At 74.7% G+C, this 48,343-nt stretch carries 38 protein-coding genes, 3 tRNA genes and 1 pseudogene (1 of these 42 only partly in view); 16 read left to right on the forward strand and 26 right to left on the reverse strand.

Going from position 1 to position 48,343, the window contains the following annotated elements; translation table 11 throughout:
* Nucleotides 1-1,026, forward strand: partial view of a low temperature requirement protein A gene (locus tag ACFWP2_RS13460; RefSeq protein ID WP_380450510.1) — the 3' portion only. The gene continues 192 nt to the left of window position 1, outside the view; the window shows 1,026 of its 1,218 coding nt (coding positions 193-1,218); its start codon lies beyond the left edge, outside the window; it ends in the stop codon at nucleotides 1,024-1,026.
* 45 nt (nucleotides 1,027-1,071) lie between these two features.
* Here ACFWP2_RS13460 and ACFWP2_RS13465 read toward each other — a convergent pair whose 3' ends face one another.
* On the reverse strand, nucleotides 1,072-2,049 hold the full coding sequence (locus ACFWP2_RS13465; RefSeq protein ID WP_380450511.1) for a LysR family transcriptional regulator: 978 nt from the start codon (nucleotides 2,047-2,049) through the stop codon (nucleotides 1,072-1,074).
* Between the two features lie 440 nt (nucleotides 2,050-2,489).
* On the opposite strand from ACFWP2_RS13465, the gene snpA reads away from it, so the two are divergent.
* The 3 genes from snpA (at nucleotide 2,490) to ACFWP2_RS13480 (ending at nucleotide 6,247) form a co-directional block, all read left to right on the forward strand.
* A complete protein-coding gene (snpA, locus tag ACFWP2_RS13470; protein ID WP_380450512.1) occupies nucleotides 2,490-3,113 on the forward strand; it encodes a snapalysin in 624 nt (207 codons plus the stop codon).
* A gap of 211 nt (nucleotides 3,114-3,324) precedes the next feature.
* The gene (locus tag ACFWP2_RS13475; RefSeq protein ID WP_360350129.1) at nucleotides 3,325-3,984 is read left to right on the forward strand and encodes a pentapeptide repeat-containing protein; all 660 of its coding nucleotides are present in this window, start codon (nucleotides 3,325-3,327) and stop codon (nucleotides 3,982-3,984) included.
* Between the two features lie 181 nt (nucleotides 3,985-4,165).
* Nucleotides 4,166-6,247: a phosphocholine-specific phospholipase C gene (locus ACFWP2_RS13480; RefSeq protein ID WP_380450513.1), complete on the forward strand. Its 2,082-nt coding sequence runs from the start codon at nucleotides 4,166-4,168 to the stop codon at nucleotides 6,245-6,247.
* A 96-nt stretch (nucleotides 6,248-6,343) separates the two neighbouring features.
* On the opposite strand, the gene ACFWP2_RS13485 is transcribed toward ACFWP2_RS13480, so the two are convergent.
* From ACFWP2_RS13485 to ACFWP2_RS13495, 3 genes are all read right to left on the reverse strand, one after another.
* Nucleotides 6,344-7,327 carry a hypothetical protein gene (locus tag ACFWP2_RS13485; RefSeq protein ID WP_380450514.1) on the reverse strand — a complete coding sequence of 328 codons (984 nt, stop codon included), beginning with the start codon at nucleotides 7,325-7,327 and terminating at the stop codon, nucleotides 6,344-6,346.
* A gap of 257 nt (nucleotides 7,328-7,584) precedes the next feature.
* The gene (locus tag ACFWP2_RS13490) at nucleotides 7,585-8,124 is read right to left on the reverse strand and encodes a carboxymuconolactone decarboxylase family protein (RefSeq protein ID WP_380450515.1); all 540 of its coding nucleotides are present in this window, start codon (nucleotides 8,122-8,124) and stop codon (nucleotides 7,585-7,587) included.
* Nucleotides 8,125-8,302: 178 nt separating this feature from the next.
* Nucleotides 8,303-9,109, reverse strand: a complete 807-nt coding sequence (locus ACFWP2_RS13495) for a phosphoribosyl-dephospho-CoA transferase MdcG domain-containing protein (RefSeq protein ID WP_380450516.1) — start codon at nucleotides 9,107-9,109, stop codon at nucleotides 8,303-8,305.
* A 189-nt stretch (nucleotides 9,110-9,298) separates the two neighbouring features.
* On the opposite strand from ACFWP2_RS13495, the gene ACFWP2_RS13500 reads away from it, so the two are divergent.
* Nucleotides 9,299-9,511: a hypothetical protein gene (locus tag ACFWP2_RS13500; RefSeq protein ID WP_380450517.1), complete on the forward strand. Its 213-nt coding sequence runs from the start codon at nucleotides 9,299-9,301 to the stop codon at nucleotides 9,509-9,511.
* A 64-nt stretch (nucleotides 9,512-9,575) separates the two neighbouring features.
* On the opposite strand, the gene ACFWP2_RS13505 is transcribed toward ACFWP2_RS13500, so the two are convergent.
* Nucleotides 9,576-12,797 carry a S41 family peptidase gene (locus ACFWP2_RS13505; protein ID WP_380450518.1) on the reverse strand — a complete coding sequence of 1,074 codons (3,222 nt, stop codon included), beginning with the start codon at nucleotides 12,795-12,797 and terminating at the stop codon, nucleotides 9,576-9,578.
* 200 nt (nucleotides 12,798-12,997) lie between these two features.
* Between ACFWP2_RS13505 and ACFWP2_RS13510 the strand changes: the two genes are divergently transcribed.
* Together ACFWP2_RS13510 and ACFWP2_RS13515 are read left to right on the forward strand one after the other, a co-directional pair.
* Nucleotides 12,998-14,740: a chitinase gene (locus ACFWP2_RS13510; protein ID WP_380450519.1), complete on the forward strand. Its 1,743-nt coding sequence runs from the start codon at nucleotides 12,998-13,000 to the stop codon at nucleotides 14,738-14,740.
* A gap of 111 nt (nucleotides 14,741-14,851) precedes the next feature.
* A complete protein-coding gene (locus ACFWP2_RS13515) occupies nucleotides 14,852-16,042 on the forward strand; it encodes an MFS transporter (RefSeq protein WP_380450520.1) in 1,191 nt (396 codons plus the stop codon).
* 5 nt (nucleotides 16,043-16,047) lie between these two features.
* Here ACFWP2_RS13515 and ACFWP2_RS13520 read toward each other — a convergent pair whose 3' ends face one another.
* From ACFWP2_RS13520 to ACFWP2_RS13535, 4 genes are all read right to left on the reverse strand, one after another.
* Nucleotides 16,048-16,677: a DJ-1/PfpI family protein gene (locus tag ACFWP2_RS13520; protein WP_380450521.1), complete on the reverse strand. Its 630-nt coding sequence runs from the start codon at nucleotides 16,675-16,677 to the stop codon at nucleotides 16,048-16,050.
* Complete coding sequence (locus ACFWP2_RS13525; protein WP_380450522.1) at nucleotides 16,677-17,648, reverse strand: GlxA family transcriptional regulator; 972 nt, start codon at nucleotides 17,646-17,648, stop codon at nucleotides 16,677-16,679. The genes ACFWP2_RS13520 and ACFWP2_RS13525 overlap by 1 nt, the downstream gene beginning before the upstream one ends.
* A gap of 201 nt (nucleotides 17,649-17,849) precedes the next feature.
* Nucleotides 17,850-17,923, reverse strand: a tRNA-Lys gene (locus tag ACFWP2_RS13530).
* A 73-nt stretch (nucleotides 17,924-17,996) separates the two neighbouring features.
* The gene (locus ACFWP2_RS13535) at nucleotides 17,997-18,905 is read right to left on the reverse strand and encodes an NADP-dependent oxidoreductase (protein WP_380450523.1); all 909 of its coding nucleotides are present in this window, start codon (nucleotides 18,903-18,905) and stop codon (nucleotides 17,997-17,999) included.
* Between the two features lie 190 nt (nucleotides 18,906-19,095).
* Between ACFWP2_RS13535 and ACFWP2_RS13540 the strand changes: the two genes are divergently transcribed.
* Nucleotides 19,096-20,679: a Na+/H+ antiporter gene (locus ACFWP2_RS13540; protein ID WP_380450524.1), complete on the forward strand. Its 1,584-nt coding sequence runs from the start codon at nucleotides 19,096-19,098 to the stop codon at nucleotides 20,677-20,679.
* A gap of 197 nt (nucleotides 20,680-20,876) precedes the next feature.
* Nucleotides 20,877-22,538: a glucose-6-phosphate isomerase gene (pgi, locus tag ACFWP2_RS13545; protein WP_380450525.1), complete on the forward strand. Its 1,662-nt coding sequence runs from the start codon at nucleotides 20,877-20,879 to the stop codon at nucleotides 22,536-22,538.
* Nucleotides 22,539-22,647: 109 nt separating this feature from the next.
* Here the strand turns inward: pgi and ACFWP2_RS13550 are convergent.
* The 3 genes from ACFWP2_RS13550 to ACFWP2_RS13560 all read right to left on the reverse strand — a co-directional run bounded on the left by ACFWP2_RS13550 (nucleotide 22,648) and on the right by ACFWP2_RS13560 (nucleotide 23,882).
* Nucleotides 22,648-22,721: transfer RNA gene (locus tag ACFWP2_RS13550), tRNA-Lys, on the reverse strand.
* A gap of 68 nt (nucleotides 22,722-22,789) precedes the next feature.
* Nucleotides 22,790-23,392, reverse strand: coding sequence for a bifunctional DNA primase/polymerase (locus ACFWP2_RS13555; RefSeq protein WP_380450526.1), 603 nt, complete (start codon nucleotides 23,390-23,392; stop codon nucleotides 22,790-22,792).
* Between the two features lie 136 nt (nucleotides 23,393-23,528).
* A complete protein-coding gene (locus ACFWP2_RS13560; protein WP_380450527.1) occupies nucleotides 23,529-23,882 on the reverse strand; it encodes a hypothetical protein in 354 nt (117 codons plus the stop codon).
* Between the two features lie 266 nt (nucleotides 23,883-24,148).
* Between ACFWP2_RS13560 and ACFWP2_RS13565 the strand changes: the two genes are divergently transcribed.
* Nucleotides 24,149-24,475 (forward strand): hypothetical protein, encoded by a 327-nt coding sequence (locus ACFWP2_RS13565; RefSeq protein WP_380450528.1) that lies wholly within the window; start codon nucleotides 24,149-24,151, stop codon nucleotides 24,473-24,475.
* Between the two features lie 24 nt (nucleotides 24,476-24,499).
* Here the strand turns inward: ACFWP2_RS13565 and ACFWP2_RS13570 are convergent, their stop codons facing one another.
* The 3 genes from ACFWP2_RS13570 to ACFWP2_RS13580 are packed head-to-tail and all read right to left on the reverse strand — an operon-like array spanning nucleotide 24,500 to nucleotide 28,706.
* Complete coding sequence (locus ACFWP2_RS13570) at nucleotides 24,500-25,867, reverse strand: AAA family ATPase (RefSeq protein ID WP_380450567.1); 1,368 nt, start codon at nucleotides 25,865-25,867, stop codon at nucleotides 24,500-24,502.
* 8 nt (nucleotides 25,868-25,875) lie between these two features.
* Nucleotides 25,876-27,474: a hypothetical protein gene (locus ACFWP2_RS13575; protein ID WP_380450529.1), complete on the reverse strand. Its 1,599-nt coding sequence runs from the start codon at nucleotides 27,472-27,474 to the stop codon at nucleotides 25,876-25,878.
* Nucleotides 27,471-28,706: a hypothetical protein gene (locus ACFWP2_RS13580; protein ID WP_380450530.1), complete on the reverse strand. Its 1,236-nt coding sequence runs from the start codon at nucleotides 28,704-28,706 to the stop codon at nucleotides 27,471-27,473. The genes ACFWP2_RS13575 and ACFWP2_RS13580 overlap by 4 nt, the downstream gene beginning before the upstream one ends.
* Nucleotides 28,707-28,949: 243 nt before the next feature.
* On the opposite strand from ACFWP2_RS13580, the gene ACFWP2_RS13585 reads away from it, so the two are divergent.
* Complete coding sequence (locus ACFWP2_RS13585; RefSeq protein ID WP_380450531.1) at nucleotides 28,950-29,606, forward strand: histidine phosphatase family protein; 657 nt, start codon at nucleotides 28,950-28,952, stop codon at nucleotides 29,604-29,606.
* A 67-nt stretch (nucleotides 29,607-29,673) separates the two neighbouring features.
* Here ACFWP2_RS13585 and ACFWP2_RS13590 read toward each other — a convergent pair whose 3' ends face one another.
* Entirely contained in the window at nucleotides 29,674-31,296 is a 1,623-nt protein-coding gene (locus tag ACFWP2_RS13590) for a tetratricopeptide repeat protein (RefSeq protein ID WP_380450532.1), read from the reverse strand.
* Between the two features lie 264 nt (nucleotides 31,297-31,560).
* Here ACFWP2_RS13590 and ACFWP2_RS13595 point away from each other — a divergent pair, with 264 nt between their 5' ends.
* The 3 genes from ACFWP2_RS13595 (at nucleotide 31,561) to ACFWP2_RS13605 (ending at nucleotide 33,793) form a co-directional block, all read left to right on the forward strand.
* On the forward strand, nucleotides 31,561-32,076 hold the full coding sequence (locus tag ACFWP2_RS13595; protein ID WP_380450533.1) for a hypothetical protein: 516 nt from the start codon (nucleotides 31,561-31,563) through the stop codon (nucleotides 32,074-32,076).
* A gap of 105 nt (nucleotides 32,077-32,181) precedes the next feature.
* Nucleotides 32,182-33,087 (forward strand): spermidine synthase, encoded by a 906-nt coding sequence (locus ACFWP2_RS13600; protein ID WP_380450534.1) that lies wholly within the window; start codon nucleotides 32,182-32,184, stop codon nucleotides 33,085-33,087.
* A 247-nt stretch (nucleotides 33,088-33,334) separates the two neighbouring features.
* Nucleotides 33,335-33,793: a GNAT family N-acetyltransferase gene (locus ACFWP2_RS13605; protein WP_380450535.1), complete on the forward strand. Its 459-nt coding sequence runs from the start codon at nucleotides 33,335-33,337 to the stop codon at nucleotides 33,791-33,793.
* A 245-nt stretch (nucleotides 33,794-34,038) separates the two neighbouring features.
* On the opposite strand, the gene ACFWP2_RS13610 is transcribed toward ACFWP2_RS13605, so the two are convergent.
* The 5 genes and pseudogenes from ACFWP2_RS13610 to ACFWP2_RS13630 form a co-directional block, all read right to left on the reverse strand.
* A complete protein-coding gene (locus tag ACFWP2_RS13610; protein WP_380450536.1) occupies nucleotides 34,039-34,992 on the reverse strand; it encodes a hypothetical protein in 954 nt (317 codons plus the stop codon).
* A gap of 110 nt (nucleotides 34,993-35,102) precedes the next feature.
* On the reverse strand, nucleotides 35,103-35,549 hold the full coding sequence (locus ACFWP2_RS13615) for a DUF4442 domain-containing protein (protein WP_380450537.1): 447 nt from the start codon (nucleotides 35,547-35,549) through the stop codon (nucleotides 35,103-35,105).
* Nucleotides 35,550-35,732: 183 nt separating this feature from the next.
* A tRNA-His gene (locus tag ACFWP2_RS13620) sits at nucleotides 35,733-35,808 on the reverse strand.
* A 175-nt stretch (nucleotides 35,809-35,983) separates the two neighbouring features.
* Nucleotides 35,984-36,586, reverse strand: a complete 603-nt coding sequence (orn, locus tag ACFWP2_RS13625; protein ID WP_380450538.1) for an oligoribonuclease — start codon at nucleotides 36,584-36,586, stop codon at nucleotides 35,984-35,986.
* A gap of 910 nt (nucleotides 36,587-37,496) precedes the next feature.
* Nucleotides 37,497-38,502, reverse strand: a pseudogene (locus tag ACFWP2_RS13630) (helix-turn-helix domain-containing protein); the annotation flags it as partial.
* A 1,025-nt stretch (nucleotides 38,503-39,527) separates the two neighbouring features.
* On the opposite strand from ACFWP2_RS13630, the gene ACFWP2_RS13635 reads away from it, so the two are divergent.
* Nucleotides 39,528-40,334 (forward strand): GNAT family N-acetyltransferase, encoded by an 807-nt coding sequence (locus ACFWP2_RS13635; RefSeq protein ID WP_380450539.1) that lies wholly within the window; start codon nucleotides 39,528-39,530, stop codon nucleotides 40,332-40,334.
* A 275-nt stretch (nucleotides 40,335-40,609) separates the two neighbouring features.
* On the opposite strand, the gene ACFWP2_RS13640 is transcribed toward ACFWP2_RS13635, so the two are convergent.
* Both ACFWP2_RS13640 and ACFWP2_RS13645 read right to left on the reverse strand, forming a co-directional pair.
* Nucleotides 40,610-41,635, reverse strand: a complete 1,026-nt coding sequence (locus tag ACFWP2_RS13640) for an HAD family hydrolase (RefSeq protein WP_380450540.1) — start codon at nucleotides 41,633-41,635, stop codon at nucleotides 40,610-40,612.
* A gap of 433 nt (nucleotides 41,636-42,068) precedes the next feature.
* A complete protein-coding gene (locus tag ACFWP2_RS13645; protein WP_380450541.1) occupies nucleotides 42,069-42,392 on the reverse strand; it encodes a hypothetical protein in 324 nt (107 codons plus the stop codon).
* Between the two features lie 498 nt (nucleotides 42,393-42,890).
* On the opposite strand from ACFWP2_RS13645, the gene ACFWP2_RS13650 reads away from it, so the two are divergent.
* Nucleotides 42,891-43,367 (forward strand): universal stress protein, encoded by a 477-nt coding sequence (locus tag ACFWP2_RS13650; RefSeq protein ID WP_380450568.1) that lies wholly within the window; start codon nucleotides 42,891-42,893, stop codon nucleotides 43,365-43,367.
* Between the two features lie 166 nt (nucleotides 43,368-43,533).
* On the opposite strand, the gene ACFWP2_RS13655 is transcribed toward ACFWP2_RS13650, so the two are convergent.
* The 3 genes from ACFWP2_RS13655 to ACFWP2_RS13665 all read right to left on the reverse strand — a co-directional run bounded on the left by ACFWP2_RS13655 (nucleotide 43,534) and on the right by ACFWP2_RS13665 (nucleotide 48,165).
* On the reverse strand, nucleotides 43,534-44,724 hold the full coding sequence (locus ACFWP2_RS13655) for an acyl-CoA dehydrogenase family protein (RefSeq protein WP_380450542.1): 1,191 nt from the start codon (nucleotides 44,722-44,724) through the stop codon (nucleotides 43,534-43,536).
* A 178-nt stretch (nucleotides 44,725-44,902) separates the two neighbouring features.
* A complete protein-coding gene (locus ACFWP2_RS13660) occupies nucleotides 44,903-45,889 on the reverse strand; it encodes a hydroxymethylglutaryl-CoA lyase (protein WP_380450543.1) in 987 nt (328 codons plus the stop codon).
* The gene (locus ACFWP2_RS13665; RefSeq protein ID WP_380450544.1) at nucleotides 45,886-48,165 is read right to left on the reverse strand and encodes an acetyl/propionyl/methylcrotonyl-CoA carboxylase subunit alpha; all 2,280 of its coding nucleotides are present in this window, start codon (nucleotides 48,163-48,165) and stop codon (nucleotides 45,886-45,888) included. Before ACFWP2_RS13665 ends, ACFWP2_RS13660 begins: the two co-directional genes overlap by 4 nt.
* Between the last annotated feature and the right edge of the window lie 178 nt (nucleotides 48,166-48,343).

The following is a 48,343-nucleotide window of genomic DNA, read 5'->3' on the forward strand; positions in this document are numbered from 1 at the left end:
CACTACGGCGAGGGCCTGCGCGGCTACGCGCTGGCGTTCTTCGCGATCTGGTGGGCCTGGATGAACTTCACCTGGTTCGCCTCCGCGTACGACGTCGACGACGTGCCGTACCGGGTCACCACGCTGGTGCAGATCGCCGGGGTGCTGATCCTCGCCGCCGGGGTGCCGCGGCTGTTCGCCACCCAGGACCTGACACTGGTGATCGCCGGCTACGTGGTGATGCGCCTGGCGATGGTCACCCAGTGGCTGCGCGCGGCCGCCAGCGAGCAGGGCCTGGCGCGCCGGGTCGCGCTGGGCTACGCGGCGGGGATCACGCTCTGCCAGGTCGGCTGGGTGGCGATGCTGTTCCTGCCGCACGACGTCCTCCTGTACCTCGTCCCGATCGGGGTGCTGTGCGAGCTGGCCGTCCCGGTGGTCGCCGAGCTGCGGATGCGGACCTCCTGGCACCCGCACCACATCGCGGAGCGGTACGGGCTGTTCACCCTGATCGTGCTCGGCGAGACGGTGGCGGCGGCGACCGTCGCGATGCAGTCGGCGGTGGACGAGCACGAGGAGCTGGGCCGGCTGGTGCCGGTCGCGGCCGGCGGGCTGCTGATCTGCTTCTCGGCCTGGTGGATCTACTTCGCCCGGCCCGTCCACGAGCACCTGCGGTCCAACCGGCAGGCGCTGGTCTGGGGGTACGGGCACTACCTGGTGTTCGGCGCGGCGGCGGCGATCGGCACCGGGCTGGAGGTCGCGGTGGAGTCGGCGGTGCACAAGGCGCACATCTCGGAGACCGCCGCCACCGCGACCGTCACCGTGCCCACCGCGCTCTACCTGCTCACCGTCTGGCTCCTGCACTCCCGGCACACCAAGCGGGGTGCGGTGGCCCAGGCGGTGGCGCCGACGGGGGCCGTGCTGGTGCTGGCCTGCACCGCGCTCGGCGGCTCCGGGGTGCTCGCGGCGGGCCTGGTCTGCGCGCTGACGGTCGCGGTGGGCGTGCTGATCCACGGCCGGGAGAGCGGGCGGGCGGGCGCCGGAAGGTGAGCGGGCGGGCGGGCGCCGGCGGGTGAGCGGGCGGGGCAGCACCGGCTAGCCGACCCGCTCCAACAGCACCGGCTCGTGCCGGGCCAGCCAGTCCAGGTAGGCCGGGTTGACCCTGGCCAGGTCCAGGTAGGCGGCCCGCAGCTCGCCGTACAGCGCGTCCAGCGCCGGCGGGCTGAGCACGCGCGGACGCCAGGTGAACAGCAGCCGGACGGCCAGCGGGTCCCCGTGCACCGGGCGGACCACCGTGCCGGGCCCGGGCAGCGAGGTCGGCTGGCAGGGGCGGACGGCCTCGCCGGAGGCGACCAGCTCGGCGGCGGTGGCGTTGTCCCGCACCTGCACCACCCGGGGGTTGAGCCCGGCCTCGCTGAACACCCGGCGCATCGCCGCGTACTCGTGGTCGGCGGTCGGGTCGACCATCCAGGTGTCCTCGGCGAGGTCGGTCAGGTGGACGACCGGCCGGGCGGCGGCCGGGTGCCCGGCCGCGAGCGCCACGAACTGCGGCTCCCGGGCCATCAGCACCCGCTGCTCGGCGTCCGGCGGCACCCGCAGCGGGAAGCCCTCGCTCTCGTGGACGAAGGCCACGTCCAGCTGGTCGGCGGCGACCATCCGCAGCAGCGCGCTGGCCGAGACGTCCACGTGGATGGTGGTGTCGGTGTCCGGCAGCCGCTCGTGCACCCGGCGCAGCCAGGCCGCGACCGCCCGGCTGCCGACGCTGCCGATCCGCAGCCGCCGCTGCCTCCCGGGCCCGGCCGCCTCCCGGGCCTCCTGGCGGGCGGCGGTCACCAGGGCGGCCATCTCGGTGATCACCGGCCGGGCCCGGGAGAGCACCGAGTGGCCGAGCGCGGTGGGCCGGCTGCCGGTCTGCTCGCGGGTGAACAGGGTGCCGCCGATGGCCCGTTCGATGCGGTGCAGCTGGGTGGTGAGGGAGGGCTGGGTCATGCCGAGCTGGAGCGCCGCCTTGCGGAGGCTGCCGCTGTCGGCGATCGCGCACAGCACCCGGAGGTGTCTCACGTCGAGCTCCACGTCCGGAGCATAAACGCCGTCACGCCGACTCGCCAAGGACATGACAGTCATTCAAGCGGCAGGAGTCCCGGGCGGGAGCGCGGTCAGGCCGATTGCCCCCGGTGAACGGACTCGCGGCGCGGGACCGGCGCGACCGCCGACGGGTTCGGCGCGGCGGGCCGCTCGGCCGGAATCGGGCGACCCGCCGCTCCGGGTACTTCCCCGGGCCGGAGCCTAGTCGCCGCCGGAACGGAATGCCAGGGGCACGATCGGGTCAAGGCGAGGAAAAAGACAGCTCAAATCGCCTTTATGGCGGGGGTATTGGACGGGGCTATCGCGGGTTGGCATCATCCGCGCGCGCACCGGGTTGCCCGAAGCTCTGGGGACACCACCCGTTGACCAGGTGTTCCCCCCGGCCGGCCCCCAACCGGCCACGTCACCTCAGGAATCGGAGCCCCCACATGAAGCGTTCCGTGCTGTCCGCCACCCTCGGCCTCGCCCTCGCGGCCGGCCTCGCCATCCTGCCCACCACGGCCGCCACCGCGGCGCCGGCCGCCCCGGCCGTCCAGGGCTACACCGCCTCGACGTACGCCGGCTCGGCCGAGGAGGCCGCCAACAACCAGGCCTTCTTCCAGGCCGTGATGACCTCCGCCAAGGCCAAGCAGGCCGCCAACCCCGGCCTGGCGGTCGTCACCGTCACCTACGACGCCAGCTCCGCCCCGACCTTCCGCAACCAGATATCCCAGTCCGCGCAGATCTGGAACGGCTCGGTCGCCAACGTCAAGCTGCAGTCCGGCTCGGCGGCCGACTTCCGCTACTACGAGGGCAACGACAGCCGCGGCTCCTACGCCAGCACCGACGGCCACGGGCGCGGCTACGTCTTCCTCGACTACCAGCAGAACCAGCAGTACGCCTCGGTGCGCGTGGTGGCGCACGAGACCGGGCACGTGCTCGGCCTGCCGGACCACTACAGCGGTCCGTGCAGCGAGCTGATGTCGGGCGGCGGCCCCGGCACCTCCTGCACCAACCCGTACCCGAACAGCACCGAGCGCAGCCGCGTCAACTCGCTCTGGGCGCGCGGCTGACCCGAGCCGTGAGCGCCCCGGACCGGCCCGCCCAGGCGCGGCCGGTCCGGGGCGCCGCCGCGTCGGGCGGCCGCGTGCCGTCGGGTCGTCACGGCTGCCGGGCGCCGTCGGGCGTCGTCGCTGCCGGGCACTGTCGGTGCCGGGCGCTGTCGGTGCCGCGTGCGAGCATGCGGGCGAGACCCCTCCGCCCCGACCGCCAGGAGCCACCGCCATGTCCCGTGCCGTCCCCGACCGGCTCGCCGACCTCCCGTACGCCGAGCTGCTGCGCCCGCACACCGGACCGCTGCGCAGCGACGGACGGTACGACACCGCGCACTTCGACGGCGGCGAGCACACCGACGAGTCGGGTGCCGGAGCGGCCTTCCTGGAGTGCGCCTTCACCGGTGTCGCGCTCAGCGGGGTCAAGCTGCGCCAGGCCCGGTTCAACGAGGTGTGGGTGCAGGCCGGCCGGTGGGTCGCCTGCGACCTGAGCGACTCCGAGTGGCAGGACAGCTCCTTCGTCGGCGGGGTGCTCGCCGGGGTCGCCGGGTACGGTTCGGCGCTGCGCCGGGTGGTGTTCCGGGGCTGCAAGCTGGAGGCGGTCAACCTGCGCTCGGCCGTCCTGCGGGACGTCGTCTTCGAGGACTGCCTGCTGCGCGACGTGGACTTCGGCGAGGCGAAGCTGACCGGGGTGTCCTTCCCCGGCTCCACCCTGGAGGAGGTCCGTCTGCGCGGCGCGAAGCTGAGCGGGACGGATCTGCGCGGCGCCGTCCGGCTGGGCCTGGCCGACGGCCACCAGGGGCTGCGCGGCGCGGTCATCAGCTCCACCCAACTGCTCGAACTGGCGCCGCAGTTCGCCCACGCGCTGGGGATCGAGGTCAAGGACCGCTGAGCACCCGACCCCCTTCGCCCGTTCAGCCGGGAGTCGCTCGGTGACGCCCGGACGAACAGTCCGCCAATCCTGCCGCGCGCATCTGGTGGGCCGCTTCGCGCGCGGTGGAGACTGCTGCGCGATCGAGTGAGCCCCGACTTGTGTGCACAACACAACGCCAGCGAAGGGACGGGCCGGGCTGATGGCCGAGTTGAGTCGTAGGAAGTTCGTCACGCTGTCCGGTGCCGCCGCGGCGGGCCTCGCCGTGGCCGGCACCGGCGCCGGTGCCGCGGGGGCCGCTCCGGGCGGCACGGCCGCGACCGCCGCCGCCACCGCGCTCAGTACGACCGGCACCATCACCGACGCCCAGCACGTGGTGATCCTGATGCAGGAGAACCGCAGCTTCGACCACTACTTCGGCACGCTGCGCGGCGTGCGCGGTTTCGCCGACCGCAGCGCCATCCAGATCTCCGGCGGCTACAGCGTCTTCAACCAGCCCAACGGCCTGTTCGGCCGCCAGTACCCGTGGCAGTTCAGCCAGACCAAGCCGGCCGGCGGCGCCGATCCCGAGCGCCTCGCCCAGTGCAACGGGGACCTCAGCCACGGCTGGTCCGACCAGCACAAGGCCTGGAACGGCGGCAAGCTGGACTCCTGGGTCGCCGCCAAGGGCAACGTCCGCACGCTCGGCTTCCTGACCCGCCAGGACATCCCGTTCCACTACGCGCTGGCCGAGAACTGGACCATCTGCGACGCCTACCACTGCTCCGTCCTGAGCGCGACCGGCCCCAACCGCACCTACCACTGGTCCGGCCAGATCGACCCGTCCGGCGCCGCGGGCGGCCCGGCCTACGACGGCGGCGAGGAGAAGGGCCTGCGCTGGCAGACCTACGCCGAGGCACTGGAGACGGCGGGCGTCAGCTGGAAGGTCTACCAGAACGCCGCCGACAACTACGGTGACAACGCCCTGGCGTACTTCACCAACTTCACCGGCGCCCCGGCCGGCAGCCCGCTGGCGGTCAAGGGCATGGGCTCGGTGCCCAAGGCCACCGGCAGGACCCCGGACGACATCGCCGCCGCGATCAAGGCCGACGTGCTGGCCGGCACCCTCCCGCAGGTCTCCTGGATCGTCGCCGACCAGGCCTCCTCCGAGCACCCGTACGCCACCCCGGTCGACGGCGCGCACTTCGTCCACATGGTGATCGACGCGCTCAACGCGGACCCGAACGTCTTCAACTCCACCGTCCTGTTCCTCAACTACGACGAGAACGACGGCTTCTTCGACCACGTCCCGCCGCCGGCCGCCCCGGCCGGCACCCCGGGCGAGTTCTACAACGGCACCAACATCGGCCTCGGCTTCCGCGTCCCGCTGATCGCCGTCTCGCCCTGGACCCGCGGTGGCTGGGTCAACTCCGAGACCTTCGACCACACCTCGGTGCTGCGCTTCCTGGAGGTCTGGACGGCGGCCCTCGGCAAGCCCGCCACCTGCCCGAACATCAGTGACTGGCGCCGCCGCGTCTGCGGCGACCTGACCGGCGTGTTCGACTTCGCCAACCCGGTGTACGGCCTGCCCGCGCTGCCCGACACCTCGCAGACCATCGGCCTGTCCGCCTGCGGCCCGCTGCCCAACCCGGCCCCGGTGAACAACCAGCTGCCGGTGCAGGAGTCCGGCACCCGCCCGGCGCGCGCCCTGCCGTACCAGCCGAACGCCAACCTGGACCGCTGGGACGCCGACGCCAGCGGTGTCATGCACGTCTGGGTGAAGATGTCCAACGACGGCGCCGCCCGGGCCTCGCACTTCGCCGCCTACGCCAACGCCTACCGCGGCGGCGGCCCCTGGCAGTACACCGTCGACTCCGGCAGCCCCGTCACCGACTTCTTCAACTGCGGCACCAACGGCTTCGGCAACGGCAAGTACGACCTGACCGTGGTCGGCCCGAACCGCTTCCTGCGCCGCTTCACCGGCGACCTCACCAAGGCGGGGAAGAACGCGGCCGTCACCGCCTCGTACGCGGTCGAGCCGGGGACGGGCAAGCTCGCGCTCTGGTTCAAGCTGGCCAACTCCGGCAGCACGCCGATCACCTTCACCATCGCCTCGAACAACTACCGGACGGACGGCCCCTGGACGTACCAGGTGCCGGCCGGCGGCAGCGTCAGCGACTTCTTCAACGCGGTGGCCCGCACCAACGGCTGGTACGACTTCACCGTCACGGTGGACGCCGACAGCAGCTGGTCCCAGCGCTTCACCGGCCACCTGGAGACGGGCGCGCCGAGCGTCACCGGCTGACGGCCGGACGCACCGGGCGGCGCGGGCCCCGACCACCCTTCCCGGGCGGCCGGGGCCCTCCGGGCGGCCGGGGCCCGCGCCGCGGCAGGAGGGGCCTCAGGTCCAGGGGGAGGCCGGGAACCAGATGTAGCCGAGCTTCCCGAGGATCCGCAGGTCCCAGTAGACGACGGTGAAGACCCCGGCGACCAGGAAGGCCGCGGCGGTCAGCACGCTGATCCGGGCGGGAACGGCCGCCAGCCGGCGCTGCAGCCGCCCGCCCACCGCGTAGGTGAGCAGCACGAACAGCAGTGCCATGACCACGATGTTGCCGATCGACTGCAGGAGGAACGCTCCGGCGCCGTAGAACGGGTTGTGGGTACCGGCGGCGTGCCGGAACAGGTCGCGGAAGAGCGGGTACGGCCGGCCCACCAGGAAGCCGCCGATCAGCGCGCCGACGAGCACCAGCGGGGCGTTCGGGAAGCGGCGGGAGAGCCCGGCCAACGGGTCCCTGACCAGGCCGACGGCGGCCAGGCCGAGCACGATCATCACGAGCCCGATCAGGCCGAAGGTCGTCATCGACTGGATCGACCGGGGCGTGAGGCCCTTGCTCGCGGCCGTCGAGAACTGCGGCATGTGCGTGCCGACGAGGCCGACCAGGGCCCCGTAGGCGGCGGAGACCGGGGCCATGCCCGCGAAGATCCAGCCCAGCGGGCGGGCGACGTGCAGGAGCCGGCCGCGCAGCGACGGCGCCTGTCCGACCAGCGGGCCGATCGCGCCGAAGGCCGCGATGTTGCAGGCGGTGAACGAGCCGGCCAGTCCGGAGACGAACGCGAACAGGACGCCGGAGAGCACGCCGGCGATCGGTGTGCCGTGGGCGTCGTGCCCGAGCAGGGCGTCGGCGCTGGTGAAGCCGATCTCGTCGTCGACGAGCTTCGCGTTCCAGGCGTACGCGAGCAGGAGCCCGCCGGCGGTGCTGAGCAGCAGGGTGAGCCAGCGGCGCCGTGGGAAGTCGCCGGTGACGAACAGCGAGGTGCGGGAGGCGGAGTGGCGCGGGGCGGGGTCGGCCAGTGCCTTCGGCTGACCCGAGGCGAACGTGCTCATGGCGTGTCTCTCTTCGACAGGGGACCGGTGCGCGAGCGCTGACATCCTGGTGGCCCTGTCGGCCGGACGCTTCTTCCTCCGTGCCCTGTTCGCGGTGCCCCGTTCGCCTTGCGCTGTCCGCCTCGCCCTGCTCACAGCGCGCTGCTCAGCCCGCCCTGCTCACCGCGCGCTGTCCGTCGTGCCCTTCGACGGCCACGGGCGGTGCCCTCCTCGAGGTCCGAGGAGGGCACCGCCCGGGCGGCCCGGTCTCCCGGGGTTCAGCTCTCGAGGCCGTAGCCGGCCTCGACGATGCGCTTCGCGCCCTCGGCGTAGTAGCCCGGGTCCTCGGGGAGGTCGGTGTCCAGGGCGTCGACGTACCGGTTGTACATGCAGAACGCGGCGGCGATCAGCACGGTGTCGTGGATCTCGGTGTCACCGGCGCCGGCCGCGCGGGCGGCCGCCACCGCCTCCCGGGAGACCGGCTTGGCCTGCTTCTGCACCTCCGCCGCGATCCGCAGCAGGGCCCGCATCCGCTCGGTGAGCGGCGCGGACGAGGGGTCGGTCAGGGCCGCCTTCACCAGCTCCTCGCCGCCGTCCAACTGCGCGGCGGCGAAGGCGCTGTGGGAACCCTCGCAGAAGCGGGTGCCGTTGAGCCGGGAGACGTAGGCGGCGACCAGCTCGCGCTCGCCCCGGCTCATCGGGGCCGGGTCCCGCAGCAGCGCGTCGGCGAGCATCCCCAGCGGGGCGGCGGTGTCCGGGCGCAGCGCCAGCAGACCGCTGATTCCCGGCTGTCCGTTGTCGATCGCGATGTGCGGCACGGGGCAACTCCCTTGTGTGGAACGGGCGGAGGACACTCCATCGTCGCGAGTGTCGCACCGTCGCGCCAACTCCGAGATTGCCCTGGTCCCGGCGGGATCGGGCCCACCCCGCAGTCGCCCGAGACCCAGCCGCCCGACCGGACCAGCCCGCCCGCAGACGGCCGCCCGGTTCGCCCGGTCAGCCGAACGGGCCCCGGGGGAACCACGGGTCGTGGACCTCGCGGGGCCCGTCCGGGGTGAGCAGGGTGAGGCCGTGGGCGCCGGAGGCGTACTCGGCCAGCTGGACCGAGCCGTGCCGGGTCTCCAGTTCGGCCTGCACGGGGACCGGCAGCTTGGTCAGTGCCCGCCGCAGCTGCAGGGCGTCGCGCCGGCTGATCGGCTGCGGGCAGCGCAGCACCAGCCGCAGCGGGCTGAGCGGTCCGCTCACGGGTACGCCGCTGCCCAGCTCGTAGCCGACCGCGCCGATCGGCCCCCAGGGCAGCCGGTGGTCCGCCACCAGCCGGCCGACCTCCGGCAGCAGGGCCAGCGCCGGGATGCCGGCCAGCCGCTCGGGGGCCAGGCGTTCGCGCCGTTCGGGGAGCTGCTCGGGCCGCAGCGTCCGGGCCACCGCCGCCCAGGGGGCCAGCGCGTCCATCCGCTGCCCGGGGCGCGGGCCGCGCACGGTGACCGGGAACCACAGTTCGGGCGCCGCCTCCGGGTCCCGGGTGCAGCGCTGCGGGTGCGGCAGGTCCACCGGGTTGCCGGCCACGGCGGGCGCCCGGCCGACCGTCACCCAGGGGTGCGCCCGCAGCACCGCCCGTGCCCAGTCCGGCAGTTCGCCGCCCGCGAGGGGCCGCAGCGAGCTGGGGCACTGCATCAGCAGCAGGTCGTGGGCGCCGGGCAGCCGGCCGTCGAGCGCGGCCAGCGGGCCGACCCGCCGGCGCGGTCCGTCGTGCGGGTCCTCGGCGGTGCGCCGGGCGTGGCTTCCGGGATGTACGACGGTCACAGCGGGCTCCAGGGGGTGGCGTCGATTTCGCCGACGGCCCCAATCTGCGCCCGGCCGGGGGCCCGCGGCTACGGCCGTTGGGCGCGTCCACCAGGGACCAAAGGCTCAAGGTGCGCCCGTGCGCACCCGGTGTGAGAGTGGGGGCAGCCCGGATATTCCGACCTCCCGTCCATCCCGTTTGGAGGAGTCATGGGCATCTTCGACAGGTTGTTCCACCGGCAGCAGCACGAGGCCGCCGGGCAGGAGACCGCCCAGCGCGCCGCCCTGGCCCACGACGAGGCCGCCGACGCGTACGGCGACGACGTCGAACGCACCCGGGAGCAGCAGGAGCGGCTCGCCCAGGAGGAGGACGACCGGCGTGCCGCCGAGAACATGACCGCCGAGGGCGACCCCTGGGGCTGAGCGCGGGGACCCGTACCGGGGCCCGCCCCGTCCTGCGGACCGCCTCGTCCGCGGCGTGCGGGGGTCACCTCGTGCGCGGCGGCAGCGGCGGTCGCCGCAGGTCCGGCCGGGGCGTGGACTCCGGCGGGGGCGCCGCGGCGGGGGCGTCCTCCAGCAGCTCCAGGGCCAGCTGGACGGCCGCGACCAGTTCCGGGTGGCGCCCCCGGGCCCAGTCGCGCGGGGTGCGCAGCACGTGCACGTCCGGCTCGACGCCCCGGTTCTCCACCGACCAGCCCAGCCCGCCGCCGAACCAGGAGGCGTTCTTCGGCACCGAGATCTGGGTGCCGTCGCCGAGGGTGTGGCGCCCGGTCATCCCGACCACCCCGCCCCAGGTGCGGGTGCCGATCACCGGGCCGAGCCCGAGCAGCTTGATCGCCGCGATGATCACGTCGCCGTCCGAGCTGGTGGCCTCGTCGGCCAGGGCCACCAGCGGTCCGCGCGGTGCGTGCCGGGGCCAGCGCACCGGCCGGCGGTCCCGGCTGAAGTCCCAGGCCAGGACGTGCCGGGAGAGCTTCTCCAGCACGAGTTCGGAGACGTTGCCGCCGGCGTTGCCGCGTACGTCCAGGACCAGCGCGGGCTTGTCCAGCTCGCGCCGCAGGTCCCGGTTGAACTGGGCCCAGCCGGAGCCGCCGAGGTCCGGGATGTGCAGGTAGCCGCACCGCCCGTCGCTGAACTCCCGCACCAGGGCGCGTCGTCTGGTCACCCAGTCCTGGTAGCGGATGGGCCGCTCGTCGGTCAGCGGGGTGACCACGATCCGCCGCACCGGGCTGTCCGGACCGCCGCGCAGGGCCAGTTCGAGCGTCGAGCCCCCGGTGCCGGCCAGCAGCGGCAGCGGTCCGCGCAGCGGGTCCACCGGGCGGCCGCCGACCTCCAGGAGCTCGTCGCCGTCCCGGACGCCCTGGGCGGCCAGGGGGGCGCGGGCGCGCGGGTCGGAGGTCTCGCCGGGCAGCACCCGGTCGACCAGCCAGCGGCCGTCGGGGGCGTGGCGGGCGTTGGCGCCGAGCAGGCCGAGCGGCTGCTGGGCGAGCGTGGGGCCCTCGGCGCGCCGGGACGGGGTGACGTAGGCGTGCGAGGTGCCGAGTTCGCCGAGGAGTTCGCGCAGCAGGTCGGCGAAGTCGTCGGGGGAGCAGACCCGGTCCAGCAGCGGCTCGTACTGGGCGACCAGCGCGGGCCAGTCCAGGCCGGACATCCGCTCGTCCCAGAACTGGTCCCGGACGATCCGGGCCGCCTCGTGGTAGGCCTGGCGCCACTCGGCGGCCGGGTGCACGGTGTGGGTGATCCGGCGCAGGTCGACGGTGGTCCCGGCGGAGGGTGCGCCGACCGGGACCACCCGCAGCGTCCCGGCCGAGTAGACCGCGATCGAGCCGCCGTCCCCGGAGACCGCGTAGCCGTCCAGCCGCTCGGCCAGGGTGCTGCGGGTGCCCCGGGTCAGGTCGAAGTGCTCCAGTGAGGGGCGTCCCGAGGTGTCCTCCGGGCTGGCGAAGGTCTGTCCGAGGGTCCCGGAGATCGGCCAGCGCAGCCAGACCAGGCCGCCGCGCACCGCGTCGGTGGCCGAGTACTTGGAGGCGATCACCGGGAACGGGAGCAGCCGTTCGCCGATGCCGTCCGGGTCGACCCGGACGGTGCCGTCGCCGTCGCCGTGCGGGGCGCCGTCCTCGGGCGGGGCGGAGAACGGCGAGGGGGTGTCGGCGGCCAGCGGGACGAGGTACGGGCGGCAGCCGAGCGGGAAGGAGAGGTCGCCGGTGTGCACGTCGTGGACCGGGTCGAAGCCGCGCCAGGACAGGAAGGCCAGGTAGCGGCCGTCCCGGGTGAACACCGGCTGCTCGTCCTCGAACCGGCCGTCGGTGACGTCGGTGGTCGCGGCGGGCGCGTCGGCGCGGGTGAGCCGGATGCGGCGCAGTGAACGCCCGGCGACCGGCTCGGACCAGGTGATCCAGTGCGAGTCGGGGGAGAAGCGGGCGCTGGAGAGCGGCCCGTAGCCGGAGGCGGCCACCTCGCGCACCTCGCCGTCGTCGGCGGAGACCAGCAGCAGCCGCCCGTTCGAGGTGGTGGCGGCGAGCCGGCTGCCGTCGGGGGAGGCGGTGAGCTCCAGGACGCGGCCGATCCGCCCGGCGGCGAGCACCCGGTGACGGTGCTTGCGCGGCCCGCCGTGGCCCGGCGGCTCGGCGTGGCCGGGCAGCGGCACCACCTCGATCGCGTCGGCGCCCTCGGCGTCGGTGATCCAGGCCGCCTCGCCGGTGTGTCCGAGCACCACCGGCAGCCGGGTGCGCACCCCGGGGGTGTCGGCGAGCGCGCGGGCCGGGCCGTCCTTGTGGGTGAGCCAGTACTGGCTGCCGCGCACGGTGATCACCCCGGCCCGGCCGGTCTGGTCGCAGGCGAGGTCCTTGACCTGGCTCGCGGCGCCGACCTGGTACGGGCGGCGGCCGGCCCGGGCGCCGCCGAGCGGGACGTGCAGCCGGCGCGGGGCGGGGGCGTCCAGGCCGTCCAGCAGCCAGAGGTCGCCGGCGTGCTGGTAGACGATCCGGGTGCCGTCGCTGGCGGCCTCGCGGGCGTAGTAGGAGGCGTGGTCGGTGTGCCGGCGCAGGTCGGTGCCGTCGGGGCGGCAGGAGTAGACGTTGCCGATGCCCTCGTGGTCGGAGAGGAAGGCGACCCGGCCGCCGACCGGCATGGGCGAGGCGAGGTGGCCGGTGTGTCCGGGCAGGATCCGCTCGCCGTCCACCCAGAGCCGGCCGGTGGCGCCGCCCCGGTAGCGCTTCCAGGCGGCGGGCTCGTGCGGGGCGGCGCCGGTGAGCAGCACCGTCCGCTCGTGGCTCATCTGGGCGTCGCCGACCGGGCCCCAGGGCATCCGGCGGCCGGGGGAGCCGTCCGGCGGCAGGGCGTGCGCCCAGGTGTAGTGGCCGAAGGGCTCGTGGAAGGAGGTGACGGCCAGCACCTCGCCGTCCGGCAGCCAGCCGCGCACCCGGGTGTCCTGGCTGCCCCAGAAGCTGAGCCGGGAGGCTTCGCCGCCCTCGACCGGGGCGGTCCACACCTCGGGGGTCAGGGCGAGCCAGCTGGTCCAGGCGAGGGTGGTGCCGTCGGGGGAGAAGCGGGGGTGGCTGACCCGGGTGCGGTCGCAGCCGACCCGCCAGGCGCGGCCGGTGCCGGCGCCGTCGGGGTCCAGCGGGGCGACCCAGACGTCGTCCTCGGCGGTGAAGGCGAGCAGGCCACCGTGCAGGTGGGGGTAGCGGAGGTAGCCGGGCGGGGTCACCCCTCCATCCTTCGACGGGGTGTCACCCCCGGCAACCGGAGAAGCCGGGAACCGGTCTGGACCATTGACACCGCCCCGCCGAATCCACTTCAGTGGTCTAGTCCAACTTGGGTGCCAGGCCGGGCCGTTCCCCCCACTGGCGCGTGCTCCGGCGTGCCCTCGGACGTCCCCCACGACCGCGCCATCGCAGGAGCGCCCGCATGCGCAGAACACCCACCCCCGGAACCCCGGCCGGCAGCCGCCGCGCGGCCGTCGCCGCCGGAACCGCCTCCGCCGTCGCCGCGGCCACCCTGGTCGGCGTCACGCTGGGCCTGGCGCCCGCCGCCTCGGCCGGCGAGTTCCTGGTCAACGGCGGCTTCGAGTCCGGTTCGCTCGGACCCTGGAGCTGCACCGGAAACTCCGGCAGCGTCGTCACCGCCCCGGTGCACGGCGGCGGCCGCGCGCTCGCCGCGGCCGCCACGGCCGGCGACACCGCCCAGTGCGGCCAGACCGTCACCGTCGCCCCGAACACCACCTACACGCTCAGCGCCTTCGTCAACGGCTCGTACGTCTACCTGGGCGTGGACGGCGGCGGCCCGAGCACCTGGACGCCCGGCACCGGCGGCTCGTACCAGAAGCTCAGCCTCAGCTTCACCACCGGTGCGAACCAGACCAGCGCCACCGTCTACACCCACGGCTGGTACGGCCAGGGCACGTACTACGCGGACGACATCTCGCTGGACGGCCCGGGCGCGCCCAGCCCGACCCCCACGCCGACGCCCACCGTCACGGCCACCGCCACCGCCTCGCCGACCGCGACCCCGACGGGCACGCCCACGGGCACCCCGACCGGGACCCCCACCGGCACCCCGACGGGGACGCCCACGGGCACGCCCACGGGCACCCCGACCGGCACCCCGACGGGGACGCCCACCAGCCCGCCCGCCGGCAGCCACGCCCTGGTCGGCTACCTGCACGCGAGCTTCGCCAACGGCGCCGGCTACACCCGGATGGCCGACGTCCCGAACTCCTGGGACTTCATCAACCTCTCCTTCGGCGAGCCCACCTCCGTCACCTCCGGCGACATCCGCTTCAACCGTTGCCCGGCCACCGAGTGCCCGGGCGTCGAGTCGGACGAGGAGTTCAAGGCCGCGATCGCCGCCAAGCGGGCCCAGGGCAAGAAGGTGCTGATCTCGATCGGCGGCCAGAACGGCCAGGTCCAGCTGACCACCGCCGCCGCCCGGGACGCCTTCGTCGGCTCGGTCTCGTCGATCATCGACAAGTGGGGCCTGGACGGCCTGGACATCGACTTCGAGGGGCACTCGCTCTCCCTCAACACCGGCGACACCGACTTCAGGAACCCGACCAGCCCGGTCATCGTCAACCTGATCTCCGCGCTGAAGACCCTCAAGGCCAAGTACGGCCCGGGCTTCGTGCTGACCATGGCGCCGGAGACCTTCTTCGTCCAACTCGGCTACCAGTACTACGGATCGGGCCCCTGGGGCGGCCAGGACCCGCGGGCCGGGGCGTACCTGCCGGTCATCCACGCGCTGCGCGACGACCTCACCCTGCTGCACGTCCAGGACTACAACTCCGGCTCCATCATGGGCCTGGACAACCAGTACCACTCGATGGGCGGCGCCGACTTCCACGTCGCGATGACCGACATGCTGCTCAAGGGCTTCCCGGTGGCGGGCAACGCCAACAACGTCTTCCCGGCGCTGCCCGCCTCCAAGGTCGCCATCGGCATGCCGGCCACCACCAACGCGGGCAACGGCTACGTCGCCCCGGCCGAGGTGAACAAGGCGCTCGACTGCCTGACCAAGCTGACCAACTGCGGGACGTACGTGCCGCGCTCGGGCGCGCAGCCGAACCTGCGCGGGCTGATGACCTGGTCGATCAACTGGGACCGGTTCGGCGGTCAGGAGTTCTCCAGGAACTTCAACACCTACTTCGGCCGGTGACTCGGTGACTCGGTGATCCGGTGACTCGGTGAGCTGCCGAGCCGCCGGCCCGCCGGCCCGACGGGACCATGCTTGAACCTGACACTGGTGTGAGGTCCGAGCATGGTCCCCATGGCGACCACACAGCTCACAACTCCGGTACCCCTCAAGCCTTTTCCGCTCTCGGCCCTGCTCGCCCTGGCCACCGCCGTCTTCGTCACCGGCCTCACCGAGAACCTGCCCGCCGGCGTGCTGCCCGGGATGAGCGAGGCACTCGGGGTCAGCGAGTCCGCGGCCGGGCAGACCGTCACCGTCTACGCGATCGGTTCCGCCGCCACCGCGATCCCGCTCAGCGCGGCCACCGCCGGCTGGGGCCGCAAGCGGCTGCTGCTCGCCGCGATGGCGGGCTTCGTGCTCGCCAACACCGTCACCGCGGTCTCCACCAGCTACCCGCTCACGCTGGCCGCCCGCTTCCTCGCGGGCGTCGCGGCCGGCCTCGCCTGGGCCCTGCTCGCGGGGTACGCGCGCCGGCTGGTGCCGGTGGAGCAGCAGGGCCGGGCGATGGCGGTGGCGATGGCGGGTGTGCCGGTCGCGCTGTCGCTGGGAGTGCCGGTCGGCACGTTCCTCGGGCAGGTACTCGCCTGGTGGGTGCCCTTCCTGGCCATGACGGCACTGGCGGTCGGCGTGATCGGCTGGATCGCGGCACTGCTGCCGGACCAGCCCGGGCAGCCCGCCGGTGGGCGGGCACCGGTCCGGGAGGCGCTCGCCGTGCCCGGCGTGCGGCCGGTGCTCACCGTGATGGTGCTCTGGGTGCTCGCGCACACCATCCTGTTCACCTACATCGCGCCCTTCCTGGAGCGGGCCGGCCTCGGCGGTGCCACCGGCACCGTGCTGCTGGTCTTCGGGCTGGCCTCGCTGGCGAGCGTCTGGCTGATCGGCGCCCACATCCACCGCCGGCTGCGGTGGCTGACGATCGGCGGCGCGCTGCTGGTCGCGCTGACGGCGGCCGTCCTCGCGGTGGCCTCCGGCAGCGCGCCGCCGGTGTACGTCGCGGCGGTGTTCTGGGGCCTGGGCTGGGGTGGCGCCCCGACCCTGCTGCAGACCGCGCTCGGCGACGCGGGCGGGCAGCGGGCGGACACCGCCCAGGCCGTCCTGGTGACCCTGTGGAACGCCGCGATGGCGGGCGGTGGCGTGGTCGGCGGCCTGCTCCTGAGCGGACTGGGCACCGGCGCCCTGCCCTGGACGGTGCTCGCGCTGATGCTCCCCGTCCTCGCCGTGGCCACCGCCGCCCGCCGCCACGCCTTCCCCTCCGTTCGCGGTTAGTCCTGCTAGTCCTGCATCAGCCGGTTCACCGCCTCGACCACCTCGGGCGACGCCTTCGCGAGCGCGCCCGAGGCGTACGGCGGCTGCGGGTCGTACTCGATCAGCAGCTGGATCGCCTGCGCGGTGGTGTCCCCGCCGATCCGGCCGGCCAGCGTCAGCGCGAGGTCGATGCCGGCCGAGACCCCGGCGGCGATGGCGTACTTGCCGTCGATGACGACCCGCTCGTCCCCGACCGGCACCGCCCCGTACCGGGGCAGCTCGTCCAGGACGCCCCAGTGGCTGGTGGCCCGGCGGCCCTCCAGCAGCCCGGCGGCGGCGAGGATCAGCGAGCCGGAGCAGACCGAGGTGGTCCAGGTGGTGGTCGCGTCCACCCGCCGCACCCAGTCGAGCACGGCCTCGTCCGTCAGCTGGGCCCGGGTGCCGGGGCCGCCGGGCACCAGCAGCAGGTCGGCCGAGTCCACCTCGTGCAGGGCGGCCTCGGCGGTGACCGACAGGCTGCCGACGTCGTTGCGCACCGGCCCCCGTTCGGCGGCGGTGAACACGACCTCGGCGCCGGGGAGCCGGGACAGCACCTCGTACGGGCCGACCGCGTCCAGGGTGGTGAAGTCGGGGTAGAGCAGGATGGCGATGCGCATCAGTGACCTCCGGTCGGTTCGGGTCGGAAGCGGCGTCGGTACTCGGCGGGCGGGGCGGCCAGGGCCCGGACGAAGGCGCGCCGCATCGCCTCCGGGGTGCCGTAGCCGCAGGAGCGCGCGATCTCCTCGATGCCGTCGTCGGTGTCCTCCAGCAGCCGCCGGGCGGCCTCCAGTCGGACCCCGTCCACGTACCGGCCCGGGGTCACCCCCACCTCGGCGGCGAAGGCCCGGGCGAAGTGCCGCGGCGACAGCGCCGACCGTCCGGCCAGCGCCTCGACCGACAGGTCGGCCTCCGGGTGCTCGGCGATCCACCGCTGCACCTCGCGCAGCGGCTGCCGGGCCGCCACCTGGGCGGCCAGCTGGGTGCTGAACTGGGCCTGGTTGCCCGGCCGGCGCAGGAAGACCACCAGGTGGCGGGCGACCAGCAGGGCCGTTTCGCGCCCGAGGTCCTCCTCCACCAGGGCCAGCGCCAGGTCGATCCCGGCGGTGACCCCGGCCGAGGTGGCGATCCGCCCGTCCCGGACGTGGATCGGGTCCGGGTCCACCTCGACGTCCGGGAACCGCCGGGCCAGCTCCTCGCCGTAGGCCCAGTGGGTGGTCGCCCGGCGCCCGGCCAGCAGTCCGGCCTCGGCGAGCAGGAAGGCGCCGGTGCACACCGACACCACCCGCTCGGCCCGTCCGGCCAGCTCCCGGATCCGCGCCACCAGGGCCGGGTCCACGAGCCTGGTGCCCTCCCCGCCCGGAACCACCAGGGTGTGCACCGGCCCGACCTCGGCCAGGTCCGCGTCCGGCAGCAGCCGCAGTCCGCTGTGGCTGCGCACCGGCGCCCCGCCCGGGGAGGCGGTGGTCACCCGGTACGCGTCCCGCCGCCCGGAGGCCTGGACCGCACCCGCGAACACCTCCAGGGGGCCGGTCACGTCCAGGCTCTGCACGCCCTCGAAGAGGACGATGACCACGCTGCGCGCTCTCATGCGACCAGCCTCCCAACGGGAGGCGGTGGCAGCAATGACCGGTTTCCCACCTTTCCTGCCATCGGCCGCGCGGTCGGACGGACCGCGCCGGGCGGGCTGCTCCGGGCGGGTGAGGTGCTCCGCGCAGGCAGGCAGGCAGGCAGGCGGACGCGGAAACGCCGGAAGGCCCTTCGCTCTCGCGAAGGGCCTTCCGGCTGTCTGTGCGCCGCCAGGGACTCGAACCCCGGACCCGCTGATTAAGAGTCAGCTGCTCTAACCAACTGAGCTAGCGGCGCCTGCTGACGTGGAGAACATTACCTGGTCAGCAGCCGAAACTCACAATCGGCCCGGAGCGGGTGCCCGGCGCGCTCACATGGTCAGCACGACCTTGCCCCGGACGTGCCCGGCGCCGACCAGCCGGTGGGCCTGGGCGACCCGCTCGATCGGGAACGACTCCTCGACCTCCAGCCGCAGCCCGCCGGACTCCCAGAGCTCCGCCAGCTCGGCCAGCCGCCCGGCCGTCCGCTCGCCCCGCAGCCCCCGGACGCCCAGCCGCTCGGCGCCCGGGTAGTCGACCACGGTGCCGATCCGGTCCCGGTCGGCGACCAGTTCGACGGAGGCCTCCAGGGCGCCCCGCCCGGCGGCGTCGAAGGCCGCGGTCACCCCCTGCGGCGCCACCGCCCGGACCCGCTCGACCAGCCCTTCGCCGTACGTGACCGGCACCGCGCCCAGCTCCCGCAGGTAGCCGTGGTTGCGCTCGCTCGCGGTGCCGATCACCGTGGCACCCCAGGCCCGGGCCAGCTGGACGGCGACCGTGCCGACCCCGCCCGCGGCGCCGTGCACCAGCACGGTGTCGCCGGGGCCGACGCCGAGCGCGGTGAGCGCCACGTGCGCGGTCTGGCCGGAGGCGGAGAGCGAGCCGGCCTGCTCCCACGGCATCCCGGCCGGCTTGGCCACCAGCCGGCCCGCGTCCGCCACGACCAGGTCGGCCTGGGAGCCCAGCAGCCGGAAGCCCAGCACCTCGTCCCCGACCCGCCAGTCCCCGGCGTCCGGGCCGAGGGCGTCCACCACCCCGGCGAACTCGTTGCCGAGGACGAACGGCGGCTCGACCGCCGCTCCCGGCGGGCGGAACCCCTCGCGGATCGCGAGGTCCACCGGCTGCACGCCCGCGGCGTACACCCGGACCCGTACCTCGCCCGGCCCGGGCGCCGGGTCGGGCACCTCGGCGACCCGCAGGACCTCCGGACCGCCGTTCCCCGTCACGGTGACCGCCTTCATGCCTGTTCCCGCCCCTTCTCGTCCGCCGTTGATCCCCGTCGATCGCTTTCGATCCTTCCGGTGCCGACGATGATCCGACCTGAAGTGCGCTTGAGGTCAAGCCCCCGTTCAGCGTGTCGACACCGATGGGCGCATTGTCAGATTTATCCTGGGCGGCGCTCAGCCGTCCGTCGTCGAGAGGAACCTCCCCGTGGGCCAGCTGCCCCTGTTCTTCCTGGTGCTGCTCGCCTCCGTGGTGACCATGCCGCTCGGACGGAAGACCGGAGTGCCACAACCGGTGCTGATGACCCTGCTCGGCATCGTCATGGCACTGGTCCCACAGATCCCGGACGTCACCGTCGAGCCCGAGCTGATCCTGCCGCTGGTCCTGCCGCCGCTGATCTTCGCGGTGGCCCGGCGCTCCTCGGTGCGCTACTTCAAGGCCAACGCCCGCTCGATCCTGCTGCTGGCGGTCGCCCTGGTGGCGGTCACCACGGTCGCCGTGGCCGGCACCGTGCACTGGCTGCTGCCCACCCTGCCGCTAGCCGCCGCCATCGCGGTCGGCGCCCTGGTCTCCCCGCCCGACCCGGTCGCCGCCGTCGCGGTGGCCGGGAGCGTCGGGCTGCCCCGCCGCCTGGTGGCGATCCTGGAGAGCGAGGGGCTGTTCAACGACGTCACCGCGATCGTCATCTACTCGCTGTCCATCGAGGCCATGGTCAGCGGCGACTTCTCGGCCGGCGACGCGGTGCTGCGCTTCGTGCTGTCCGCGGTGCTGGCCGTGGTGGTCGGCGTCGCGCTCGGCTGGGTCAACACCAAGCTCGCCGAGCGCCTGGACGACCCGACCCAGCAGGTCGCGCTCAACCTGCTGGTGCCCTTCGCCGCCTACACCCTCGCCGAGGAGATCCACGGCTCCGGCGTGCTCGCCGTCGTGGTCTGCGCGCTCTACCTCGCCGAGCGGGCCTCCGACGCGGACGCCGTCGCCTACCGGCTGGTCGGCAACGCCTTCTGGGAGGTGGTCGAGATCCTGATCACCGGCGTCGCCTTCGGCCTGATCGGCCTGGAGCTGGCCACCGTGCTCAAGGAGGCCGGCAACGGCTGGACCGGGTTCCTCGGCGACGCCGCCGTGGTCATCGCGGTGGTCGTCCTGGTCCGGCTGCTCTGGCTGCTGCCGGCCGGCTGGCTGTCGAAGAAGCTGCGCTCCGGCGACGACGAGGACACGCCGTTCAGCTGGAAGGAGAGCGTGATCCTCTGGTGGTCCGGCATGCGCGGCGTGGCCACCGTCGCCCTGGCGCTCGCCATCCCGCTCACCCTGCACTCCGGCGAGGACTTCCCCGAGCGCGGCCGACTGGTCTTCATCGCCTTCAGCGTGGTGCTCTTCACCCTGCTGGTGCAGGGCCTCACCCTGCCCTGGCTGGCCAAGCGGTTCGAGCTGGACATCGACCAGGACAAGCACGAGCAGGCCGTGCGCCGGCTCTGGTGGCGGGCCGCCAAGGCCGGGCTCACGCGGCTCGGCGAGCTGGAGGAGCAGGACCGGCTGCCCTCCGAGGTCGCCGACCGCCTGCGGGACCGTCAGCACGACCGGCTGGCCCGGCTCTGCCCGGAGAACTACGCCGAGGAGGAGGCCGCCGAGGCCAAGCTGCGGATGGCCCAGTGGCGCGCCGCCCGGGACGTCGAACAGGAGATGATCGCCGCCTCCCGCCGCGAGATGCTCGCCGCCCGCAGCGAACTCGGCGCCGATCCGGAGCTGGTCGACCAGGTGCTGCGCGGACTCGACCTGCGTTCCGAACGGAAGTGACGGGGCGTCCAAACCCCCGCGGGCGCACCGTCCGCGTCCGCGGGGCGGAATGCGCGTGACCGGCTCCGGGGTTGCATAGGCTGAACCCGGGCAGGCCGTCAACGGAGTCGGCACACCACCAGTACCTGCACGACCTCGGCGAACCCTCACGCCTGGCCCTGCCGGTTTCTGCACCCAGATGAATCGAGGACCCACCGATGTCGGAGACCCGCGCCGACGCCCGCACCCCGCTGGACCGCACCCCCCAGTGGGCCGCCCTGGCCAAGCACCGGGCCGAACTGGGCGACACCCACCTGCGCGAGCTGTTCGCCGCCGACCCCGAGCGCGGCCGCCGCCACACCCTCCAGGTCGGCGACCTGCACGTGGACTACGCCAAGCACCTGGTCACCGACGAGACGCTGGAGCTGCTGCGCGCGCTGGCCGCCGCCACCGGCGTCGCCGAGCTGCGGGACGCCATGTTCCGCGGCGAGAAGATCAACAACACCGAGCACCGCGCCGTCCTGCACACCGCGCTGCGCGCCCCGCGCGGCGCCGTGATCGAGGTCGACGGCGAGAACGTGGTGCCCGAGGTGCACGCGGTCCTCGACAAGATGGCCGCCTTCGCCGACCGGGTCCGCGGCGGCGAGTGGAAGGGCCACACCGGCAAGCCGATCCGCACCGTCGTCAACATCGGCATCGGCGGCTCCGACCTCGGCCCGGCGATGGCCTACGAGGTGCTGCGCTCGTACGCCAAGCGCGACCTCGACGTCCGCTTCGTCTCCAACGTGGACGGCGCCGACCTGCACGAGGCGGTCCGCGACCTCGACCCGGCCGAGACGCTGTTCATCGTCGCCTCGAAGACCTTCACCACCATCGAGACCATCACCAACGCGGTCTCCGCCCGCGACTGGCTGCTCACCGGGCTGCGCGCCGGCACCGACGCGGTGGCCAAGCACTTCGTCGCGCTGTCCACCAACGCCCAGGGCGTGCAGGACTTCGGCATCGACACCGCCAACATGTTCGAGTTCTGGGACTGGGTGGGCGGCCGCTACTCCTACGACTCGGCGATCGGCCTCTCGCTGATGATCGCCATCGGCCCGGACGCCTTCCGCGAGATGTTGGACGGCTTCCACCTGGTCGACGAGCACTTCCGCACCGCGCCGCCCGAGCAGAACGTCCCGCTGCTGCTCGGCCTGCTCGGCGTCTGGTACGGCGCGTTCTTCGACGCCCAGGCGCACGCAGTGCTGCCCTACTCGCACTACCTGTCCAAGTTCACCGCCTACCTCCAGCAGCTGGACATGGAGTCCAACGGCAAGTCGGTGACCCGCGACGGCACCCCGGTGGACTGGCAGACCGGCCCCGTGGTCTGGGGCACCCCCGGCACCAACGGCCAGCACGCCTACTACCAGCTGCTGCACCAGGGCACCAAGGTCATCCCGGCCGACTTCATCGGCTTCGCCAAGCCGGTCGCCGACCTGCTCCCCGGCCTGGTCGCCCAGCACGACCTGCTGCTGGCCAACTTCTTCGCCCAGACCCAGGCGCTGGCCTTCGGCAAGACCCCGGAGGAGGTCGCGGCCGAGGGCGTGCCCGCCGAGCTCGTCCCGCACAAGACCTTCAAGGGCAACCACCCGACCACCACCATCCTGGCCGGCGAGCTGACCCCCTCGGTGCTCGGCCAGCTGGTCGCGCTGTACGAGCACAAGGTGTTCGTCCAGGGCGCGGTCTGGAACATCGACTCCTTCGACCAGTGGGGCGTCGAGCTGGGCAAGGTGCTCGCCAAGCGGATCGAGCCGGTGCTGCTCACCGGCGAGGGCGCCGAGCAGCTGGACAGCTCCACCGCGGAGCTGGTCGCCCGCTACCGCGCGCTGCGCGGCCGCTGAGCCCGGGTCGGGCCGTCCGCTCCGGCGGTCGGCCCGGTCGGCCCGAGCTGGGGGAGGCCGGAAACGCCGGAAGGCCCTTCGCTCTCGCGAAGGGCCTTCCGGCTGTCTGTGCGCCGCCAGGGACTCGAACCCCGGACCCGCTGATTAAGAGTCAGCTGCTCTAACCAACTGAGCTAGCGGCGCCTGCTGACAGAGAAGACTCTAGCAGCGCCCTGCGGCCGAGCCAAAATCGAATACCGGCCGCCCCGCGTTCACCCCCCGGTCACGACGGCCGCCCTGGCGGGAACCGGCTCGCCCTCCTCGCGCGCCGCCCGGACGCAGGCCCAGAGCACCACCGCGGCGCCGGGCAGCCGGGGGTCGCGCCGCTCCGGTGCGACGATCCACCGGCCGGCGCCCTGCCCCGGGGAGTCCGGGCTGTTCACCATCCGCTGCAGCGGCGGCACGGTCACCGTGTCGCCCTTGCCGTGGCACAGCAGCGGCGGCACGTCCCGGGCCCACTCCTCCCAGGCCAGCAGCCGGCGCAGCCGGGGCGCCGCACCCGGCTGGACGAACAGCAGCAGCCGCCCCCGGTGGGAGGCCACCGGCCCGCAGCCCGGCCCGGAGGCCCACAGCTCGTCCAGCACCCGGCGGCCGAACAGCGCCGGCATGCTGATCACGTCGAAGGCACGCCCGCAGGGCAGCACCGACGGTGCCCACGGGCGGCTTTCCCACAGGGCGCGCATGCTGCGCGGGTACTCGCTGGCGGAGGCGAGCCAGGCCTCCCCGGCCGCGCCGACGTACTCGACCGACGGCTGCATCACCGACGGGTACCTCACCGACTGCTGCGTCACCGACTGCGGTGTCCAGATCTCCACGGGGAGCAGCCTGTGCGGCGCACGCCCGGGCCGGGACGGAAAGCGCGGTTCGCCGGACAGCGTGGCGGGCGGCGGCGTACCCTTCCCCGCCGCGCATATGCCGGCGGCCCGTGTCCGGCCGGCGGGCGCGGGGGGCTCAGTCCTCGTGCCGGCGCGGCTGGAGCAGGGTGCGGCCGTACTCGATCATCTTGGCGGCGTAGTCCGGGGTCCAGTCCGCCCGCTGGGCGATCTCGGCGTCGGACTGCGCGTCGAACCGGCGCGGGTCGGCGAGCTGCGCGGCGGCGACCGCCTGGAAGTCCGTGGCCCGCTCGGCGGCGGCCCGGAAGGCCAGGGCCAGTTCCGTGGAGCGGCGCAGCAGCTCCGCCGGGTCCTCGATCGACTCCAGGTCGAAGAATCGTTCCGGCTCGGGTTCGGCGGACTGCGGCTCGAACAGCAGCTGCACCGGACGCAGGCGCCTGGTGGGTTCGGACGACTCTGGGGAGTCGGGCATGGACGGACACCTCCGGGTCTCGGGTGGGGGTGGAAGGACATCTGCTCCGGGCTGCGCCGCCCGGTCGGGGCCGCCGTCCATTGTCTCGCGGCGGTGGCCGGTAGCGGAACGGTGCGCACGCGAGCGCTATTCCCCGGCGCGCGCCGGACGGGTGCCCCGCGCGCTGCGCTTCCGGATCGCAGGCGAACCGGTTGTCCCGGTGTACCCGGTCGGTGCCCGGAAGCGCCGGTGCACCCGGCCGTCCGACGAAGCTGGAGAGCACCCCCATGCGCGTGAGAAGGAGCCTCGCGGCCCCCGCCCTGTCCGTCCTGTCCCTGCTGGGCGCGCTGTCCGCGGCCGCCGCCTCCGTCGCCCCGCCCGCCGCGGCCGCCGAGGAGGCGCTGGTGGTCGCCGGGGATCCGAGCGGCCCGGGCGGCGTCTCGACGGCGACCTGCCCGTCCGGCACCCACCTGACCGGCGGCGGCTACCGGCTCCAGCCGGACGCGGACGGCCCGGTGCGCACCAACGGCCCCACCGCCGACGCACGCGGGTGGAGCGCGCGGGCGGAGCGGGGCGCGGTGGTGGCCTTCGCGGTCTGCGAGACCGAGGACTGACCCAGGCCCTACCCAGCTGACTGGCTAGCGCAGGCGGACCCGGTGGCCGCTCAGGTGGTCCAGCACCTGGTGGTTGGCCTCCCAGCCGTCCGGGAAGGCCACCGGGACGCCCAGCTGCACCGGCTCGGTCGCGGGGTGCTCGTCCAGCAGCTCGGCGATCCCGGCCCGGGCCACCACGATGCAGGCGTGCCGGTGCCGGGAGGCGAGCACGCAGAGCCGGCCGGTCTCCAGGTGGAAGGCGGTCGCGTCGGGACGCCCGGAGAGCGGGTGCAGCACCACGGTGACGTCGTACTCGCGGCCCTGGAGGCGGTTGGCGGTGTCCACCGTGACGGCCGGACCGGCCGCGCCGTCCACCGGCACGCCCGCCTTGAGCAGCGCCGCGCGCACGGCCGCCGCCTGGTCCCGGTGGGCGGTGCCGACGGCGACCCGGTCCGCGGTGAGCGGGGTCCCGCCCTGCTCGGAGTGGGCGGTCAGCCCCCGTTCCAGCAGCCGGCGGACGGTGGCCGCGACGGCCGCCACGGCCTGCGGGTCGGTCCGTACGGTGTGCCGGGCCGGCAGCTCCAGCAGGGCCCAGCCGTGCTCGGCGGCCCGGTCGATCACCGCGTCCAGGGCCGAGCCGTCCGCGCGCACGGAGGCCGTCAGCCGGCGGTCGTCCGGGCCGGTGCCGGAGCGGAACGGCGTGTACGGGTAGAAGGCCCGCGAGATCAGCGGAGCGGCGCTGGCGGGCAGCCGCCAGGAGACCGGCAGCCGGTGCGGCTCGATCTCCGGGTTGTGCGCCAGCATGGTGACCACCGCGCTGCCGGACGGGTCGTACGACAGCCCGGCCCACTGCTCGGTGCCGACCACGGTGAACGGGTCCAGCTGGCCCGGGTCGCCGACGAACAGCGCCCGTTCGAACAGCCGGGCCACCGCGAGCAGGGCGTCGGAGCGCATCTGGTACGCCTCGTCGACGATCGCGTGCCGCCACGGGGCCTCGGCCCGCACCCACTGCCACTTGGCCGAGGTGGAGATCACCACGTCGTGCTCGACCAGGTCGGCGACCTTGTCGGAGGGCGTGACGTTGGCGTGCTTCAGCACCTCCGGGCCGGGCCGGGAGTCCGCGGCGTGCAGCCGGCCGATCGTCAGCTCCGGCGCCTTCCCGGCCAGTCGGCCGACCAGGTCGTCCACCTGGCCGTTGGTCTGGGCGACGATCATCAGCCGTTCGCCGGCCTCGACCAGCTCGCGCGCGGCCCGCACCACGAGCGTCGACTTCCCGGCGCCGGGCGGGGAGTCCACCACCACACCGCGCGGGGCGCCGGCCGGCGGACGGACGGTGGCGGCCAGGATCCTGGCCACCGCGGCGTCGGCGGCCTCGCCCGGGGCCTGCTCGCCCGGGGTCTGCTCGGGGATCATCGGACGGCTCACTCCCACTCCTCGGAGACGGACGGGGCGGGTACGGGCGCGGCGCCGGGCGGGCCCCCGTGGGTCCAGGGGGTGTCGTCCGGCTCGGGCAGCGGCGCGGACTGGCGCACCGTCAGCTCGAACAGGGTGAAGGTGACCGACTCGCCGGGCTCGGGCAGGCTGCCCGGCTCCGGGTCCTTCCTGCGGCCCATGCCGGAGAGCACCCGCAGGGTGAGGGTGCCCTCGGCGGCGTCCACCGCGACGATCTCCGCCTTCTGCGCGGACGGGCCGTGCACGCGGTGCACCTCACGGCCGAGGTCCGCGTGCGGGCGGTCGACGGTGCGCAGGGTGACCAGCGGGCGCGGCTTGGGGGAGCGGCCGGCGGTGTCCCAGTCCGGCACCACCTCCGTGACCACGCCGCTGAACGCCTCGCCGGCCAGCCGGTGCTCGGCCATCGCCAGCGGGTCGTCCAGCGCCTCCTGGACGTCGAGCCGGGCCTGCTCGCGCTCGCGCTGGGCGAGCTTGCGGGCCGCGGTGACGGCGTCGTCCTGCCGGGGCTGCGGCGGCTCGCCGGCCGCCAGCCGGTCCCGGTGGCCGGTGTAGGACCAGCGGTCGCCGGTCCAGCGCTCCTCCAGGTGGCCGGCCGGCGGCAGGGCGCGCAGCAGGTCCAGGCCCCGCCAGACGTCCCGCCAGGTGGGCAGCAGGACGGACGACAGCGCCTCCTCCAGCGCCGCCACCGCGGCCCGCACGGCCGCCCGGGCACGTGCGGCGGCGGCCTCGTCGCGCTCCTCGGTGCTGTGCTGCAGGGCGCCCACCGCGGAGTCGTAGCGGGCGATCGCCGGGGCGAGCACGGACTCGTCGAAGCGGGGGTCGGTCGCCGGTCCGGCCGGCGGGTGCAGCAGCTGCCCCCGGTCGTCCCGGGCGGACTCGGCCAGCTCGGCGGCCCGCGCGCCGGTCAGGCCGGCCGGCGGGTGGTGCCAGGCGAGCCGGGCCGCCAGGTGCTGGTCCTCCAGGTGGCTCTGGCCGGTCGCCCAGTGCCGGGCCAGCAGACCGGTCATCGGCAGCAGCAGCGAGGAGCCGGGCACCTGGGCGCGGTCGGTGAGGTGGGTCAGCCAGCGGCCGAGCAGCGGCACCCGGACCGGCGCCGGGTACGGGCCCGGCTCCTCGTCCTCGGCGGTGCGGCGGAACCGGGTCGAGCGGCCGATCAGAGCGAGGTGGCGCACGCCCGCGCTGTTCGGCACGATCAGCTGCGGGGCGTCCGCGCACAGCTCGCGGAACACCTGGGTCTTCTCGCCGGTCTCCGGATCCTTCTCGGAGCCCTCGATCTGCTCCACGTCCTCGGCGAAGGACTCCAGGTAGGGCAGCAGGTCGGCGGCCAGCTCGGCCAGGAAGTCGAACCGCAGGGTGCGGTTGAGCGGCTGCGGCACCAGGTGCAGCCGGGGCGCGTCCCGGTCGGTGCCGAGCATCACCGCGAGCGGCGCGCCGGACTCGCCGGCGGCGGTCAGCGGGACCAGCACCATCGGGCGGTCGGACAGGTGCCGGTGCCGGACGGTGGCCAGCGGCTCGGCCCGGCCGCTGCGGACGGCCTCCAGCCGGGCGAGGGTGGTGAGCAGACTCATGCGTGCGCCCCCGGGGCCGTGGCCGCGGCGCCCAGGGCTGCGGCGCCCAGGGCCTCGGCGCGCAGCGCGGCCGCGTAGGCGAGGCGCTCGGCGGCGTCGTCCGCGCCGTCCAGGTCCTCGCTCTTGGTGCCGGCGGCGGCCAGCGCCTCGGCGACCGTACGGATGCTGCCCAGTTCGCCGCGCACGCCGCGGCCGAGCTGCTCGACCCGGTCGCCGCAGCGGGCCCGGGCGCGGCAGTGGAAGCCGAGTTCGCAGGTGGACAGGCAGTCCGGGCTGTACGCGGCGGGCACCGCCTCGACCGAGGCGGCCAGCTGCTCGGCGGTCCGGGCCGGCGCGCCCTCCTCGTCGGCGGCCAGGTCGAAGTCGGTCCCCGACGGCAGCGCCTCCAGCAGCCGGCCGATGCCGGTCAGCCGGCTCAGCTGGCGCCGGGTGATGGCCAGTTCGCGGCGGACGTCGACGGCCACCGCGGTCGGCCGGTTGCCGAAGTCCTTCGGGCAGACCAGCAGCACGCCGGTGCGCGGACTGCCCGGAAGCCGCTGCTCGGTGTACGGGTCCTCGGCGAGCGGCTGCCCGGCCGCCGCGGCGGCGGCCTGCTGGAGCGCCAGCACGTACACGGCGGCCTGCCGGGCGGCGGCGCCGACCTTGGCCGGGTCCGCGCTGCCGTCCAGTACCGGGAAGGACTTGATCTCGACCACGGTGCACCGCCCGCCGTGCACCACCAGCGCGTCCGGCTCCAGGTAGGCGGTGCTGCCGGCCACCCCCAGGCGCAGCATCGGGTGGTCGAGCAGCGTCCAGGCCTCCGGGTCGGCGGCGGCCCGGGCCAGCGCCTCGGCCGTCCGGTCGGCGCGGACGGCCGGGCCGGAGCGGTGCAGCAGGTCCGGCACCTGGAGCGGGGTCCGGTCGTCCGCCGGGACGCCCAGGTGGTGGCGGAGCGGCTCCAGCAGCGCGGCGTAGCCGTCCGCCTTCAGCCGGGACTCGAAGATCACGCCGCGGGCGATGGCGAAGGGGGACTGGCCGAAGGGGGCGGGGCGGCCGAGCCGGGCCGCCAGCGCCGACTTGTCCACCCCGGCCGCGTCGAGCACGGCACGGCGGTGGCAGCCCGGATTGGCGGCGAGCGCGGCGAGGGAGCGGGCGTTCAGACTGCGCTGCGGGGCCGGTCCGCGCAGCTCCGCGAGCCGCTGGGCGAGCGGCTCAGCGGGCCCGCCCGGCGGGACGTTCGTCGAGACGTTCATGGTGCGGCCCAGTGTCGCATCCGGGTCCGACAACGCGGTGCGGACCGGCCGTCGGACGACCGGACGGCACACCGCGGGCCCGGAAGGGGGCGCCCGGCGGACCGTGCCCACCGGCGCGCGCGGCGCGGCCGCCGGTACCGGCCCCGCGATCGTCTCCGCCGCCCGGGTGGGGGATCATGGAACCCGGTGCTCAATGGTGAGACCGAAACCGTTGCCACCGCCCTGCAGCTGCTAGGAGCCCCCATGCCCGCCCGCATCGTGCTGGTCCGCCACGGCGAGACCGAGTGGTCCGCCACCGGCCGCCACACCGGTCGCACCGACATCCCGCTGACCGAGGAGGGCCGCGCGATGGCCCGGGCCCTCGGCGCCCGCCTCGCCAAGGCCCCCTGGAACGGGTTGCCGGACGCGCTCGTCTACACCAGCCCGCTCGGCCGGGCCGAGGAGACCTGCGAGCTGGCCGGCTTCGGCGACCGCGCGGTGGAGCGCCCGGAACTGATGGAGTGGGACTACGGCGCGTACGAGGGCCGCACCGGCGCGGACATCCGGGCCACCGACCACCCCGGCTGGCTGATCTGGCGCGACGGGGTGCCCGGCGGCGAGAAGCTCTCCGACGTGGCCGAAAGGGTGGACGCCTTCCTGGCCGGCCTCAAGGAGGAGCACGGCGTCCCGGAGCCGGACACCACCGTGATGCACTGCGCCGACCGGGACGTCGTCCTGTTCGCGCACGGCCACCTGCTGCGGATCCTGACCGCCCGCTGGCTGGGCCTGCCGCCCGAGTTCGCCCAGCGCTTCAAGCTCGGTACGGCCGCGCTCTGCGTGCTGTCCTGGGAGTACGGCGCGCCGGCGGTGGAGATCTGGAACGACCTGTCCCACCTGGACGGCCTGACCGCCGGGCACTGACCGCGGAGCCCCGGTCGGCTCGGCGGCGCCGAGGGATCCGGGGGATCCCTCCGGGGCCGCCCGGGCTCTAGGCGGCCGCCGCCCGGTCGTAGTCGGCCAGGAACCGCCGCACCTCGGGTACCGCGACGTGCGGGCGCAGCCGTCCCGCGGTGTCCGCGAGCATGCTCCGGATCCGGGCCGAGCGGACGGCGCCGAACAGCGCGACGGCGGCCGAGCCGTGGTGCGCCGCGCCGGCCAGGTCCCCGCGGCCGAGCCGGTCGTGGGCCAGCTCGGCGGTGTACAGCACCCGGTTGCGGACGAAGTGCGGCTTCTGGAGCGTTATCGCCAGCCCGGCCTGCTCGCTGGCGCGGTCCCAGTCGCCGAGCGCCGACCAGCACTGCGACTGGAGGCCGGCGATCTCGGCCTCGCCGAAGAAGGACATCCACTCCGGGTCCCGCTCGCCCGGGCCCCGGTCGAACAGCGCGTACGCCCGGCCGAGCGCGCGCTCGCAGGAGGCGCGGTCCTGGAGCAGCGCCCAGGCGCCGGCCTCGCGCATGCCCAGCAGGGCGAGCAGCCGCTCGGAGCCCAGTTCCCGGGCGGCGACCTGCCCGGCCTGGGCGGCGCGCAGCGCCTCGCGCGGGCGGCCGGCGTCCCGGGCGAGGAAGGCGCTGTTGCAGAAGACGTGCGCCTCCAGGGCGGAGTCCCCGGCCATCCGGGCGGTGGCGAGCGCCTCGGCGTAGAACGAGCGGGCGTCCGCGAGGCGGTTGGAGTCGTGGGCCAACCAGCCGACGGAGATGGCGAGTTCGCCGGCCCCGGCCTGGAGCCGGCGCTCCGTCTCGGCGCTGTACTCGCACTCGTTGAGCAGCACGTAGGCGTTGCGCAGCGACTGCCCGGCGAGCTCGTACAGGGTGTCCGCGCCGTGCGCGTCGTCGGCCAGCCGAATCTCCCGGACGGCCTGTTCGACGCCGAGCACCTCGGCGGCGCCGACCCGGCGCGACGGCGCCACCGGCCCGGGCCGGCCGGGCACCAGCGGTTCGCCGCCGAGCAGCGACGGTGCGGTGAACTCCGCACCGGGAAAGGCGCCTTGGCCGCTGAGCACGGCAAGGGCGCGGTCGGCACCGGCCGGCCGACCGGCGGCCGCGGCCGGTCGGTCGATGCCGATCACGGCGGCCAGCGCGGTGGTGCCGCCGGCCAGGAACGTACGGCGACGCACGTCGTCGTTCTCCTCGTCGAGATTGGGCGATCCATCGGGCCCCCGGGGCGCCGTCCCGGGACTCGGCCAGCGGGGCCCGTCCGGAGCGGCTGGATCCGCGTACGGCGAGGCAGCGTACGGGAGTTGAGTGGAGAGTGGTGAGCGCGGGGCGGACGGGGGCGGGAACGTCGGGTGGAGCGGAGGCGGTTCGCTCCACCCGCCGGGTCCGGCCGCCGGGCGGCGGCGGACGGCGGTCCGGGGGGCGAAGCCGAGGTCGGTGAGCGTGCGGTCCGGCCACATGTGCCGGAATACCCGCTCGTAGGCGTAGTTGGGGCAGCGGATCTCACCGGATTCGACCCGTCCGACGTAGCGGGCGTCGCAGGACACGTGCTCGCCGATCTCGCGGGCGGCCCTGCGGACGGCCGTGGCGAACTCGCCCGGTGAACGGTCGCCGCGCAGTGCGCGCATCACGGCGTTGGGGGACGGTCGGTTCGGCTCGGCCGGTGGGGTGGCTGCCATGGCGCCGAGAGTACTCGGAGTCACCGACCGGCCACATTCGGTTGGCAGGACATCTGCCGTCAAACCATGGCAAAAGGGGCGATGTTGCGGGATATCCGCCATGAAATGCCATGCCTTGCTGTAAGGCGCCCCGTGGCCTGGAGCGTGGCCGCCACGTTGTCCTGGTACGCGGAAAAAAAGCCCATGCCGTAGCCCCGGCCCGTCCCGGCCCGGCGGCCCCGCCCGACGGCTGTGCTTCCGGACCGACGAGGTACAGGAGAGCCCATGATGGCCACCGGACTGCCGCAGTACCGCCCCGTCCGCGGGGGGATGCCCGCCGGCGCCGCTCCCGCCCTGCTCCCCGAACCCGCCGACGACCGGCTCTCCGGCCGGGGACCGGTCGGCGGCGGCCGCCTCCCCTGCGGCGGCCGCCGGCGCGAGCGCACGACCCCCGACGAGGGCACCCTTGTCACCTCCTGCGACACCGTGACCGTCGCCCTGCGGCACGGCCTGGAAGCCGTCGACATCCTGAGACTGCGCCGCGCCTGCGGAGCCGTCCTGCAGAGCCGCAACGGCAGCACCGTCTCCTTCCTCGTCCCGGCCGGCACCTGGGAGACCTGGCACCTGCCCGGCAGCTCCTGTACCGCCGGCGCGCTCGTGCCCGCCGGCACCGACCCGCGCTGGGTGATCCCGCCCTCCGGCGCCGGCCGCACCGCCCGCCCCACCGACGCCTGGGTGCTCCGCTCAGCCCTCTGCGAGGCCGCCTGCACGCTCACCGCAGGCGGCCTCGGCCCGTTCTAGCGGGCGCGCCGCGCGGATCCCGCCGGGCGCCCGAGCCTCCGGCCCGGTCCCCGCGGCACGCCCCTGACCCGCGGGTGTTCCACCCCGACGGCGATAATGGCCGGTATGGGACGAAGCAGCAGAGCCGCGCGCGGCCCGGAACCGGCGGCCACCACCGGACCGGGCGGACGCACCCACGCCCAGGGCCCGCTCCGCCGTCCCGTCGGCTCCGGCCTCGCCGAGCTGCGCCCCGACCGCGACCGGCCCGCCGCCTGGTCGCTGCTGATCGACGGCGCCCCGCAGTCCCTGGTCGACCTCGCCGACCCCACCCACCTCGGATTCGAGTACCAGCGCCGGCTCGGCCACCTGATCGACCTGGTCGCCCCGCCCGGGCGTCCGCTCACCGTCCTGCACCTCGGCGGCGGCGCCCTCACCCTGGCCCGCTACACCGCCGCGACCCGGCCGCGCTCCCGCCAGCAGGTCGCCGAGATCGACACCGCGCTCACCGAACTCGTCCGCGCCGAACTCCCGTTGGAGCGCGGCTGGCAGATCAAGGTGCGCGGCGCGGACGCCCGCAGCGTGCTGGAGCGCACTCCCGAGGACAGCGTCGACCTGGTGATCACCGACGTCTTCTCCGGGGCCCGCACCCCCGCCCACTGCACCACCGTCGAGTTCACCACCCTCGCCGCCCGCGCCCTCGCCCCCGGCGGCTGGTACGCCGCCAACATCGCCGACGGCGGCGCCCTGCCCTTCGCCCGCTCCCAGGTCGCCACCCTCGGCACGGTCTTCCCCGAGCTGTGCCTGATCGCCGACCCCGCCGTGCTGCGCGGCAAGCGCTTCGGCAACCTCGTCCTGGCCGCCGCCCACACCCCGCTCCCGGTCGCCGAACTCACCCGCCGCGCCGCCTCCGACTCCGCCCACGCCCGGGTCGAACACGGGCGCGCCCTCACTGACTTCGCGGCCGGGGCCGTTCCGGCGACGGATGCCACGGCGGCGCCCTCGCCGGAGCCGCCGCCGGGGGTCTTCCGCTGACGGCCGGTTTCCGGCTTCCGGTCGCCGAGCTCATCCTCTGCGCGGCCTGCGACAACGCCCACGCGAGGGTCGAACACGGCCGTGCCCTCACCGAATTCGCCGCCGGAGCCGTCCGCTGACGGCTGCCGCCCGCCGCACCCCGGGCCGTTCGCCGGCGCCGTGAAGTCTGGGGTAAATCCGTTGGCGGACGACCGAATCGAGGCCGACAATGGCGCTGCCGTTTCGGCCACCGACCCGAGGGGGAGCCATGGAGATCAGGCCGGCCCGGCCGGAGGAAGCCGCGCGGCTCACCGGCATCGCCCTGCGGTCCAAGGCGTACTGGGGCTACGACGAGGCGTTCATGGCCGCCTGCCGGGCGGAGCTGACCGTGGACGCCGGTGTGATCGAGCGGTCGGCCACGATGGTGGCCGAGGACGACGGGCGGGTGCTGGGATTCGTCTCGCTCTCCGGCGCACCGCCGACCGGATCGCTGGACCAGCTCTTCGTCGAGCCCGAGTCGATCGGCCGCGGCGTCGGCCGCGCGCTGTTCGAGCGGGCCCGGGGCCTGGCCGTGGAGCTCGGCCTGCGTCGGTTCACCATCGACTCCGACCCGAATGCCGAGCCGTTCTACCTCGCGATGGGTGCCACCCGGATCGGCAGCGTCCCGTCCGGCTCGATCCCGGGGCGTGAACTCCCGCTGCTGGTCCTGGAGCTGGCCGCGCAATAGGCAGGGGCCGCGCGCCTGGCGGCGGGAGGTGCCTCCTCGGCCGCGGGACGCACAACACGCCGACGCCCTGACCCGACCACGCCCCGGGCCACTCCTCGCCCTCCCGCCCGCGGCCCGCAGGGGCAACGAGCCCCGGGCTTCGGCCGGGAGATGTCCCACCGCCGTCCGGCGACGCACACACCCCGACACCTTCGGGCGAACGACGGGCGGCCGAGCGGGTGGGGGAGGGTCAGGCCCCGGCCCGTTCAGTGCCCGCGCGGCAGCCCGCGGTGCTTGCACATGGCGGCCCCCGTGAGCAGCAGGCCGGCGGCGATGGGGGCGAGGACGGCGGTCGCGGTGGCGGAGCCGTCATGGGAGGTGGTCGCGGTGTCGGCGATGGCCACCGTCGCGGGTGTCCTGCCGTGCCCGGGTGCGGTGGGAGTCGTGGAGTCCGTCGGGCGGTCGGGATCGGCGGTGGGCCCGGTGTCGTCGGCGGTCGTGGCCGCCGCCTCCTGGACCAGCGGTTCCTCCGCCGCCCCGCGCTGCCGGGGAACGGCGGGAAGGGCGGCGTCGGTGCGGCGTCGGTCGGCGGACGGCGGACCGACGGGTCCGCCCTCGCGGAAGGCGCGGGAGCCGTCGGAGCGGGAGCTGTCGGAGCGGGAGCTGTCGGAGCGGGCCTGGGCGGGGACGACGTCGAGCAGGCCGGAGGCGAGGGCGAAGGCGTCGGGGACGGCCGCCCGTTGGCCGGGCAGGGGCAGGCCGCCGGCCCGGATGCGTTCCTGGAGGGTGTCGCCGACCGCTCCGGTGGCCCCCGCGCCCTCGGTGATCCCGCCGCCCGGGCCGTTGCCGCCCGGTTCGTCCCCGGCGGGCCCGGGGGAGCGGTCCGGCGGGCCGTCCTTCGGCGGCCTGCCCGCCGACGGCCCGGACCCGACGGGACGTTCGGCTGACTGCCCGTCGAGGGCCGGTCCGTCGAGCCCCGGCCGGTCGAGTGCCGGGACGCCGTGCAGCGCGCGCCGGACGGCGGGCCGGGCCGGGTCCGGCGGTGGGTCGGTGGTGGCCGCGTAGGCCCCGGGGGCGCCGACTCCCCAGAGCTGCGCGAGCAGGGCTCCCGCGGCCGCGACGATCCGGGGGCGGGGCAGCCACCGGGTGATCCCGCGGCGGGCACCGGCGACGCCGCGAGGGGCGGGTTCCTGGGGCTTGGTCGCGTGATTGGCTCGCACGTGAGTCGAGAACGAGCGGCCGGGCGGTGAGGTCACGCCCGCCGTCACGGACAGTCATCGCGGGCGTGGCCCCGGGGCCGCCGCTCCCGGGGCCACCGGCCGCGTGGCGGTCAGGAGTTGGGGCGCAGGGTCCAGGTGACCGTCATCACGCCGGTGACGGCGCCGTCGGCGCGGGTGATCTCGACGGTGACCGGGAACTCGGGGCGGCCGCCGGCGTCCAGCTCGGCGACGACCTCGGTGGCCGGGCGGCCGAGCACGGCGGTGGCGGTGACGTCGCCCATGGCGAGCTTCTTGTACGCGATCTCGGCGTTCACGGCGAGCGGCACGGCCCGGGACAGCTGGTCGCCGAAGGCGGCGAGCACGATGCAGCCACTGGCGGACTCGGCCAGCGTGAACATCGCGCCGGCGTGCGGGCCGCCGACGTGGTTGTGGTACGCGGGCTGGTCCGGCAGGCGGAGCACGGCGCGCTCCGGGGTGGTCTCCAGGTACTCCAGGTTGAGGGTGTGCGCCATCGGCACGGTGTCGTCGAGCAGCTTGCCGATCGTAGGTGTGGTCATGGCGAAGATGTTACTAGCCGGTAGCTTCCGGCGGCAGGGGGGCGGCCGGAAAGTCGACCGGGCAGGCGGGTGTGAGGGGGCGCACATTCGGGCGGGGGGCGTGCAACTGAGGCCGTGCACAGCTGAGGGAACGCGAAAACGCCTGAGGGGCCGATCTCTTGAAGAGATCGGCCCCTCAGGCTCTGGGGTGAGTGACGGGACTCGAACCCGCGGCCACCTGGACCACAACCAGGTGCTCTACCAACTGAGCTACACCCACCATCTGTCCGGTCCGTTCCCGCTCTCGCGTTCCCGTTCCGACAGGAAGAACTCTACAGGATCCGAGAGGGTGCTCGCGCCAGGGTTTCCGTCCGGCGAACGCGGGCACCTTCTCCGACCCTCCGGCGGGGCTCCGCCGGGCGGTCCCGGGATCGGCCCGCACGGCGGCCCCGGGCTCAGCTCGCCGGCGCCTGGTACTTCCCGGCGATCGCCCGCGCGGTGTCGGCGTCCGGGCCGGGCTGCGGGACGAACACCGCCTCGCGGTAGTACCGCAGTTCGTTGATGCTCTCCCGGATGTCGGCGAGCGCCCGGTGGTTGCCGCCCTTCTGCGGGCTGTTGTAGTACGCCTTCGGGTACCAGCGCCGGGCCAGCTCCTTGATCGAGGAGACGTCCACGATCCGGTAGTGCAGGTGCTTCTCCAGGGCCGGCATGTCCCGGGCCAGGAAGCCGCGGTCGGTGGCCACCGAGTTGCCGCACAGCGGGGTCTTCCCCGCCTCCGGCACGTGCTCGCGCACGTAGGCGAGCACCCGCGCCTCGGCCTCGGCCAGGGTCACGCCCTGCTCCAGCTCCTCCAGCAGCCCGGAGGCGGTGTGCATCTCGCGCACCACCTCGGGCATGTTCGCCAACGCCTCCGCCGGCGGCCGGATGATGACGTCCACGCCCTCGCCGAGGATGTTCAGCTCGGAGTCCGTCACCAGCACCGCGACCTCGACCAGGGCGTCCCGGTCGAGGTCGAGGCCGGTCATTTCACAGTCGATCCATACCAAACGGTCATTCACACAACTCACCCTACGGCGCGATCACGCGCCGCGGGGACCGGTGGAGCCGAGCGGGGTGCCTCGGCCTGGTGCTCCTCCGGCCCGTCGTGCGCGCCGGGGCCGTCCGGGTGCTCGCCGTCCCGGCCGGCCCGGACCGCGTGGCCGTCCCGTCCGGTCCGGGCCTCGCGCGCCGCCCGGGCGCCCTCGGCCGCGGGCCGGCCGACGGCCTGGCCGCGGACCTGCGGTGCCCGGGCCTGGCGACCGCGGAGGTCACCCGGGCCGGAGCCCGGCTGCCCGGTCGGGGCCGGCATCCGTCCGGTGGCCGGGCCGTGACCGCGCCCGGCCACCCCCGGCTCGTCCGCGGGTCGCTCGGCCGCGCTGCGGTGCCCCTGGCCCTGGCCGCGGACCCCCGGCTGGGGGAGGCCGTCCTCCGCCGCCGCGTGCTCGGCGGTGCGCGGCGGACGTCCGGTCCCCGATCCCGGTCCGGCCTGCTGCGGAACCACCGCCGGCCGCAGCGGACCGCGCCCCGTCGCACCCTGCTGCCCGGGGTGCGACTGCTGCGCGGCCTGCTGGTGCGGGTACGGCTGACCGGCCCGGGGGTGGAAGCCCTGGCCGGTCGGCGTCCCGACCTGACCCGGACCGAACCCGCCGGGCTGTCCGGACGCTCCCGGCTGCCCGTGACCGACCTGCTGGCCGTGCTGCCCGTGCTGACCGGGTTGCCCGTGCTGCCCGTGCGGGACCGGCTGCCCGTGCTGCCCGTGCTGTCCGACCGCGAGCGGCGCCCCCGGACCGGCCGGGAACGGCTGCGCCGACGGCACACCGTGCGCCCCGCCGAACAGCGGCCCGCCCGCCTGGGCGACCGCGCCCGCCGGGTGCGGCAGCGCTCCGGGCAGCCGCAGGTCGCCGAGCGCACCGGCCGGCGCGCTCGGCTGCTGACCGGGCCGGCGGGCCCGGTAGCTGGTCCGGTACGCGGCCGGGGAGACCCCGAGCTGGCGGCGGAAGTGCCCGCGCAGCGCCACCGGCGAACGGAACCCGCACCGGCGCGCGACGTCGTCCACCGACAGTTCCGAGGTCTCCAGCAGCCGCTGTGCCTGGAGCACCCGCTGGGTGATCAGCCACTGCAACGGCGCGCTGCCGGTCAGCGTGCGGAACCGCCGGTCGAAGGTGCGGCGGCTCATGTAGGCGCGAGCCGCCAGCACCTCGACGTCGAACTGCTGGTTGAGGTTCTCCAGCGCCCACGTGACCACCTCGGCCAGCGGGTCGTTGCCGATCTCCTCCGGTAAAGACTGATCGATGTACTGGGCCTGTCCTCCGCCGCCGCGGCGGCTCGGCACCACCAGGCGGCGGGCCAGCGCGTTGGCCGCCTCGGCGCCGTGGTCGCTGCGCACCACGTGCAGGCACAGGTCGATGCCGGCGGCGGTGCCGGCCGAGGTGAGCACGTCGCCGTCGTCGACGAACAGCTCGCGCGGGTCGACGTGGACCCGCGGGTAGCGCTTGGCCAGCGTCGGCGCGTACATCCAGTGGGTGGTCGCCGGGCGGCCGTCGAGCAGGCCGGCGGCGGCCAGCACGAAGGCGCCGGTGCAGAGTCCGATGATCCGGGCGCCCTCGTGGTGGGCCTTGCGCAGGGCGGTGATCGCCTCGACCGGCGGGGGCTGGGAGATCGAGCGCCAGGCCGGAACGACGATCGTGCCGGCCCGGGCGAGCGCCTCCAGGCCGTACGGGGCGGAGAGGGTCAGGCCGCCGGTGGTGGCCAGCGGGCCCTCCTCGCCGGCGCAGACCAGCAGGCGGTAGCGGGGAACCCCGGCGTCCTGGCGGTCCACGCCGAAGACGGAGAGCGGGATGGAGCTCTCGAAGATCGGGGCGCCGCCGAAGATCAGCACCGCGACGGTCTCCCGGCGGCGCCGGCCGGACAGCTTGCGCGGGGCGGAGGACGTCATCGGGGTGGGGGAGCCGTTCGCGCCGGGCCCGCCGTGGCCCAGCGGGCCGTGGCCGGAACCGGCGCCGAGGGCGAGGCCGCCGAGCGGACCGCCGCCCTGACCGGGGGCGGCGACGGGGGCGCCGTTCAGCCCCGGGGTGCCGCCGCCGTAGCCGAGATGGCCGGAATGGCCGGGGTGACCGAGGTGGCCGCCGTAGTGGCCGGGATGGGCGAGGTGTCCGGGGTGGCCGGAATGGCCCGGGTGTTCGCCGCCGTAGGGCTGGCCGGGACTGACGAGTCCTCGGCTGACGGGCTGTCCGCCGAAGGGCGGTCCGCCGACGTGCTGGCCGGCGAAGGCGGGCTGGCCTCCGTAGGGGGACTGGCCCCCGTGGGGCGTCGCCACGCCGTGGTCCGCGGTGGTCGGCGCCGCACCGGGACCGACGCCGGCGCCCGACCCGGGGGAGGACACCGCGGGGTACGAGGAGTGCGGAGCGGCGCCCGGGGTGCCGGAGGTGCGGGTGGTGGCGATCGCGGCGGTGCCAGTGCCTCTCGCGGACCGACCCGCGCCGCCGGCCGCCGCCTGGCCGCTGTCAGGACCCGCGTCGCTCCTGCTCACCCTGCTCAAGGCGCTCAAGCCCCCTCGGTGGTGTGGTGTGGGTGGTGCGGCACTGCTGGCCAAGATCGAAATCTATCGGGTGGACCATTGCCGTTGTGACAAGTTCACCATCCGACGCTATGTCGACATGGCAATTTGGCGTGATGCATTCGATCACGAAGCGTGGCACCCGTCGACCTTTCTGGGAAGAGGGCCGGGGCAACGGTGGCTGGTTGTCGCGGGGCGGTTCCTGGGGCGTCCGGCTCCGGTGCGCCCGGCCGGCTGGTCTGGGCTGCGGATTTGCCCAAGCGGGAGGGATCGGAGCGAAATTGACCGAAAATCGGCGGTGCACGAGGGGGCGCACGGGGAGAAGTTGTGCGCCTCCCAGGCTTCATCCGGCCAAGCCCAGGACGGCCGAACAGGGAACCGGACCGCCGGGTTACGGTCCTGCCGTGAAGACCAACAGCCGGCTCGAACGGGCCAACGACAACGCCGCCGCCTTCTGGCTCGCCCAAGCCCGCGTCCACGGCTGGCAGTCCCGCACCCGCCCGGGGCTGACCGCGGTCCGGTGCGCCCGGACCCCGGACGACGCGCACCGCATCGTGGTGACCCGCCCCTACGACGAACCGGAGGCCGTGGCGCAGGAATTGGCGGACCTGATGGTCGAGTGGTCGACCATACGCTGCACCGTCGAGGACCCGTACGACGGGCTCGACCTCTCGGGTCTCGGGGCCACCCGGATGCCGCTCATGCCGGTGATGGTCCGGGACCCCGGACCGGTCGAAGGCGCGACCACCGTCCTGCCCGCGGTCTCGGAGGCGCACGGAGGCGGCGTCCTGACGGTGGATGAGGCACGCGAGGGCGACAGCTTCGCCATGGTCGAGCGGGCGATCGTGGAGGGCTTTCCGCTGCCCGCCCGGCAGCCCTGGGTCCGGGGCGAAGCCCTCCCGGAACAGCTGCTGGACACACCCGGCTGGCGGGGCTGGCTCGGCCGCGTCGACGGCGCGGTGGCGGGCACCTGCCTCACCTATGACGACGGCCGGGCCACCGGCGTGTACTGGGTCGCCACCCTGCCCGACTGGCGCGGCCGGGGAGTGGCCCGCGCCGTCCTGCAGACCGCGCTGGCCCACGCGCACCCGGACCGCCCGGCCACCCTGGTCGCCACCTCGCTCGGCGAACCGCTCTACCGCAAGCTCGGGTTCGTCGAGCAGGCCCGGACCTGTTGGTGGGCCCGTACGTCGGCGGAGCCCGTGGGGTAGCCGGAACCCGTGGGACGGCCGGAGCGGGGTGGCGGGTGGTGGCCGGCGGCTGAGCGGCTGACCGGCTGACCGGTGGCTGATCGGCGGCTGATCGGTGGCGGCGGCGCGGGGCGGGGAGCAGGTGAGGGGCGGGGTCGGGTGGGGTGATGCGGGGTGATGCGGGGTGATGCGGGGTGATGCGGGGTGTGCGTGCGGGTGCCGGCCGGGCCGGAGTGCGGCGGGGATGCGGCCCGGTTTCGGAGGGGGATGTGACCGGTGCGGAGGGGCGGCCGGCGCTACTGGGCGGCCGCCGCTGCGGCTGTGACCGAGGCCGTGGCCGGTGCGGGGCGGAGGCCGTCCGCGGCCGGGCCCGGTCGGCCGACCGCCCGGGTCCCGGATTCCGCTCCGGTGTCCGTGTGGGCCTCGGCGATCACGGCAAACCCGCCTGATCGGTTTCGGACACCGGGCCCGCCTGCGGGGACGGGCTCGCGAACCGGCCCGGTGGTTGCGGAAACGGATGCGCTCGCGAGGTCCAGGGCGGCCACCGCGGGACGTGCGCCGGACCGTGCGCCGACCAGCGCCGTCGTGCGTCCCGGCACCCCCGCTGCCGCCTTCCGGAGCGGCCGGTCGGAACGGGCGCCCGGCCGGGGCGAGGGCGCGTTCCGGGCGGCGAGGACCTGGCCGACCGCCTCCGGCAGACCGGCCGCCTTCAGGGTCGGGCGGTAGCCGCTCTCCGCCCACGGCCGGCCGTGGTGCAGCCAGACGCTGCGCAGCCCGGTCAGTTCGGCACCGGCGATGTCGGCGGGTGCGTGGTCCCCGATCATCCAGGTGTGTTCGGCCCAGTCCCCGGTGGGTGCGATGCCGCACCGCTGGGCGGCCATCTCGAAGATCAGCGGGTCCGGTTTGACGCAGTCGGCCTCCTCGGAGATGACCCAGCCGTCGACCAGCGGGCTCAGGCCGGTCCGCCGGATCTTCTCCAGCTGCGGCCGGGTGCCTCCGTTGCTGACGATCCCGAGCGTCCACCCCGCCGCCCGGGCGGCGCGCAGCGCCTCGATGTGCCGGGGCGGGCAGTGGATATGGGAGTTGATGCCGCGTCGGTAGTGAGCAATCAGGAAGTCGGCGGAGACGTCCAGCCCGTAGCGGCGCCGGACCGCCGACAGTACGGTGCTGCGCGGAACGTATCCGCCGCCGTCGAGGGTGACGAACCAGTCGACGTCGCCCGGTGGGAGATCGTGTTCGGACAGGAAGTCCTGCGCCCAGGCCAGGTAAGCGGCGTCCCGGGGCAGCAGGGTGTTGTCGAGGTCGAACAGGAGCAGGGGCATGCCAAGCATGGTGCCAGCGGCCACGCCTATGCACCTGGCAAATGCCAGACGGCGTCGCGAAGCCGTACGGAGTGGCCGAAACGGCCTCCGCACGCCGGTGGCGCGTGGTGACGCGTGGGCTGTCCGGGACTGTTGGGGCAGGTCGGACGTCACGGTTCGCGACGCGCCGCAACGGATCGTCGCCGATCCATGACAGTCCGGTCACGGTGTCCCGTGGGGCTGTTGCGCCGCCCGGTCCGCTCAGTCAAGCTCCAGGGAACCTCCTTTCCGGAGGGGCGCGATCGTCTGTGGGCGGGGCGCACGGCCGCGGCGGGCGCATCCCTCTTTCGCGGGAACAACATCGCTCCGGGGCTTCCTCGCTGGGCTGGGCCCCAGGCCCGTCGTACTCTGAAAGGAACAGGTCACATACGGTGCTGCGCGGCGCAGACCGACGTCATCCCGTGGGCGGGCCTGCTGCCCGGGCAGCGTTGTTCTCCTCTCCTGTCGGCCCCTCTCCATCGAAGAGCCGTGAGCCATGGCTGGTTTTGAGCCTCCCCGACCGGTTGAACCGGACACGTCCCACAGCGTGGGTCCGGCGGGCGGGTCTGCCTGCGACAGCCCCGAAGGCCCGGCCGAGATCCGTGCCGACCGGCGCGGTGACGGCGGCCGTGACCACCGCAGTGACCACCGCGACGACGACCTCGCCAGCCGCGACGCCGACTTCGACGCCGACTTCGACGCCGACCTCGACCAGGACGGCGACCGCAGCAGTGGCCACGGCGGCGACCATGGCGGTGGCCGCCGGGACGGAGGCGCGGACGGCCCTGCCGACCGGCGAGCCGACGGACGAGCCGACGGACGAGCCGGCGCGTGCGCCGATGCCCCCGGCCGCATCCCGGGCGTGCGGGTGGGCCACGAGCGAGCCGACGTCACCGAGGAGCCCGAGGCAGCCGGAGTGGGCGGAGCGGCCGGAGTGGCCCGTGCGATCCGGCCGATCCAGCCGATCCGCCCGACCGACGCGCCACAGCCGGCGGAGCCAGCGGAGTCAGGGGAGCCAGGGGAGCGGGTGGAGCCCGCCCCGGGGCACGACGGCCCGCCGGGCTTCGCGCGCACACTGCGCGGCCTCGCCCGTTGGGGCAGCCTCGCCCGCCGTGACCGCCCGGGGCCCCGCCAGCGGCGTGGCGGGCCTCCGGCCGACCCTGCGGGGTCTCCGGTGACGGGCCGCCTGGGCCCGGGCGCCGAGCGTCCGGAGGTGGCAGCCGGCGCGGGCGGCCCGTTGGGAGGCCATACCGAACCGTCCGGGCAGGAGGCCCCGGCGCCGTCCCTCGACCCGGTGTTCCAGCACGGTGTGGTGGTCGGCTTCGACGGCTCGCTGTCGAGCGAGCGCGCCCTCGCCTACGCCGTCGGCATGGCACGCCGCTCGCAGTGCGGCCTGGTGATCGTGCACGTCGCCAACCGCCTGCCCGCCACGGTCTGGGCGGGCTGCGAGCCGCCCGTCTTCGTCGACCTCCCCGACCACCGGACCGAGGTCCTCGGCCTGGAGCTCGCCTGCGCGGACTTCCTCACCGGGGTGCCGTGGATCCTGGTCGAGCGCGGCGGGGACATCTGCCACGAGATCGAGGAGGTCGGCCGTGAGTACGCCGCCGACGCGATCGTCGTCGGCACGACGCACGGCCTGCTCGGCAAGATCTTCGGCTCGGTCTCCGGACGGCTGGCGCGGCGGGCCAACCGCCCGGTGATCGTGATCCCCTGACGCCTCTTGTTGCTGCGGCTTCTCCCGAAGCCTCCCCGTGGTCTCCTCCTGATGCCTCCTTCACCGTTGGGCTCCCCCCAACTCTTGTCGTGTAGGCATGCGTTGAGCGGTGTTCGGCCCGGTGGGCGCGGCTCAGGAGGTGACCATCAGGACATGGAAGCGGTCGTCACGAACCGATGCCGAGCTCCCGGGCGATGAGCATGCGCTGGACTTCAGACGTGCCCTCCCCGATTTCCAGGATCTTGCAGTCGCGCCAGAAACGGGCGACCGGGAATTCGTTCATGAAGCCGTACCCGCCGTGGATCTGGGTCGCCTCGCGGGCGTTGTCGACGGCGGCCTCGGACGAGTACAGCTTCGCGATCGCGGCCTCCTTCTTGAACGGTTCACCGTGCAGCAGCCGGGAAGCGGCGTCCCGCCAGGCCAGGCGGGAGGTGTGGGCGCGCAGCTCCATGTCGGCAAGCTTGAACTGGATGGCCTGGTTGGCGCCGATCGGCCGGCCGAAGGCCCGGCGCTCGCCGGAGTACTTCACGGACTCGTCGACGCAGCCCTGGGCCAGGCCGGTGGCCAGGGCGGCGATCGCGATGCGGCCCTCGTCGAGGATCCGCAGGAACTGGGCGTAGCCTCGGCCGCGCTGGCCCAGCAGGTTGGCCGCGGGGACGCGGCAGTCGGTAAAGGACAATTCGCGGGTGTCGGATGCGTTCCACCCGACCTTCGAGTACTTCTTCGAGACCTGGAAGCCGGGGGTCCCGGTGGGCACGATGATGGAGGAGATCTCCCGCACAGGCGAGCGGAATTCGCCCTCTTCACTCGAACGAGCGATCGGTTCGGTGAGCGCGGTGACGGTGACCAGACCGGTGATGTCGGTGCCGGAGTTGGTGATGAAGCACTTGGTCCCGTTGATGACCCACTCGTCGGTGGCCTCGTCGTAGCGCGCCGTGGTGCGGGTGGCTCCCGCGTCCGACCCGCCCTCCGGTTCGGTGAGTCCGAAGGCGCCGAGGAGTTCGCCCGAGGTCAGTCGGGGCAGCCACTCGCGCTTCTGCTCCTCGGTGCCGAACCGGTGGATCGGCATCGCGCCGAGCGAGACGGCGGCCTCCAGGGTGATCGCCACCGAGGAGTCGACGCGGGCGAGTTCCTCCAGGGCGATACCGAGGGCGAAGTAGTCGCCGCCCATGCCGCCGTACGCCTCCGGGAAGGGCAGGCCGAAGAGCCCCATCCGCCCCATCTCCCGGACGATCTCGTAGGGGAACTCCTCCCGCTCGTAGAACTCGCCGATCTTCGGCGCCACCACGTCCTGGGCGAACTCGGCGACGGTGCGCCGCAGTTCCTCGTACTCGCTGCTGAGCCTGTGGTCGAACACGGTGATCCTCCTGGCGCCCGGCCGGGCCGGCCGCGGACGTGAGCGGGGTGACCGGCGTCCGTCGGACGGTGTGACGGGCGCACGATGCGATGAACGGATTGGTGTCGAGCGGTGCGGGTGGTGCGCGGCGCCGACCGGGTGGTGCGGGCGGACGGCGCCGCGGACGGGTGCGGGCGGGTCAGCTCCGGCTGGAGCCGAGCAGCGCCTGGACGGTGCGGGAAGGACTCGGGCGGCCGAGGCGCCCGGCCATCCAGCCGCTGGTCTCGACGAGCGAGCGCAGGTCGACGCCGGTCCGGATGCCGAGCCCGTGCAGCATCCAGACCAGGTCCTCGGTGGCCAGGTTGCCGGTGGCGCTCTTCGCGTACGGGCAGCCGCCCAGGCCGCCCGCCGAGGCGTCCACCGTGGTGACGCCCTCGCGCAGCGCCGCCAGGGTGTTGCTGAGCGCCTGGCCGTAGGTGTCGTGGAAGTGCACGGCGAGCCGGTCGACCGGGACGCCGGCCCGCGCGAAACCCGCCAGCAGGGCGGTGACCTGGCCCGGAGTGGCCACGCCGATGGTGTCGCCGAGGCTCAGCTCCGTGCAGCCCTGCTCCAGCAGCTGCACGCCGTACCGGACCACCTGGTCGACCGGGACGGGGCCCTCCCACGGGTCGCCGAAGCACATCGAGAGGTAGCCGCGGACGGCGATCCCGGCCCCGGTGGCCCGGGCCACGACCGGGCGGAACATCGCCATGGCCTCGTCCGCGGAGCGGTTGAGGTTGCGGCGGGCGAAGGTCTCGGTGGCGCTGGCGAACACCGCGATGTCGGAGACGTGGTGGGCGAGCGCGCGGTCCAGGCCGCGCTCGTTGGGCACCAGCACCGGCAGCCGCAGGCCGGGGTGGCGCTCCGGCAGGTCGGAGAGCCGGGGGACCAGGTCCTCCGCGTCGGCCAGCTGCGGTACCCATTTCGGGTGAACGAAGCTGGTGGCCTCGACGGTGCGCAGCCCGGCGGCCGCGAGCCGGGCGATGAACTCGGCCTTGACCTCGACCGGCACCAGGGCCTTCTCGTTCTGCAGGCCGTCGCGCGGTCCGACCTCGTGGATCCGGACCTCCTCGGGCAGGCCGGGGGCGCGGACCGGGTCGGGCAGGCCCAGATCGAGGGCGTCGGGCTCGCGGGCGGGGGCGGTCACGACCGCACCTCCGCGGGCTCGGCGGGGGCGGCGACCGGCTCGGCCCCGGCGTCCTCGGCCGCCGCGTCCTCGACCGGGGCGACCACGACCAGCAGGTCCTCCATCGCGACCGTGGCGCCGGCGGTGGCCCGCAGTTCGGTGACCACGCCGTCGTGCGGCGCGGCGATCACGTGTTCCATCTTCATGGCCTCCAGCACGAGCAGGGGCTGTCCCTTGCGGACCGTCTCGCCCGCCGTGGTCTTGACGACGGTGACGGTGCCGGGCATCGGGGCGGTCAGCGCACCGTGGTGCGCCCCGGCCCCGGCGGCGCTCTCCACGACCGGGTCGTAGGCGTGCAGCGGCCAGGCGTCGCCCTCGATGCCGAGCCAGGTCACCGGTCCGGCGGCGAGGCCGGGGGTGGCGTCGGTGGCCAGCGAGAACGTGGTCCGCAGGCCGTCGACGGTCAGGTGCAGCCGGTCGCCGGCCAGGGTCGCGCGGGCGCGGTGCGCGGGGCCCCCGCCGAGCCGGAGCTCCACCTCGCGGGTGGTCCCGGCGGAATTGTCAGTGGCATCGGCTACGTTGCCCGCAGTGATCGAACGGATGCTCACCGCCACCGGGTCCTGGCCGGGGGTGCGGAGTCGGTGGGTGGTCCAGGCGGGGGTGCCGCCCAGGCGCCAGCCGGAGGGAAGGGAGAACGGGTCGGTCCAGCCGCCGGGGTCGGCGGCCGGGGTGAGCTCCAGGTGCCGCGCCAGCGCGGCCGCGAAGTAGAGGAGGTGAGCGGGCGACGGTGCTTCGGCCGCCGAGGGCGCGTCCGGGGCGGTCGCGTTCGGGGTGGTCGCGTTCGCGGGGGAGTACGGCGCGGTGAGCAGGGCCGGCTGCTCCTGGGCCGTGCGCTCCACCAGACCGGTGTCCAGTCGGCCGGCGGCGACCTCGGGGTGTGCGAGCAGTCGGCGCAGGAAGCCGGTGTTGGTGGTGACACCCAGGATGCGGGTGTCGGCCAGCGCCGCGCGGAGCCGGCGCAGCGCGGTCGGGCGGTCGGGCCCGTACGCGATGACCTTGGCGAGCATGGGGTCGTAGGAGCTGGTGACGACGGTTCCGGCTGCCACCCCGGAGTCGACGCGGATGCCCTCGCCCCGGGGCTCGTCCAGGGTGAGGATGCGGCCGCCGGTGGGCAGGAAGTCCCGTTCCGGGTCCTCGGCACAGATACGGGCCTCGATGGCGTGGCCCTGGAAGGAGACATCGGACTGGGTGAAGGAGAGCCGTTCGCCGGCGGCGACGCGCACCTGCCACTCGACCAGGTCGAGCCGGGCCGAGTCCGCGCCGACCGCGACGGCGAGTTCGGTCACGGGGTGCTCCACCTGGAGACGGGTGTTCATCTCCATGAAGAAGAAGTCCCGCACCCCCTCGGAAGCGGAGGTGGAGGCGGGGGCGTCCGGGTCGATGCCGGGGACGATGAACTCCACGGTGCCGGCGCCGGTGTAGCCGCAGGACTCCGCGGCGCGGACGGCCGCGGCGCCCATCGCGGCGCGGGTCTCGGCATTGAGGAGAACGGAGGGAGCCTCTTCGATCACTTTCTGGTGGCGGCGCTGCAGGCTGCACTCGCGCTCGCCGAGGTGGACGGTGGTGCCGTGGGCGTCGGCCAGCACCTGCACCTCGATGTGGCGCGGACGGTCGACCCAGCGCTCCAGCAGCAGGGTGTCGTCGCCGAAGGCGGTGCGGGCGACGCGGCGGGCGGCGGCGATCTCGGTGGGCAGGTCGGCGCGGTCCCGCACGAGCCGCATGCCCTTGCCGCCTCCGCCGGCGGACGGCTTGAGCAGCACCGGGTAGCCGATCTCGTCGGCGGCGGCGACGAGTTGCTCGTCGGTGGGCGCGGTGGCCTGGCTGCCGGGGACCACCGGGACGCCGGCGGCCCGGACGGCCTCCTTGGCGTTGATCTTGTCGCCCATCAGCTCGACCGCGCCGGGCGGCGGTCCGATGAAGACGAGGCCCGCGTCGGCGCAGGCGCGGGCGAAGCCGGGGTTCTCGGCGAGGAAGCCGTAGCCGGGGTGGACGGCCTGGGCGCCGGTGCGGCGGGCGGCGGCGAGGATCCGGTCGGTCCGCAGGTAGGTCTCGGCCGCCGAGCTGTCGCTGCGGTCGGCCGGGCCGAGCCGGACCGCGACGTCGGCCTCGCGGACGTGCGGCGCGTCGGCGTCCGCGTCGCTGAACACGGCGACCGAGCGGACGCCGAGCCGCCGCAGGGTGCGGATCACCCGCAGGGCGATCTCGCCGCGGTTGGCGACCAGAACTGTGTCGAACATGGGAGGCGTTCCTCCGGTCGAGGGGAGCCGTAAGAAGGAGGTGGCGGTGGGCGGTCGGGGGGGGGGGGCCGGGGGGGGGGGGGCCCCCGGGGGGGGCCCCCCGCGCCGGGGGGGGGCCGGCGCACGGGGGGGAGAGTCTGGGGTAGGTTTATAAAAAAAAAAAAACCCCAACCAAAAA

Source organism: Kitasatospora sp. NPDC058444 (assembly GCF_042721415.1).
Classification (GTDB): Bacteria; Actinomycetota; Actinomycetes; order Streptomycetales; family Streptomycetaceae; genus Kitasatospora.

Excerpts from the sequence above, each read along its gene's own strand:
- snpA (WP_380450512.1), top strand. The coding sequence starts at position 2,490 with ATGAAGCGTTCCGTGCTGTCCGCCACCCTCGGCCTCGCCCTCGCGGCC.
- ACFWP2_RS13475 (WP_360350129.1), top strand. The coding sequence starts at position 3,325 with ATGTCCCGTGCCGTCCCCGACCGGCTCGCCGACCTCCCGTACGCCGAG.
- ACFWP2_RS13480 (WP_380450513.1), top strand. The coding sequence starts at position 4,166 with ATGGCCGAGTTGAGTCGTAGGAAGTTCGTCACGCTGTCCGGTGCCGCC.
- ACFWP2_RS13485 (WP_380450514.1), bottom strand. The coding sequence starts at position 7,327 with ATGAGCACGTTCGCCTCGGGTCAGCCGAAGGCACTGGCCGACCCCGCC.
- ACFWP2_RS13500 (WP_380450517.1), top strand. The coding sequence starts at position 9,299 with ATGGGCATCTTCGACAGGTTGTTCCACCGGCAGCAGCACGAGGCCGCC.
- ACFWP2_RS13510 (WP_380450519.1), top strand. The coding sequence starts at position 12,998 with ATGCGCAGAACACCCACCCCCGGAACCCCGGCCGGCAGCCGCCGCGCG.
- ACFWP2_RS13515 (WP_380450520.1), top strand. The coding sequence starts at position 14,852 with ATGGCGACCACACAGCTCACAACTCCGGTACCCCTCAAGCCTTTTCCG.
- ACFWP2_RS13520 (WP_380450521.1), bottom strand. The coding sequence starts at position 16,677 with ATGCGCATCGCCATCCTGCTCTACCCCGACTTCACCACCCTGGACGCG.
- ACFWP2_RS13525 (WP_380450522.1), bottom strand. The coding sequence starts at position 17,648 with ATGAGAGCGCGCAGCGTGGTCATCGTCCTCTTCGAGGGCGTGCAGAGC.
- ACFWP2_RS13535 (WP_380450523.1), bottom strand. The coding sequence starts at position 18,905 with ATGAAGGCGGTCACCGTGACGGGGAACGGCGGTCCGGAGGTCCTGCGG.
- pgi (WP_380450525.1), top strand. The coding sequence starts at position 20,877 with ATGTCGGAGACCCGCGCCGACGCCCGCACCCCGCTGGACCGCACCCCC.
- ACFWP2_RS13560 (WP_380450527.1), bottom strand. The coding sequence starts at position 23,882 with ATGCCCGACTCCCCAGAGTCGTCCGAACCCACCAGGCGCCTGCGTCCG.
- ACFWP2_RS13565 (WP_380450528.1), top strand. The coding sequence starts at position 24,149 with ATGCGCGTGAGAAGGAGCCTCGCGGCCCCCGCCCTGTCCGTCCTGTCC.
- ACFWP2_RS13570 (WP_380450567.1), bottom strand. The coding sequence starts at position 25,867 with ATGATCCCCGAGCAGACCCCGGGCGAGCAGGCCCCGGGCGAGGCCGCC.
- ACFWP2_RS13575 (WP_380450529.1), bottom strand. The coding sequence starts at position 27,474 with ATGAGTCTGCTCACCACCCTCGCCCGGCTGGAGGCCGTCCGCAGCGGC.
- ACFWP2_RS13580 (WP_380450530.1), bottom strand. The coding sequence starts at position 28,706 with ATGAACGTCTCGACGAACGTCCCGCCGGGCGGGCCCGCTGAGCCGCTC.
- ACFWP2_RS13585 (WP_380450531.1), top strand. The coding sequence starts at position 28,950 with ATGCCCGCCCGCATCGTGCTGGTCCGCCACGGCGAGACCGAGTGGTCC.
- ACFWP2_RS13590 (WP_380450532.1), bottom strand. The coding sequence starts at position 31,296 with ATGGCAGCCACCCCACCGGCCGAGCCGAACCGACCGTCCCCCAACGCC.
- ACFWP2_RS13595 (WP_380450533.1), top strand. The coding sequence starts at position 31,561 with ATGATGGCCACCGGACTGCCGCAGTACCGCCCCGTCCGCGGGGGGATG.
- ACFWP2_RS13600 (WP_380450534.1), top strand. The coding sequence starts at position 32,182 with ATGGGACGAAGCAGCAGAGCCGCGCGCGGCCCGGAACCGGCGGCCACC.
- ACFWP2_RS13605 (WP_380450535.1), top strand. The coding sequence starts at position 33,335 with ATGGAGATCAGGCCGGCCCGGCCGGAGGAAGCCGCGCGGCTCACCGGC.
- ACFWP2_RS13615 (WP_380450537.1), bottom strand. The coding sequence starts at position 35,549 with ATGACCACACCTACGATCGGCAAGCTGCTCGACGACACCGTGCCGATG.
- ACFWP2_RS13640 (WP_380450540.1), bottom strand. The coding sequence starts at position 41,635 with ATGCCCCTGCTCCTGTTCGACCTCGACAACACCCTGCTGCCCCGGGAC.
- ACFWP2_RS13665 (WP_380450544.1), bottom strand. The coding sequence starts at position 48,165 with ATGTTCGACACAGTTCTGGTCGCCAACCGCGGCGAGATCGCCCTGCGG.